55 protein-coding genes and 1 pseudogene (2 of these 56 running past the window's edge) are annotated in these 56090 nt (G+C 60.2%); 29 read left to right on the top strand and 27 right to left on the bottom strand.

Annotated features, from left to right (window positions below; genetic code table 11):
* From PSH66_RS09150 to PSH66_RS09130, 5 genes and pseudogenes are all read left to right on the top strand, one after another.
* Window positions 1–912: the 3' portion of an EAL domain-containing protein gene (locus PSH66_RS09150; RefSeq protein WP_141063741.1), read on the top strand. The gene continues 252 nt to the left of window position 1, outside the view; 912 of the gene's 1164 nt are visible here — the last part of the coding sequence; its start codon lies off the left edge, out of view; it ends in the stop codon at window positions 910–912.
* A 71-nt stretch (window positions 913–983) separates the two neighbouring features.
* Window positions 984–2315, top strand: coding sequence for a deoxyguanosinetriphosphate triphosphohydrolase (locus PSH66_RS09145; RefSeq protein WP_003172751.1), 1332 nt, complete (start codon window positions 984–986; stop codon window positions 2313–2315).
* Window positions 2316–2485: 170 nt separating this feature from the next.
* Window positions 2486–2887, top strand: a complete 402-nt coding sequence (locus tag PSH66_RS09140; protein WP_003172750.1) for a response regulator — start codon at window positions 2486–2488, stop codon at window positions 2885–2887.
* A gap of 250 nt (window positions 2888–3137) precedes the next feature.
* Window positions 3138–3755 (top strand): annotated as a pseudogene (locus tag PSH66_RS09135) (response regulator).
* A gap of 8 nt (window positions 3756–3763) precedes the next feature.
* Complete coding sequence (locus PSH66_RS09130; protein ID WP_141063742.1) at window positions 3764–7399, top strand: transporter substrate-binding domain-containing protein; 3636 nt, start codon at window positions 3764–3766, stop codon at window positions 7397–7399.
* Between the two features lie 24 nt (window positions 7400–7423).
* Here the strand turns inward: PSH66_RS09130 and PSH66_RS09125 are convergent, their stop codons facing one another.
* Both PSH66_RS09125 and PSH66_RS09120 read right to left on the bottom strand, forming a co-directional pair.
* Window positions 7424–7906, bottom strand: a complete 483-nt coding sequence (locus PSH66_RS09125) for a GAF domain-containing protein (protein ID WP_003172747.1) — start codon at window positions 7904–7906, stop codon at window positions 7424–7426.
* Window positions 7903–8793, bottom strand: a complete 891-nt coding sequence (locus PSH66_RS09120) for an ATP-binding protein (protein ID WP_003172746.1) — start codon at window positions 8791–8793, stop codon at window positions 7903–7905. Before PSH66_RS09120 ends, PSH66_RS09125 begins: the two co-directional genes overlap by 4 nt.
* A gap of 163 nt (window positions 8794–8956) precedes the next feature.
* Here PSH66_RS09120 and PSH66_RS09115 point away from each other — a divergent pair, with 163 nt between their 5' ends.
* Window positions 8957–11266, top strand: a complete 2310-nt coding sequence (locus PSH66_RS09115; protein WP_305429596.1) for a response regulator — start codon at window positions 8957–8959, stop codon at window positions 11264–11266.
* On the opposite strand, the gene PSH66_RS09110 is transcribed toward PSH66_RS09115, so the two are convergent.
* The 3 genes from PSH66_RS09110 to msrB all read right to left on the bottom strand — a co-directional run bounded on the left by PSH66_RS09110 (window position 11220) and on the right by msrB (window position 12746).
* A complete protein-coding gene (locus tag PSH66_RS09110) occupies window positions 11220–11711 on the bottom strand; it encodes a MarR family winged helix-turn-helix transcriptional regulator (protein WP_305428863.1) in 492 nt (163 codons plus the stop codon). The two genes, PSH66_RS09115 and PSH66_RS09110, sit on opposite strands and share 47 nt — an antisense overlap.
* The gene (locus PSH66_RS09105; protein WP_003172744.1) at window positions 11708–12193 is read right to left on the bottom strand and encodes a glutathione peroxidase; all 486 of its coding nucleotides are present in this window, start codon (window positions 12191–12193) and stop codon (window positions 11708–11710) included. The genes PSH66_RS09110 and PSH66_RS09105 overlap by 4 nt, the downstream gene beginning before the upstream one ends.
* A 160-nt stretch (window positions 12194–12353) precedes the next feature.
* Window positions 12354–12746, bottom strand: coding sequence for a peptide-methionine (R)-S-oxide reductase MsrB (gene msrB / locus PSH66_RS09100; RefSeq protein WP_003172743.1), 393 nt, complete (start codon window positions 12744–12746; stop codon window positions 12354–12356).
* 202 nt (window positions 12747–12948) lie between these two features.
* Between msrB and PSH66_RS09095 the strand changes: the two genes are divergently transcribed.
* Window positions 12949–14160, top strand: a complete 1212-nt coding sequence (locus PSH66_RS09095; RefSeq protein WP_003172741.1) for a pyridoxal phosphate-dependent aminotransferase — start codon at window positions 12949–12951, stop codon at window positions 14158–14160.
* Between the two features lie 303 nt (window positions 14161–14463).
* Complete coding sequence (gene htpX, locus PSH66_RS09090) at window positions 14464–15351, top strand: protease HtpX (RefSeq protein WP_003172740.1); 888 nt, start codon at window positions 14464–14466, stop codon at window positions 15349–15351.
* Between the two features lie 89 nt (window positions 15352–15440).
* Here the strand turns inward: htpX and PSH66_RS09085 are convergent, their stop codons facing one another.
* A complete protein-coding gene (locus PSH66_RS09085; RefSeq protein ID WP_003172739.1) occupies window positions 15441–16097 on the bottom strand; it encodes a thiopurine S-methyltransferase in 657 nt (218 codons plus the stop codon).
* Between the two features lie 104 nt (window positions 16098–16201).
* Here PSH66_RS09085 and PSH66_RS09080 point away from each other — a divergent pair, with 104 nt between their 5' ends.
* Window positions 16202–16969 carry a class III extradiol ring-cleavage dioxygenase gene (locus PSH66_RS09080; RefSeq protein ID WP_305428862.1) on the top strand — a complete coding sequence of 256 codons (768 nt, stop codon included), beginning with the start codon at window positions 16202–16204 and terminating at the stop codon, window positions 16967–16969.
* A 105-nt stretch (window positions 16970–17074) separates the two neighbouring features.
* Here the strand turns inward: PSH66_RS09080 and PSH66_RS09075 are convergent, their stop codons facing one another.
* Window positions 17075–18748, bottom strand: a complete 1674-nt coding sequence (locus tag PSH66_RS09075) for a DEAD/DEAH box helicase (protein WP_003172736.1) — start codon at window positions 18746–18748, stop codon at window positions 17075–17077.
* Between the two features lie 422 nt (window positions 18749–19170).
* Here PSH66_RS09075 and PSH66_RS09070 point away from each other — a divergent pair, with 422 nt between their 5' ends.
* Window positions 19171–19962: a crotonase/enoyl-CoA hydratase family protein gene (locus PSH66_RS09070; RefSeq protein ID WP_141063746.1), complete on the top strand. Its 792-nt coding sequence runs from the start codon at window positions 19171–19173 to the stop codon at window positions 19960–19962.
* Window positions 19963–20017: 55 nt separating this feature from the next.
* Here the strand turns inward: PSH66_RS09070 and PSH66_RS09065 are convergent, their stop codons facing one another.
* On the bottom strand, window positions 20018–20773 hold the full coding sequence (locus PSH66_RS09065) for a spermidine synthase (RefSeq protein ID WP_003172733.1): 756 nt from the start codon (window positions 20771–20773) through the stop codon (window positions 20018–20020).
* Window positions 20774–20896: 123 nt separating this feature from the next.
* On the opposite strand from PSH66_RS09065, the gene PSH66_RS09060 reads away from it, so the two are divergent.
* A complete protein-coding gene (locus PSH66_RS09060) occupies window positions 20897–22243 on the top strand; it encodes a class II 3-deoxy-7-phosphoheptulonate synthase (RefSeq protein ID WP_305428860.1) in 1347 nt (448 codons plus the stop codon).
* Window positions 22244–22339: 96 nt separating this feature from the next.
* On the opposite strand, the gene PSH66_RS09055 is transcribed toward PSH66_RS09060, so the two are convergent.
* Entirely contained in the window at window positions 22340–23566 is a 1227-nt protein-coding gene (locus PSH66_RS09055; protein ID WP_003172731.1) for a winged helix-turn-helix domain-containing protein, read from the bottom strand.
* A gap of 45 nt (window positions 23567–23611) precedes the next feature.
* Complete coding sequence (locus PSH66_RS09050; RefSeq protein WP_042944384.1) at window positions 23612–23818, bottom strand: DUF1127 domain-containing protein; 207 nt, start codon at window positions 23816–23818, stop codon at window positions 23612–23614.
* Window positions 23819–23888: 70 nt separating this feature from the next.
* Here PSH66_RS09050 and PSH66_RS09045 point away from each other — a divergent pair, with 70 nt between their 5' ends.
* Window positions 23889–24770, top strand: a complete 882-nt coding sequence (locus tag PSH66_RS09045) for a LysR family transcriptional regulator (RefSeq protein ID WP_003172729.1) — start codon at window positions 23889–23891, stop codon at window positions 24768–24770.
* Here the strand turns inward: PSH66_RS09045 and PSH66_RS09040 are convergent.
* On the bottom strand, window positions 24760–25509 hold the full coding sequence (locus PSH66_RS09040) for a sulfite exporter TauE/SafE family protein (protein ID WP_003172728.1): 750 nt from the start codon (window positions 25507–25509) through the stop codon (window positions 24760–24762). The two genes, PSH66_RS09045 and PSH66_RS09040, sit on opposite strands and share 11 nt — an antisense overlap.
* Window positions 25510–25618: 109 nt before the next feature.
* Here PSH66_RS09040 and PSH66_RS09035 point away from each other — a divergent pair, with 109 nt between their 5' ends.
* From PSH66_RS09035 to PSH66_RS09020, 4 genes are all read left to right on the top strand, one after another.
* Window positions 25619–26569 (top strand): LysR family transcriptional regulator, encoded by a 951-nt coding sequence (locus PSH66_RS09035; RefSeq protein WP_078732311.1) that lies wholly within the window; start codon window positions 25619–25621, stop codon window positions 26567–26569.
* A 79-nt stretch (window positions 26570–26648) separates the two neighbouring features.
* Window positions 26649–27101, top strand: a complete 453-nt coding sequence (locus tag PSH66_RS09030) for a MarR family winged helix-turn-helix transcriptional regulator (protein WP_003172726.1) — start codon at window positions 26649–26651, stop codon at window positions 27099–27101.
* Window positions 27102–27340: 239 nt separating this feature from the next.
* Window positions 27341–27760 (top strand): organic hydroperoxide resistance protein, encoded by a 420-nt coding sequence (locus PSH66_RS09025; RefSeq protein ID WP_003172725.1) that lies wholly within the window; start codon window positions 27341–27343, stop codon window positions 27758–27760.
* A 27-nt stretch (window positions 27761–27787) separates the two neighbouring features.
* Window positions 27788–28804 (top strand): alpha/beta hydrolase, encoded by a 1017-nt coding sequence (locus tag PSH66_RS09020; RefSeq protein ID WP_305428855.1) that lies wholly within the window; start codon window positions 27788–27790, stop codon window positions 28802–28804.
* 65 nt (window positions 28805–28869) lie between these two features.
* On the opposite strand, the gene PSH66_RS09015 is transcribed toward PSH66_RS09020, so the two are convergent.
* Both PSH66_RS09015 and earP read right to left on the bottom strand, forming a co-directional pair.
* Window positions 28870–29442, bottom strand: coding sequence for an elongation factor P (locus PSH66_RS09015; protein WP_003172723.1), 573 nt, complete (start codon window positions 29440–29442; stop codon window positions 28870–28872).
* 49 nt (window positions 29443–29491) lie between these two features.
* The gene (gene earP, locus PSH66_RS09010) at window positions 29492–30625 is read right to left on the bottom strand and encodes an elongation factor P maturation arginine rhamnosyltransferase EarP (RefSeq protein WP_003172722.1); all 1134 of its coding nucleotides are present in this window, start codon (window positions 30623–30625) and stop codon (window positions 29492–29494) included.
* Between the two features lie 132 nt (window positions 30626–30757).
* Between earP and PSH66_RS09005 the strand changes: the two genes are divergently transcribed.
* Window positions 30758–31132, top strand: a complete 375-nt coding sequence (locus PSH66_RS09005) for a hypothetical protein (protein ID WP_305428853.1) — start codon at window positions 30758–30760, stop codon at window positions 31130–31132.
* Between the two features lie 12 nt (window positions 31133–31144).
* A complete protein-coding gene (locus PSH66_RS09000) occupies window positions 31145–31627 on the top strand; it encodes a transcription elongation factor GreAB (RefSeq protein ID WP_305428851.1) in 483 nt (160 codons plus the stop codon).
* A 5-nt stretch (window positions 31628–31632) separates the two neighbouring features.
* Here PSH66_RS09000 and cysB read toward each other — a convergent pair whose 3' ends face one another.
* From cysB to PSH66_RS08975, 5 genes are all read right to left on the bottom strand, one after another.
* Entirely contained in the window at window positions 31633–32607 is a 975-nt protein-coding gene (gene cysB, locus PSH66_RS08995) for an HTH-type transcriptional regulator CysB (RefSeq protein WP_003172719.1), read from the bottom strand.
* 103 nt (window positions 32608–32710) lie between these two features.
* Window positions 32711–33211 (bottom strand): universal stress protein, encoded by a 501-nt coding sequence (locus tag PSH66_RS08990; protein ID WP_003172718.1) that lies wholly within the window; start codon window positions 33209–33211, stop codon window positions 32711–32713.
* Between the two features lie 53 nt (window positions 33212–33264).
* Window positions 33265–34182 carry a 5'-nucleotidase gene (locus PSH66_RS08985; RefSeq protein WP_003172717.1) on the bottom strand — a complete coding sequence of 306 codons (918 nt, stop codon included), beginning with the start codon at window positions 34180–34182 and terminating at the stop codon, window positions 33265–33267.
* 15 nt (window positions 34183–34197) lie between these two features.
* Entirely contained in the window at window positions 34198–35151 is a 954-nt protein-coding gene (locus PSH66_RS08980; RefSeq protein ID WP_305428849.1) for a putative 2-dehydropantoate 2-reductase, read from the bottom strand.
* Window positions 35148–35534 carry a hypothetical protein gene (locus PSH66_RS08975; protein WP_003172715.1) on the bottom strand — a complete coding sequence of 129 codons (387 nt, stop codon included), beginning with the start codon at window positions 35532–35534 and terminating at the stop codon, window positions 35148–35150. Before PSH66_RS08975 ends, PSH66_RS08980 begins: the two co-directional genes overlap by 4 nt.
* On the opposite strand from PSH66_RS08975, the gene PSH66_RS08970 reads away from it, so the two are divergent.
* Both PSH66_RS08970 and PSH66_RS08965 read left to right on the top strand, forming a co-directional pair.
* Window positions 35533–35967 carry a PilZ domain-containing protein gene (locus PSH66_RS08970; protein ID WP_078823758.1) on the top strand — a complete coding sequence of 145 codons (435 nt, stop codon included), beginning with the start codon at window positions 35533–35535 and terminating at the stop codon, window positions 35965–35967. The two genes, PSH66_RS08975 and PSH66_RS08970, sit on opposite strands and share 2 nt — an antisense overlap.
* Before the next feature lie 131 nt (window positions 35968–36098).
* Window positions 36099–37175 carry a 3-deoxy-7-phosphoheptulonate synthase gene (locus PSH66_RS08965; RefSeq protein WP_141063753.1) on the top strand — a complete coding sequence of 359 codons (1077 nt, stop codon included), beginning with the start codon at window positions 36099–36101 and terminating at the stop codon, window positions 37173–37175.
* A 72-nt stretch (window positions 37176–37247) separates the two neighbouring features.
* Here PSH66_RS08965 and PSH66_RS08960 read toward each other — a convergent pair whose 3' ends face one another.
* Window positions 37248–37529, bottom strand: a complete 282-nt coding sequence (locus tag PSH66_RS08960) for a GNAT family N-acetyltransferase (protein ID WP_042944380.1) — start codon at window positions 37527–37529, stop codon at window positions 37248–37250.
* Window positions 37530–38140: 611 nt separating this feature from the next.
* Here PSH66_RS08960 and oprI point away from each other — a divergent pair.
* Entirely contained in the window at window positions 38141–38392 is a 252-nt protein-coding gene (gene oprI / locus PSH66_RS08955; RefSeq protein ID WP_003172710.1) for an outer membrane lipoprotei OprI, read from the top strand.
* Between the two features lie 182 nt (window positions 38393–38574).
* On the opposite strand, the gene PSH66_RS08950 is transcribed toward oprI, so the two are convergent.
* The 3 genes from PSH66_RS08950 to PSH66_RS08940 form a co-directional block, all read right to left on the bottom strand.
* On the bottom strand, window positions 38575–39540 hold the full coding sequence (locus PSH66_RS08950) for a L,D-transpeptidase family protein (protein WP_003172706.1): 966 nt from the start codon (window positions 39538–39540) through the stop codon (window positions 38575–38577).
* 85 nt (window positions 39541–39625) lie between these two features.
* The gene (locus PSH66_RS08945; protein ID WP_003172705.1) at window positions 39626–39919 is read right to left on the bottom strand and encodes a hypothetical protein; all 294 of its coding nucleotides are present in this window, start codon (window positions 39917–39919) and stop codon (window positions 39626–39628) included.
* Window positions 39920–39977: 58 nt separating this feature from the next.
* Complete coding sequence (locus tag PSH66_RS08940; RefSeq protein ID WP_003172704.1) at window positions 39978–40583, bottom strand: arylesterase; 606 nt, start codon at window positions 40581–40583, stop codon at window positions 39978–39980.
* A 10-nt stretch (window positions 40584–40593) separates the two neighbouring features.
* Here PSH66_RS08940 and PSH66_RS08935 point away from each other — a divergent pair, with 10 nt between their 5' ends.
* Complete coding sequence (locus PSH66_RS08935; protein ID WP_078732218.1) at window positions 40594–41277, top strand: ABC transporter ATP-binding protein; 684 nt, start codon at window positions 40594–40596, stop codon at window positions 41275–41277.
* Window positions 41277–43787 carry an ABC transporter permease gene (locus PSH66_RS08930; protein ID WP_305428844.1) on the top strand — a complete coding sequence of 837 codons (2511 nt, stop codon included), beginning with the start codon at window positions 41277–41279 and terminating at the stop codon, window positions 43785–43787. The genes PSH66_RS08935 and PSH66_RS08930 overlap by 1 nt, the downstream gene beginning before the upstream one ends.
* Before the next feature lie 45 nt (window positions 43788–43832).
* Here PSH66_RS08930 and greB read toward each other — a convergent pair whose 3' ends face one another.
* Together greB and PSH66_RS08920 are read right to left on the bottom strand one after the other, a co-directional pair.
* Complete coding sequence (gene greB / locus PSH66_RS08925) at window positions 43833–44306, bottom strand: transcription elongation factor GreB (RefSeq protein WP_003172701.1); 474 nt, start codon at window positions 44304–44306, stop codon at window positions 43833–43835.
* A gap of 118 nt (window positions 44307–44424) precedes the next feature.
* A complete protein-coding gene (locus PSH66_RS08920; RefSeq protein ID WP_305429595.1) occupies window positions 44425–45414 on the bottom strand; it encodes a hypothetical protein in 990 nt (329 codons plus the stop codon).
* 220 nt (window positions 45415–45634) lie between these two features.
* Between PSH66_RS08920 and PSH66_RS08915 the strand changes: the two genes are divergently transcribed.
* From PSH66_RS08915 to PSH66_RS08905, 3 genes are read left to right on the top strand one after another with little or no spacing between them, the layout of a single operon-like run.
* A complete protein-coding gene (locus PSH66_RS08915; protein ID WP_305429594.1) occupies window positions 45635–46561 on the top strand; it encodes an ABC transporter ATP-binding protein in 927 nt (308 codons plus the stop codon).
* Window positions 46558–47283, top strand: a complete 726-nt coding sequence (locus tag PSH66_RS08910) for an ABC transporter permease (protein ID WP_305428842.1) — start codon at window positions 46558–46560, stop codon at window positions 47281–47283. The genes PSH66_RS08915 and PSH66_RS08910 overlap by 4 nt, the downstream gene beginning before the upstream one ends.
* 15 nt (window positions 47284–47298) lie before the next feature.
* Window positions 47299–49044, top strand: coding sequence for a Gldg family protein (locus PSH66_RS08905; RefSeq protein WP_305428840.1), 1746 nt, complete (start codon window positions 47299–47301; stop codon window positions 49042–49044).
* A gap of 18 nt (window positions 49045–49062) precedes the next feature.
* Here PSH66_RS08905 and PSH66_RS08900 read toward each other — a convergent pair whose 3' ends face one another.
* From PSH66_RS08900 to PSH66_RS08890, 3 genes are all read right to left on the bottom strand, one after another.
* On the bottom strand, window positions 49063–49371 hold the full coding sequence (locus PSH66_RS08900; RefSeq protein WP_305428838.1) for a class I SAM-dependent methyltransferase: 309 nt from the start codon (window positions 49369–49371) through the stop codon (window positions 49063–49065).
* Window positions 49372–49625: 254 nt separating this feature from the next.
* Window positions 49626–50060 (bottom strand): DoxX family protein, encoded by a 435-nt coding sequence (locus tag PSH66_RS08895; protein ID WP_305428837.1) that lies wholly within the window; start codon window positions 50058–50060, stop codon window positions 49626–49628.
* Window positions 50061–50163: 103 nt separating this feature from the next.
* Window positions 50164–51585, bottom strand: coding sequence for a transglycosylase SLT domain-containing protein (locus PSH66_RS08890; RefSeq protein WP_003172693.1), 1422 nt, complete (start codon window positions 51583–51585; stop codon window positions 50164–50166).
* 236 nt (window positions 51586–51821) lie between these two features.
* Between PSH66_RS08890 and PSH66_RS08885 the strand changes: the two genes are divergently transcribed.
* The 3 genes from PSH66_RS08885 to PSH66_RS08875 form a co-directional block, all read left to right on the top strand.
* Complete coding sequence (locus PSH66_RS08885; RefSeq protein WP_305428836.1) at window positions 51822–52628, top strand: TatD family hydrolase; 807 nt, start codon at window positions 51822–51824, stop codon at window positions 52626–52628.
* A 96-nt stretch (window positions 52629–52724) separates the two neighbouring features.
* Window positions 52725–54206 (top strand): methyl-accepting chemotaxis protein, encoded by a 1482-nt coding sequence (locus PSH66_RS08880; protein ID WP_305428835.1) that lies wholly within the window; start codon window positions 52725–52727, stop codon window positions 54204–54206.
* 198 nt (window positions 54207–54404) lie between these two features.
* Window positions 54405–56090, top strand: the start of a protein-coding gene (locus PSH66_RS08875; RefSeq protein ID WP_305428833.1) for an RHS repeat-associated core domain-containing protein. It continues 3042 nt past the right edge of the window; 1686 of the gene's 4728 nt are visible here — the first part of the coding sequence; the start codon lies at window positions 54405–54407; its stop codon lies beyond the right edge, outside the window.

Here is a 56090-nt window from a genome sequence, read left to right as displayed (position 1 = left end):
CGCTGGATTAACCGCCTGCGCCCGGGCCAGGCGCTGCCGAGCCTGAAACAGATTCACCGGCACGGCGTCGACCCTGCGCGCATCGTGTTCGAGATCACCGAGCTGGGCGGAGACATCCAACGCCTGGCCGACGTAGTGACGCGCTATCGCGAGGCGGGCGCACGTATCGCCATCGACGACTTTGGCGCCGGCTACTCCCAACTCGACCGGGTGCTGGCGCTGCAGCCCGATATTCTCAAGCTGGATATGCGCCTGTTCCAGGCGGCCGCGCGAGGCGGGCCCAGCAGCGACGTGGTGCGGGCGCTGGCGCAGATGGCGGAAAAGACCGGGTGCTGGATCATCGCCGAAGGCGTGGAAACCGAGGCTCAACTGAGCTTCGCCCTGGAATGCGGCTCGCGGTACGTGCAGGGCTATCTGTTTGCCCAGGCGCAGCTGGACTGGTTCGCCGCCGACGCCTTCGTGCCGCGTTTTGCCCAGCTGCGCACGGCGTATGTCCAGCAGAAACTGGCGGAACGCGGACGCACCATGCAGTTGCGCCAGCAATTGGCCGAATTGATGAACATCCTGCAAACCTGGGCCCAGGACCAGGCGCCGCTTGCGCAGTTGCCGCAACTGCCGGCCTTCCCCTGGTTGCTGCGCTTTTACCAGTGCGACCGGCATGGCACACAGTTGACGCCCAACTTCGAATGGCGCCAGGACGCCTGGCAGGCCGACAGTCGCTACCTGGGCCACAACTGGTCATGGCGCCCGTATTTCTATCACCTGCTGGCCGAAGGCTGGGAGGAGCGACGCCTGACCCTGTCGTCGACCTACCGCGACGCCACCACGAACCAGTACTGCCTCACCGCCGGACAATTCTTCGATAACGGTCAGCGTTTACTGTTAATCGATATCGACGCGGTCGGCCTGTAGATTTTCGCTTGCCCAGGCCGCGCCGAACCGGGAAGCTGGGCGGGTCATTCACCGTACGGAGAGTACCCGCCTTGGATTGGCCCACCCTGCTGACCCGCGAACGTCTTGGAAAGCCGCTGCACAGCCCGGAAGAACTGGGGCGCAGCCCGTTTCACAAAGACCATGACCGCATCATTTTTTCCGGCGCGTTCCGCCGCCTGGGACGCAAGACCCAAGTGCACCCGGTGTCGAGCAACGACCATATCCATACCCGTCTGACCCATTCCCTGGAAGTCAGTTGCGTGGGCCGCTCCCTCGGCATGCGCGTCGGTGAAACCTTGCGCAGCGCCCTGCCCGACTGGTGCGACCCGAGCGACCTGGGCATGGTGGTGCAGTCGGCGTGCCTGGCCCATGACATCGGTAACCCACCATTCGGGCATTCCGGCGAGGACGCGATCCGCCACTGGTTCCAGCAGGCGGCCGGGCGCGGCTGGCTGGACGACATGAGTACCGCCGAGCGCAATGACTTTCTCAATTTCGAAGGCAACGCGCAGGGCTTTCGCGTACTCACCCAGCTGGAATACCACCAGTTCGACGGCGGCACCCGCCTGACGTACGCCACCCTGGGCACCTACCTGAAATACCCCTGGACCGCTCGCCACGCCGACTCCCTGGGCTACAAGAAGCACAAGTTCGGCTGTTATCAGAGCGAACTGCCGATTCTGGAACAGATCGCCCACAAGCTCGGCCTGCCGCAACTTGAAGAACAACGCTGGGCCCGTCATCCGCTGGTGTACCTGATGGAGGCCGCCGACGACATTTGCTACGCCCTCATCGACCTGGAAGACGGCCTGGAAATGGACCTGCTGGAATACGCCGAAGTCGAATCCCTGCTGCTTGACCTGGTGGGCGACGATCTGCCGCAGACCTATCGACAACTGGGCCCAATGGACTCGCGTCGCCGCAAGTTAGCGATTCTGCGTGGCAAGGCCATCGAGCACCTGACCAACGCCGCGGCACACGCGTTCGTCGAACAACAGGACGCCTTGCTGGCCGGCACCCTGCCGGGCGATCTGGTGGAGCACATGCATGGCCCGGCCAAACGCTGCGTGCTGGATGCCAAGGACATGGCACGCAAGAAAATCTTCCAGGACAAGCGCAAGACGCTGCATGAAATCGGCGCCTACACCACCCTGGAGATTCTCCTGAACGCGTTTTGTGGCGCCGCCCTGGAGCAGCATGGCGGCCGTACGCCATCATTCAAGAACCGACGCATTCTCGATCTGCTCGGCAACAACGCACCGGACCCTGCCTGGCCTTTGCACAAGTCGTTCCTGCGCATGATTGACTTTATTGCCGGCATGACCGACAGCTACGCCACCGAAATGGCGCGAGAGATGACAGGACGGTCCAGCCCGCAATAACCTGCCGAAAGCGCCGCCTGCTCCCTGAAAGGAATCTGCCTACAACGGGAACAGAGCGGCCTGATCGAATTCGCACAAGTATCCGAGGAATAATCGCGCACGCTCCGGGCAAATTTGGCGAACTACTCCTACATGCCCCCCATCGATGCTTGACTCACCGGGTGCCTTCCATGCCCAGTTATCCCCTTCGCATCCTGCTGGTGGAGGATCATCCCTTTCAATTGCTGGCCAGCCAGTGCCTGCTCAAGAGCTTCGGCTTCGAACAATTGACCCTGGCGGAGAACTCCGAACAGGCAATCCGTTGTATGAGGCAGGCCGAGGCCCCGTTCGATGTACTGTTGTGTGACCAGTGCCTGCCTGACTTACCCGGGTTGGAATTGATCGAAATCGCCATCCACGGCGGTTTTGCCGGCAACGCCATCCTGCTCAGCGGACTGCCGGTGGCGGAATTGTCACTGTTGCATGCCCAGGCCCTGGCACGCGGCCTGCCATTGCTTGGCTATTTGCCAAAACCGCTGAACAACGATGAACTTTCACAACTGATACAACCTTTACTCACACTACAAGTGTAGGACTTTAAACATATTGACCCGTCGAAAAGTGCTCGACTAACCGCCATTAAATGCCTGGCTTCCTGATTTGGCCACGCGGCCGGCCAAGCGCTGACAAACCACCTCACAAAGCCTTGGCAACCGGTAGGCCATTACCTTTTTTGCTGTAGGAAATCTCCTGTTTTATATCTACTCGGCCTTGGCTTCATGCTCCTGGCACCGCTTCTGAGCTAATGTGCCCGCTTTATTTACACCTGCATGGAACGTGACTATGAACACCGTTTTTATTATCGACGACCACCCGGTTATAAGGCTCGCCATCCGGATGTTGTTGGAGCACGAAGGCTACAAAGTAGTGGGAGAAACGGATAATGGCTGCGACGCCATACAAATGGTTCGCGAAAGCCTGCCGGACCTGATCATCCTGGATATCAGTATCCCCAAACTCGACGGGCTCGAAGTGCTCTGCCGCTTCAACGCCATGAATACCACCATGAAAACGCTGGTGCTGACGGCCCAGTCCCCCACCTTGTTCGCGACTCGCTGCATGCGCTCGGGCGCCGATGGCTAAGTGTGCAAGGAAGGCGACCTGAGCGAACTGCTGAGCGCCATCCGCGCGGTGCTGTCAGGCTATAACTACTTTCCCAGCCAGGCCTTGACCACTCATGGCGCAGACGGCAGGGAACTTGAACTGTTCAAGGCCGTCAACGATCGCGAACTAATGGTATTGCAACTTTTTGCTCAAGGTCGTACCAACAAGGAAATCGCCAAGGGCATGTTCTTGAGTAATAAAACCGTAAGTACTTATAAAAAACGACTCATGCAAAAACTTCAAGCCAAGTCCTTGGTAGAACTTATCGAGATGGCAAAACGAAACGCGCTAGTGTGAGAAAGCGGATGCCCAGATGTATAAAGGACTATCTGATTATATTGAGTGCCGGCTTGTGCTTCAGTACGGCCGTGCCTGCAAATCATCAAACGGGCCCGGAACACTTTAACTTATTGAGTCGCGCAGGTTCGGTACAACTGGAACCCCATCTGAACAGGACGCAACGCCTGTGGCTGCAAAACAAACGCGAACTGGTCCTGGGCACAGCGTCCCCCGACTACCCACCCTTTGACCTCACTTCCAGCGGACGCGACTACGAAGGCTTCACCGCCGATTATGCCGGGCTGCTGAACAAGGCACTGGCCCTGCCGGTAAGAGTGTTGCGCTATTCCTCGAGAGAGGCTGCCATCCGCGCCCTTGAAGCGGGGGATATCGATCTGCTGGGTTCCTCCAACAGCTTCGAGGCGGCAAACCCCAACCTCAGCCTGTCTGAGCCCTATGCCCCCGACCAGCCGGTGCTGGTGACCCGCGAAGGCGAAACCCGCAGCCTGAGTGATGGATTGGCGGGGCTGCGCCTGGCTCTGGTCTATCACTATCTGCCCATGGGCGAGGTGGAAAAGCTTTACCCCAAGGCAATCATTCGCGCCTATCCGTCGTATCAGAACGCATTGAATGCGGTGGCGTTCGACCAGGCTGACGTATTCCTCGGCGACACCATTTCCACCCATTACATGATCAACAAGGGCTACCTTAAAAACATCCGCATGGCCAACTTCGGTAAACATGAAGCCTATGGCTTCAGTTTCGCCATGCCCCAGCACCAGACCATCCTGCTGAGTATCGTCGACGCCGTACTGATGAGCGTGCCCACCAGTGAACGGGAAGCCATCGCCAAGCGCTGGAGTGCCGGCAGCGATATCCTGCTGACCGACCACAAACTGCAACTGACGCCCCGCGAAGAACGCTGGCTCAAAGACCACCCGGAAGTCAGCGTGGTGGTAAACGAAGCCTATGCGCCGCTGACATTCTTCGACGCCAACGGCAATTTTCGTGGCATCACGGCCGATCTGCTGGAATTGATTCGCCTGCGAACCGGGTTACGCTTCAAGATCGTGCGCGGGCGCGATGTGAACACGATGATCGATCAGGTCGAGGCCGGCAAAGTCGACATCATCGGCGGTATCGTCCCCAGCGCCGAACGCGAAACCCAACTGGATTTCAGTCGTCCTTACCTGGAGAACTCCTACGTCATGTTGACGCGCAAGGAGGCCCAGGCACCCACCGGCCTGGAAGAAATGGCGGGCAAGCGCCTGGCGGTGACGCAAGGCAGCCCACTGATAAAGTTTCTGCGCGACAGCTTTCCGAAGATCGAGCTGGTAGAGACGGGGGATACCTTCAAGTCGACTGAACTGCTGGTCAACGGTCACGTGGACGGCGCGGTGAATACCCTGGTGATCGCCAACTATTTCCTGTCCTCACCGATGTTCCAGGACAAGGTTCAAATCAGCTTCAGCATCGGCACGATGCCTGCCACGTTCGCGCTGGCCACTTCACGCCGCGCCACCGAGCTCAGCTCGATTCTCGACAAGGCCCTGCTCAGCATCGCCCCGGATGAACTGGGGGTGATCAACAGCCGCTGGCGGGGCTACAGCGCCGCCGGCGACAGTTATTGGCGCGACTATCACCAACTGATCGCTCGCATCATCATCGGCACCGGGCTCTTGTTGCTGATTTCCCTGACCTGGAATGCGTACATGCGCCGCCAGATCAAGCAACGCAAAATGGCCGAACGCGCCCTCAACGACCAGTTCGAGTTCATGCGGGCCCTGGTCAATGAGACCCCGCACCCGATCTACGTACGTGACCGCCAGGGCCTGCTGCAGACCTGCAACGACAGCTACCTGCAGGTGTTCGACGTCAAGCGCGAAGACGTCATTGGCAAAAGCGCGATGCAGATCAGCACGGCCCTAGCGGCAGAAGCGGCGCAATACCATGCCGACTATCAGCGCGTGGTGGCAGAGGGCAACCCGTTGATCCTGGACCGTACCCTGCATATCCGCGGAAAAAAACTGACGATCTACCACTGGATCCTGCCGTACCGCGACTCCATTGGCGAGGTACAGGGCATCATCGGTGGCTGGGTCGACATCAGTGAGCGACGCCAGTTGTTCGATGAGCTGCGTGCGGCCAAGGAACGCGCCGACGAGGCCAATCGTGCCAAGAGTACCTTCCTCGCCACCATGAGCCACGAAATCCGCACACCGATGAACGCCGTGATCGGCATGCTGGAGCTGACCCTGAAACGCGCCGACCAGGGCCATCTCGATCGTCCGGCCATTGAAGTCGCCTACAACTCGGCCAAGGACCTGCTGGAGCTGATCGGCGATATCCTCGACATCGCGCGCATCGAGTCCGGGCGCCTGAGCCTGGCACCGGAACGCGTAAACCTGAGAGAGGTCATCGCCTCGGTGGTGCGTGTGTTCGATGGCCTGGCACGCCAGAAAACCCTTAGCCTGCTGTTGGAGTTCAAGCCCGACCTTGACGACACCGAAGTGTTGATCGACCCGCTGCGCTTCAAGCAGGTGCTGTCGAACCTGGTGAGCAACGCGATCAAGTTCACCGAGCGCGGCCAGGTAAAGATCAAGGTAGAGGTCCTGCCCACCGACCTGCCGCAACAGATCGAGATGAAACTGGTGGTGGAAGACACCGGCATCGGCATCAGCCGGGAAGACCAGATGCGCCTGTTCGAACCCTTTGCCCAGGCCGACAACTCCGGGCAACTGGCCAGGAGCGGCGCAGGCCTGGGACTGGTGATCTGCCGCAGCCTGTGCGCCATGATGGGCGGGCAACTCAGCCTGAGCAGCGTGCCGATGGTGGGTACCCAGGTGCATGTCAGCCTGAAGATGATTCGTCTGCAGCCGGCGCTGGCGGTGGATGAGTTCACCCCCGAGGTGCCCGCGGCCGCGACGGTACTCAATGTGCTGGTGGTGGACGATCACCCGGCGAACCGCCTGTTGATGTGCCAGCAGCTGGGCTACCTCGGCCATCACTTCACCGCCGCTCAAAACGGCGCCACCGGTTTCCAGGCCTGGCGCCAGCAACACTTCGACCTAGTCATCGCCGACTGCAACATGCCCATCATGAACGGTTACGAGCTCAGTCGCTCGATCCGCGAATACGAGCAGCGCGAGCAACTGACGCCCTGCGTGGTCCTGGGATTTACCGCCAATGCCCAACCCGAAGAGAAACAGCGCTGCGCCCAGGCCGGCATGAACGACTGCCTGTTCAAACCCATCAGCCTCACCGCGCTGGAGCGGCAACTGGCACAGATCAGTCCTCAACCGGTCGGCGAGTCGTTCGATCTCGGCAACTTCGACACGCTCACAGGCGGCGACCCACAGATGAGCCGGCGCCTGCTCGAAGAGCTGTTGAGCAGCAGTCGCCAGGATCGCCAGGACCTGCTCGCCTTGCTGGCGGCGCAGGCTTCGCTCCAGGACATTATCGAGCAGGCCCACAAGATCAAGGGCGCAGCCCGTATCGTCCAGGCCCGTGCATTGGCCTCGCAATGCGAAACCCTCGAGCAGGCGTGCGCACGCGGCGATGAGCCAGCGCTGATCGAAGCGGCCGTGAAATCCCTGGAAAAGCTGATGCTGGAACTGGAAAGGGAGCTGCAGGTACAACTGCGTGGGCTGGACGGCGAATAAGGGGCGGCGACCGCCCCTCGTGCCTCAGCAGTCGGTCAAGCGCAGGAAAATCGACGCCAGTTGTTCGATGCCCACCTGGTCCTGCTGGGTAAAACGCGCCAGTGAAGGGCTGTCGAGGTCAAGAACGCCAATCAATTGGCCGTTCTTGACCAGCGGCACCACCAGTTCGCTGTTGGACGCACTGTCACAGGCGATGTGGCCGGGGAACGCGTGCACGTCATCAACGCGCTGGGTTTGTCGCGACGCCGCGGCCGCACCACATACGCCGCGGCCAAAAGGGATACGCACACAGGCAATCTGGCCTTGGAACGGACCAAGCACCAGTTCTTCATTGCGATTGAGGTAGAAGCCGGCCCAGTTCAAGTCATCCAGCTGGTTGAACAGGAATGCCGAAAACTGCGCACTGTTGGCGATGAAATCCCGTTCATCGGCCAGCAACGATTCCAGTTGTGCGCAGAGCATGGCATAGCCGTCCAGGCCGGTGCCGGCGTGTTGCAGATCGATCATGGTTGACGCTCCAGCAATTTAAGGCCCACCCAGTAACGGGCGAATTGATAAGCACAACGGCCGTTGCGGTTGCCGCGGCCGGTCGCCCAGCGCACGGCGAGAATGTCGAGGGCTTCGTCGCGCTGCCATGGCAAGCCGGCCTTGCCCGCCAACTCGCCGATCCAGTGCTCCACCACCGCCAGGAAATGTTCCTGGGTAAATGGGTAGAACGACAGCCACAAGCCGAAGCGGTCGGACAGGGCGATCTTGTCTTCCACCGCTTCGCTGGGGTGCAATTCGCCGTCCACGCGTTTCCAGTTCTCATTGTCGCTCTGGTTTTCCGGCACCAAGTGGCGGCGGTTGGACGTGGCATACAGCAGCACGTTTTCCGGGGCCTGTTCCAGGGAGCCGTCGAGCACACTCTTGAGCACGCGGTAGTCGCCTTCGCCGGCGTCGAACGAAAGATCATCACAGAACAGAATAAAACGCTGCGGCAGCTTGACCAGTTGCTCGACCACACGCGGCAGGTCGGCAAGGTGGTCACGCTCGATTTCGATCAGGCGCAAACCGGCCTGGCAATGCTGGGCCAGCAAGGCACGTACCATGGACGATTTGCCGGTGCCGCGCGAGCCCCATAGCAACGCATGGTTGGCGGGCAGGCCATCGAGGAATTGGTGAGTGTTGCGCGCCAGGGTTTCACGTTGCGTGTCCACGCCGATCAGGTCGGACAGGCGCATGTCCAGGCTCACGTCCAGCGGCATCAGGAAACCGCTGCGGCCCTCACGCTGCCAACGGGCGGCCAGGCACTGGTTCCAGTCGATGGCCTGGCGTGGCATGGGCAACAAGGGTTCCAGACGGGCGAGCACGGCGTCGGCTCGCTCAAGAAAGGCATTCAATCGAGAATCCACACTTATTCCTCTGGCAAGTTCTTGCAAAAGATGGCGTATTGGCAACCCTGCGGCAGATCACATCAGGCTGCGTAAAAACAGAATTATGCCGGGCAGGCCAGAGCGTGTGGATGTTCAGCTATGCTTGCCGGGCGAAGGGAAACGTGAAGTGGTTCAACACTCGATGGATATCAAGTTCGCCCACCGCTTGTCTTATAAACAAGCCCGATTGACTGTGCTGGTCGGTTTCGTCTTGGGAACCTTGCTCAGCCTGATCCAGATCGGCATTGATTATGCCAGCGAAGACGCATCCATCAACCGTGAAATTCGCTCACTGATCGAAATCAGCCATAACCCGGCGTCACGCATCGCCTACAACATCGACGCTGAACTGGCCCAGGAACTGACCCTGGGCCTGCTGCGCTCCCCCGCCGTCATTCGCGCGCAGTTGATCGACAACAACGGCGTGGTACTCGCCGACGTAGGCCACCCGCGCAAGGAAAGCACCTATCGGCCGCTCAGCGACTTCCTCTTCGGTGCCAACCGCCAATTCGAAGACCGCCTGTTCCTCAGCCACATGCCCGACGAGTCCCTCGGCGTGCTGCGCCTGGACGTCGACACCTACGCCTTCGGCAGCCGTTTCCTGCGTCGCGCCGAGATCACCCTGCTCAACGGGTTCGTGCGCAGCCTGCTGCTGACCGGCATTCTGCTCGGACTGTATTACGTGATGCTGACCCAGCCGCTGGTGCGGCTCATTGGCGAACTGAGTACGCGTAAAAACACGCGACTGGACTGCCCACCGGGCCACGAAAACGATGAAATCGGCGTGCTGGTGAACGTGGCCAACCAGCAATTCGAAACCATGGAGACCGAGATCCAGCAACGCCGTCATGCCGAGGACCGTCTCACCGAGTACCTGGGCCAACTGGAAGACATCGTCTCCGCGCGCACCCTTGAGCTCAAGGCCAGCAACCAGCGCCTGAGCCAGTCCAACGATGAGCTGGAGGCCGCGAAAATAAACGCCTTGGGGATGGCCCAGGCACGGGCGGCGTTTCTGGCCAATATGAGCCACGAAATCCGCACCCCGCTCAATGGCCTGCTGGGCATGATCGCCCTGTCACTCGATAGCCCGCTGAACGCCGAACAGCGCCAGCAGTTGTCCATCGCCCATGACTCCGGCAAGGTCTTGGTGGAGTTGCTCAACGATATCCTCGACTTGTCCAAGTTCGACGCCGGTCAGCTGGAGCTCGAGCGCATCCCGTTCGATCTGGGCTCGTTGGTGGAAGACACCGCCAACCTGCTCTCGCAAAACGCCGCCCCCAGCGTGGAACTGACCTGCCTGATCGACCCGCAGTTTCCCGCCCAGGTATTGGGCGACCCGACCCGGGTGCGGCAGATCGTCAGCAACTTGCTGTCCAATGCCTTGAAGTTCACCCGTTTCGGACGGGTGGACGTGCGCCTGAGCAGCATTGATGACACGGTGAGCATTGAAGTCTGCGATACCGGCATCGGCATTGCGCAGGACGCGCAGATGAAGATCTTCCAGCCGTTCACCCAGGCCGGCGCCGGTATCACCCGCCAGTTTGGCGGCACGGGGCTGGGCCTGGCGCTGACGTATAACTTGTGCGAAGCGATGAAGGGGCGCTTGAGCATCAGTTCGGAGGTGGGATTCGGCAGCCAGTTCTGTGCGCAACTGCCGTTGCCGGCGCACCTGCCGGCATCACCGCAGGCGCCATTGGCAGGCGATGTCATTGTGATTACCGGGCAAAGCAGCGGCCTGGCCGAATTGCTGACCACCCTGTTGCCCTATTGGGGACTCAAACCGCGTTGCTACAGCATCGATGACGACTTGAGCGCACAGCATCCCGACCTGTTGATCACCGACTGCCCGGAATGCCTGTTCCGCCTGCGGCCGGGCATCACCGCGCCGATTCTGGTAGTGACTGCCTACGGCAACTTCATGCCGAGCGAAGAGGTGGCGGCCCTCGCGCCCTTGCAGCAACAGGCCCGGCCATTGAGCCGCAATGCGTTGTACCAGATCCTGCAGCGCAACCTGCGCAGCGACACCCAGCCAGTCCTCGACCCGGTGCAACTGGACGCCGCGCCTCTTGCGCGCCGTGCGCGCATCCTGCTGGTGGAGGACAACCCGGTGAACCAACTGGTGGCCAAGGGCATGCTCGGCAAGCTGGGCTGCGAAGTGATTGTGGCCGCCCACGGCGGTGAAGCGCTCAAGCTTCTGGAAGAACAGCCCTTCGATATGGTGCTGATGGACTGCAACATGCCGGTGATGGATGGCTACGAAGCCAGCCGGCAGATCCGTCGCAGCGGGCGCTGGCCGGATCTGCCGATTGTCGCCTTGACCGCCAACGCCATGGCCGAAGAACGCGAACGTTGTCGGGCCGCCGGCATGAATGACTACCTGGCCAAGCCCTTCCGGCGTGAAGAACTCAACGCGCTGTTGGACCTGTGGGTGCCGACGACGACACCGCTGTGATTTGCACCATCAGTTGATCCAGGCCCTCGCGCAAGGCGTCGGCGCTGTTGAGGTCGATGCCGCTGTCGCACAACAGACGGGTCTTGAGGGCAAGGGTCTGGTCGCGCAGTTCTACACCGCTGTCGCTCAGGCCCAGATGCACTTCCCGCTCATCCCTGGCGCTGCGCCGGCGCGTCACCCAGCCAAGCTGTTCCAGGCGCTTGAGCAACGGCGTCAGGGTGCCCGAGTCGAGCATCAGGCGTTCGCCAAGTGCCTTGACCGTGGGCTGTTGCGCGCCTGTGTCGCGCCATTCCCATAGCACCAGCATCACCAGGTATTGCGGGTAGGTCAGGCCCAACTGGTCGAGCATCGGTTTATAGGCGCGGGTCACCGCCCGCGAGGCGGCGTACAGCTTGAAACACAGCTGGTTGTCCAGGGCCAGGGAAAGGGTCGGTAAAGAGGTCATTTGAGCAGGGCTTCGATCTCTTGGGTCAAGTCCTGCGGCTTGGTGGTCGGGCCAAAGCGCTTGACGACCTGGCCGTCGCGACCAATGAGGAACTTGGTGAAATTCCACTTGATGCCTTTGGAGCCCAGCAGCCCTGGCGCCGATTTCTTAAGTTGCACAAACAACGGGTGGGCGTCGCTGCCATTGACGTCGATCTTCTTGAACAGCGGAAAGCTCACGCCGAAATTCAGCTCGCAAAATTCGGAAATCGCACCTTCGTCACCCGGCTCCTGTTTGCCGAACTGGTTGCAGGGAAAGCCCAGCACCACCAGGCCCTGATCCTTGTACTGCTGCCAGAGCTGCTCAAGGCCCTTGTACTGCGGGGTAAAACCGCATTTGCTGGCGGTATTGACCACCAGCACGGCCTTGCCGGCGAAATCGGCCAAGGTCTTTTGCTCACCCTTGATGGTGGTGCATGGGATGCTCAGCAGGTTGTTGCTCATGGCAGTGCCTCGACGTAGAAAAGAGGCAAACCATAGCGAGCGATTCAGTTGCGTGCAATTCAATTGATCGCAATGATGGTAGCCGATAAGCCCGGTTCTATCGATGAGAGGGCGGTGCGACGATTCGACTTGCCCCCTCCCACCTTGCATCAAGTGAGGCCTAGCGCGGCACCAGGTCCAGGCACACCGAGTTGATGCAGTATCGCAACCCTGTCGGCGGCGGGCCGTCCGGGAACACGTGGCCCAGGTGCGCGTCGCATTTGGCGCAGGTGACTTCGGTGCGGATCATGCCGTGGCTGACATCACGGATCTCGACCATCGCGCTGTCGGCGATCGGCTCAAAGAAGCTCGGCCAGCCGCAGCCCGAATCAAACTTGGCCTTGGAATCGAACAACGGTTCATTGCAGCAGATGCAGTGGTAAACGCCGTCGGTCTTGGTGGCATTGTACTTGCCGCTGAAAGGTCGCTCGGTACCCTTGAGACGGCACACGTTGTACTGCTCCGGATCGAGCATGGCTTTCCATTCTTCAACGGTCTTCTGCAACTTTTCCATCGGTACACCTCGGCAACTGAAAAAGCCTGATCTGTGTCTTTTCCATGGATCAGGCGGCACGTATGATTGCGCCTCGTCAAAACGCCAGTCTGGCACCCGCGCTATCGGCATTCAAACGTATTTATGGGTGCGGGCCTCGCAGGTTTCACAGTACGGTAGTGTCCATGCCGTCTGGATCGTTCATTTTCAGGATCACATCGCCATGCAGGTCAGCAAATCGAACAAGCTCGCCAACGTCTGCTATGACATTCGTGGCCCGGTGCTCAAGCACGCCAAACGTCTGGAAGAGGAAGGCCACCGCATCCTCAAGCTGAACATTGGCAACCCGGCGCCCTTTGGTTTCGAAGCGCCGGACGAAATCCTCCAGGATGTGATCCGCAACCTGCCGACCGCCCAGGGCTACAGCGACTCCAAAGGCCTGTTCAGTGCGCGCAAGGCAGTGATGCAGTACTACCAGCAAAAGCAGGTGGAAGGTGTCGGCATCGAAGACATCTACCTGGGCAATGGCGTTTCCGAGCTGATCGTGATGTCCATGCAGGCGCTGCTCAACAACGGCGATGAAGTGCTGGTACCGGCGCCGGACTACCCGCTGTGGACTGCTGCCGTGACCCTGGCCGGCGGCCACCCCGTGCACTACCTGTGCGACGAAGGCGCCGACTGGTTCCCGGACCTGGCCGACATCAAGGCCAAGATCACCCCGAACACCAAGGCGCTGGTAATCATCAACCCGAACAACCCTACCGGCGCCGTTTACTCTAAAGAAGTGCTGCTGGGCATGCTCGAACTGGCCCGCCAGCACAACCTGGTGGTGTTCTCCGACGAGATCTACGACAAGATCCTCTACGACGACGCCGTACACGTGTGCACCGCCTCCCTGGCGCCGGACCTGTTGTGCCTGACCTTCAACGGTCTGTCCAAGTCCTACCGCGTGGCAGGGTTCCGCTCCGGCTGGATCGCCATCTCCGGCCCCAAGCACAATGCCCAGAGCTACATCGAAGGCATCGACATGCTGGCCAACATGCGCCTGTGCGCCAACGTGCCGAGCCAGCACGCGATCCAGACCGCACTCGGTGGCTACCAGAGCATCAACGACCTGATCCTGCCCCAAGGCCGCCTGCTGGAACAACGCAACCGCACCTGGGAACTGCTCAATGCGATCCCGGGCGTGAGCTGCGTAAAACCCATGGGCGCGCTGTATGCCTTCCCACGGATCGACCCCAAAGTCTGCCCGATCCTCAACGACGAGAAGTTCGTGCTCGACCTGCTCTTGTCGGAAAAGCTGCTGGTGGTCCAGGGCACCGCGTTTAATTGGCCATGGCCGGACCACTTCCGCGTGGTGACCTTGCCGCGAGTGGATGACCTGGACATGGCCATTGGTCGCATCGGCAACTTCCTCAAGTCCTATCGCCAGTAACCGAAATGACGTCGTACCGGCCTTCTGGGTCGTACGGCGATTATCTGGCAACACTTCTCTGGAGTGCGCGGCCTGAAACGCGACGATAGCCCCGTGCCAGCCGCCCTCCCCTAGTGTTCACGGGGGGGCGACGCACTCGATGGCTGACCGGGCAGGGGATTGGAGGTAGGAAAATCCCTTCAAAGTGCTACATTTCAGCTGTAGGACACAGTTTGAAATAGTCGCCCGGTTGAATCACCCCATGCCGCACCTTATATACCCCGCAGTAAGCGACATATTAAGCATGAGGAGAACTCTACAACCATGATGCGCATCCTGCTGTTCTTGGCCACTAACCTGGCGGTTGTACTGATTGCCAGCGTCACCCTGAGCCTTTTTGGCTTCAATGGGTTCATGGCGGCCAACGGGGTTGATCTGAACCTCAATCAGCTGCTGATTTTCTGTGCGGTCTTTGGTTTTGCCGGCTCGCTGTTCTCACTGTTCATCTCCAAGTGGATGGCGAAGATGAGCACCAGCACCCAGATCATCACGCAACCACGCACACGCCACGAACAATGGCTGATGCAGACCGTGGAGCAGTTGTCTCAAGAAGCAGGCATCAAAATGCCCGAAGTGGGGATTTTCCCTGCTTATGAGGCCAACGCCTTCGCCACGGGTTGGAACAAGAACGACGCCCTGGTGGCCGTGAGCCAGGGGCTACTGGAGCGTTTTTCGCCCGACGAAGTAAAAGCCGTGCTGGCCCACGAGATCGGCCACGTCGCCAACGGCGACATGGTCACCCTCGCGCTGGTGCAGGGCGTGGTGAACACCTTCGTAATGTTTTTTGCGCGGATCATCGGCAACTTCGTCGACAAAGTGATCTTCAAAAATGAAGAAGGTCGCGGCATCGCCTACTTCGTGGCAACCATTTTTGCCGAAGTGGTGCTGGGTTTCCTGGCCAGCGCAATCGTGATGTGGTTCTCGCGCAAACGCGAGTTTCGCGCAGACGAAGCCGGTGCGCGGCTGGCGGGCACCGGCGCAATGATCGGCGCGCTGCAACGCTTGCGCTCCGAACAGGGCATGCCGGTGCACATGCCGGACAGTCTGACTGCCTTCGGCATCAACGGCGGAATCAAGCAGGGCCTGGCGCGCATGTTCATGAGCCACCCGCCACTGGAAGAACGCATCGAAGCATTGCGTCGTCGCGGCTGATAGACAGGCGACTCGACAAGGGGCGATAGGATCGCCCCTTTTTTGTGGGTGCCGATACCGTCATCGCACCGGTATGAACAACGCGCCTTTCAGCACCTGACGAGCCGGTAAGCGCGCTCTTCAAGGCGCGTAACGCCATCCTGCAAGAACTTCCAGCTCTCACCAAGGATGTCCTGCTGCTCCAACACCTCCAATGACCAATGCTCGCCAAGCAGCATACGCACCTCTTCATCGGTGACGGCAAAGGGTGGGCCGGCCTTTTGCGTCTGGTCGTAGTCCAGGGTGATCAACAGGCCCTGACAACCGGGCCGCAGCACGACGTTCAAATGCTCGGCATACTGCGCCCGCATCAGCGGCGGCAAGGCGATCAGCGCAGCACGGTCGTAGAGTGCAGTGCAGTCAGCCAGCGCCTGCGCGTCCAGGGCAAAGAAGTCACCGCACCACACCTCGATGGCATCAGCCTGATACACCTTGAACTCACCCCGCCGGGTGATTCGCGGCGTCAGGTTCTGCTCGTCAAAGAAGGTTTCCACCGCCTGTTCCGACAATTCCACACCCAGCACGCGATGGCACTGGCTGGCGAGCCACATCAGGTCCAGGCTTTTGCCACACAGCGGCACCAGCACCTTGGCGCCCTCCTCCACAGCCAGTCCGGGCCAATGCTTTTGCAGGTAAGGATTGACCTCGGGCAAGTGAAAGCCGATCTGATTGCGCGCCCAGCGCTCCTGCCAAAACTTGGGCTCCATGGAATCGCCTCCGTAAATTCGATCAAACAGCACTAAAACTTATATTAGATTTAGATCAATGATCTGATTGAAGATGGCCTCATATTAACCCTCAGGACCCCTTTATGCTCCCCAGCCTGTTTATCTCACACGGTTCGCCCATGCTCGCCCTGCAGCCAGGCGACAGCGGTCCGGCGCTGCGGCGTTTGGCTGCAGAACTGCCCCGGCCACGGGCGATTGTGGTGGTGTCGGCCCATTGGGAAAGCCAGGAACTGTTGGTCAGCGCCAGCGCCGCGCCCGAGACCTGGCACGACTTCGGCGGCTTCCCCCGGGAGCTGTTCGCTGTGCAATATCCGGCGCCAGGCGACCCGCAACTGGCGGGCGAAATTGTCGATTTGCTGCACGCCGATGGCCTGAATGCCCGCACCGATAGCACCCGCCCCTTCGATCATGGTACTTGGGTGCCGCTGTCGCTGATGTACCCTGTGGCGGATATTCCGGTGGTACAAGTGTCCCTGCCGAGCCGCCTGGGCCCTGCCCTGCAAACCCGAGTCGGGCACGCACTGGCCAGCCTGCGCGAGCAAGGCGTGCTACTGCTCGGCTCGGGCAGCATCACCCATAACCTGGGGGAGCTGGACTGGCATGCCGGGCCTGAGAGCATCCAGCCCTGGGCACGAGATTTTCGCGATTGGGTAGTGGATAAGCTGGCGGCCGATGATGAAACCGCGCTGCATGATTATCGTCGCCGGGCGCCGAATGCGGTACGCAACCATCCCAGCGATGAGCATCTGTTGCCGCTGTACTTTGCGCGCGGCGCAGGCGGTGATTTCAGCGTGGCGCATCAAGGCTTCACGTTGGGCGCCCTGGGCATGGACATCTATCGCTTTGGCTGACACCGATCGACGGCTGGGCGGACGCTGGTACAGAACTTTCACGCAAAAAAAATCCCCGAACCAGTCGGGGATTTTTTATGTGCGATCAATCAACCCAAGGGCGGATCAATCTTCGCGGTAGCGACGCAGCTTCAACTGCTTACCGGCAACGCGTGTGTCTTTGAGCTTGGTCAGCAGTTTTTCCAGACCATCTTCCGGCAGTTCCACCAGGGAGAAGCTGTCACGCACCTGGATGCGACCGATGGCTTCACGGGCCAGGCCACCCTCGTTGAGGATAGCGCCCAGCAGGTTCTTGGCGGCAATGCCATCACGCGCGCCCAGCGCGGTACGGCAACGAGCACGGCCTTCAGCCAATGGAACCGGAGCACGACGCTCACGATCACCACGGTCTGGACGGTCGCCGGAACGCTCTGGACGATCACCGCGTGGCGCGTTGTTCGGTACCAGTGGACGTTCTTTCTCGATGGCTGCCAGGGTCAGGGCTTGACCGTTGGTGGCCTTGCGCAGCAGGGCTGCAGCCAGGGCACGCGGGGTGCAACCGATATCGGCGGTCAGGCGGTCCAGCAGGTCGCCGTGGGTCGATTCAGCGTCAGCCACCAGTGGTGCCAGGCTGTTGGTCAGTTTCTTGATGCGGGCATCGAGAACGGCCTGGGCATCCGGCAGGCGGACTTCGGCCACTTTCTGACCGGTTACACGCTCGATCACTTGCAGCATGCGGCGCTCGCGCGGAGTCACCAGCAGCAGTGCACGACCTTCGCGACCGGCACGGCCGGTACGGCCGATACGGTGAACGTAGGATTCCGGATCGTAAGGCATGTCGACGTTGAACACGTGGGTGATACGTGGAACGTCGAGACCACGGGCGGCAACGTCGGTCGCCACAACGATGTCCAGACGGCCATCCTTGAGCGAGTCGATTACGCGCTCACGTTGGTTCTGGGCAATGTCACCGTTCAGCGCAGCGGCTTTGTAGCCTTTGGCTTCCAGGGCACTGGCCAGGTCCAGGGTCGCTTGCTTGGTGCGCACGAACATGATCAGGGCATCGAAGTCTTCGACTTCCAGCAGGCTCAATACAGCCGAGGTCTTCTGGTCAGCGTGAACCAACAGGTGAGCCTGTTCGATCGCGGTAACGGTCTGGGTCTTGGTCTGGATCTTCACGTGTTGCGGATCGCGCAGGTGGCGTTCGGCAATGGCACGGATCGACTGTGGCAGGGTCGCCGAGAACAGTACGGTCTGACGGGTCGGTGGCAGTGCCTTGAAGATGACTTCCAGGTCATCCATAAAGCCCAGCTTGAGCATTTCGTCAGCTTCGTCGAGCACCAGGTGATTCACGGTCGACAGGACTTTTTCGTCACGACGCAGGTGGTCGCACAGACGGCCCGGGGTGGCGACAACGATCTGTGCGCCGTTACGGATGGCTTTCAGTTGTGGGCCCATAGGCGCGCCGCCGTAAACGGCCACAACGGTTACGCCTGGCATTTGCTTGGCGTAGGTTTCAAAAGCGGTTGCTACTTGCAGCGCCAACTCACGGGTTGGCGCCAGGATCAGGGCTTGCGGCTCGCGCTTGGCAGGATCGATGCAGTGCAGGATAGGCAGGGCGAACGCGGCGGTTTTACCGGTACCGGTCTGCGCCTGGCCAATCATGTCCTGGCCGGCCATGATGATCGGGATCGATTGCTGCTGAATCGCCGAAGGTTCTTCGTAGCCGGTCGCGATGACGGCAGCAAGAATGTTCGGGTTAAGATTAAAAGCGGCGAAGCCGCCGGTTTCCTGGGTCATGGGTCTGCCTCTAAGTGCATCCGCAAAGACCCATGCTCCAAAGCTGCGCATGCCGTGTTGAGACTCAAGAGTCGCCCTGGCTGCTTTGTCGGCGGGGATTTGCGAAAACGAATGAATGAAAAAGATTCGTCAAGGAAGAGTCCGCTGTGCGGACGTGCAGCCGAAGCTGACTTCGGGGAATTGCGCTACCTAAACGCGGCCCGGTTAAAGGCCGGCGCGCACTATACCGGAAATAGCTGAAAAAGGGAGCTTTTTTTATCCGAAAGCGCCGATAAACCGTGCTGCGTCAGAGTCTTTGCAGATAATCCCGCCAGGGTCTATTTTTCAGAGGCCCGGCCCTGTTGGTCATAACGCTTAAACGGTTCACCCAACCCTGAAGACCTTTGGTCCGAAACCCTTCCCTGCGCCCGAGGGCACTCCCGATGAATCAAGCCAGCAGCAGCCGTGTCAGCCGTGAACTCCAGGGTCATGTCCTGCTGTTGGGCCTGGACCGGGTGGCCAAGCGCAACGCTTTTGACCTGGGTCTGCTCAACGAGCTGAGCCTGGCCTATGGCGAATTTGATCGAAATGACCAGGCGCGGGTCGCCGTGGTATTTGCCCACGGCGACCACTTCACCGCCGGCCTGGACCTGGCCAATGTCAGCGCCGTGATGGCCGGCGGCTGGCAACCCCCGCTGGGCGGCTGCGATCCGTGGGGCGTATTCGCCGGCCCCCGCGTGAGCAAACCGGTGATCGTCGCCGCCCAGGGTTACTGCTTGACCCTCGGTATCGAGTTGATGCTGGCGGCGGATATCAACCTCTGCGCGAGCAATACGCGCTTTGCGCAAATGGAAGTGCAGCGTGGGATCTTTCCCTTTGGCGGCGCAACATTGCGCTTTCATCAGATCGCCGGTTGGGGCAATGCGATGCGCTGGCTGCTCACCGGCGATGAGTTCGACGCCCATGAAGCCCTGCGCCTGGGGTTGGTGCAGGAAGTGATGGCCAGCGAGGACCTGCTGCCGCGCGCCATCGAACTGGCGAGCCGTATTGCGCGCCAGGCCCCACTGGGCGTGCAGGCTACGTTGATGTCGTCGCGTTTGGCGCGCATGGAAGGCGAGACGGTAGCGGCAGCAGCGTTGCCGCCGATGGTGGATAAATTGTTTAACAGCGAAGATGCCAAGGAAGGGGTGCGGGCGATGATTGAAAAGCGGCCGGGGGTGTTCAAGGGGATTTGAGTTGGCTGTACGGCCGTCATCGGGGGCAAGCCTCCGATGACGCCAGGACAGACGACTAAGTCGCCGGCCGAATCGCCTTGATCAACGCCTGCAACGAATACCCCAAACGCGGCGCCAGCGCCTCGGCGCGGGCCGTGAGCGCAGCACGGTCCAACTCCTGATCCAGCTCCGAAGGCACCAGCAGAATCACATTGCCCTCCTTCACCGGCAGCTCCCAGTAATGCCGGTGGTACAACCCACGCAGCAACGCAGCACCCAAGGGTTTGCCATCGTCGGTGGCCCACTGGTTGATCACCAGCCAGCCGCCGGGGTTGAGTTTTTTCTGGCAGTTTTCCAGGAAAGTCCAGGCCAGGTGCCCGACGCCGGGGCCGACATCGGTATACAGGTCGACAAAAATCAGGTCGGCCGGTTCAGCAGTCTCCAACAACTCCAGAGCGTCGCCGATGCGGATGTACAGCCGCGGATCGTCATCCAACCCCATGAACTCAATGGCCAGGCGCGGCACCTCTGGGCGCAGCTCGATGGCCTCGACGTCTTCCAACGCCAGGAACTTCAGGCAGGCCTGGGTCAGCGTGCCGGCGCCCAAACCGAGGAACAATGCGCTCTCCGGCTGATCGTGGCACAACGCACCGATCAGCATCGCACGGGTGTAGTCGTACTCCAGCCAGCTCGGATCGGCGGTGAACACACAGCTTTGCTCAATGGCGTCGCCAAATTCGAGAAATCGGTAATCGGCCACTTCGAGCACGCGGATCATGCCGAAATCATCATGGACCTCGGCCAGCAGGCGCTCGACACGCTCCTCTGTCATCACTACTCCTAACGGGGCTGCTGCATGCAAAAGCGCAATTGTCGGCCAACCGGCGGCAACAGGTCACGCACTAATTGCTGATAACATTGGCGCCCGACCGTCAATCAGCCAAACGAGTTCATGATGAGCCAACCCTGGAGCCCCGACAGCTGGCGCGCCCTGCCAATCCAGCAACAACCCCGGTACCCGGACGCTGCACACCTGCTACAGGTGGAACAGAGCCTGGCCAGCTATCCGCCGCTGGTGTTTGCCGGGGAAGCCCGCGAGTTGCGCCGTCAGTTTGCCGAGGTCACCCAGGGTCGCGCCTTCCTGTTGCAGGGCGGCGACTGCGCCGAGAGCTTTGCCGAGTTCTCCGCGGCAAAGATCCGCGACACCTTCAAAGTGCTGCTGCAGATGGCGATTGTCATGACCTTCGCCGCCGGGTGCCCAGTGGTGAAAGTCGGGCGCATGGCCGGCCAGTTCGCCAAGCCGCGCTCGGCCAACGACGAGACCATCGATGGCATCACCCTGCCTGCCTACCGTGGCGATATCGTCAACGGCATCGGCTTTGACGAAAAAAGCCGCGTGCCGGACCCGGACCGCCTGCTGCAGTCCTACCATCAGTCCACCGCCACGCTCAACTTGCTGCGCGCCTTTGCCCAGGGCGGTTTTGCCGATTTACATCAGGTGCACAAGTGGAACCTGGACTTTATCGCCAACTCTGCCCTGGCTGAAAAATACAGCCAGTTGGCCAACCGCATCGATGAAACCCTGGCATTCATGCGTGCCTGCGGCATGGACAGCTCGCCGCAACTGCGCGAAACCAGCTTCTTCACCGCCCACGAAGCGCTGCTGCTCAACTACGAAGAAGCCTTCGTGCGCCGCGACAGCCTGACCAACGATTACTACGACTGCTCGGCCCATATGCTGTGGATCGGCGACCGTACCCGTCAGCTGGACGGCGCTCACGTGGAGTTCCTGCGCGGAGTGAACAACCCGATTGGCGTAAAGGTCGGCCCGAGCATGAACCCGGATGACCTGATCCGTTTGATCGATATCCTCAATCCGGACAACGACCCAGGCCGTCTGAACCTGATCGCGCGAATGGGCGCAGGCAAGGTCGGCGATCATTTACCGGAGCTGATCCGCGCCGTGCAACGCGAAGGCAAACAGGTGCTGTGGAGTTCGGACCCCATGCACGGCAACACCATCAAGGCCAGCAGCGGTTACAAGACACGCGACTTCGCGCAGATCCTGGGGGAAGTGAAGGACTTCTTCCAGGTGCACCAGGCCGAAGGCACCTATGCCGGCGGGATCCATATCGAGATGACCGGGCAGAACGTAACCGAATGCATCGGCGGCGCGCGGCCCATCACCGAAGACGGTTTATCGGACCGCTACCACACCCATTGCGACCCTCGGATGAATGCCGATCAGTCCCTGGAGCTGGCGTTTCTGATTGCCGAGACCTTGAAGCAGGTCAAGCGCTGAGAGACTTGCCGACTGAACTGACTCATCGCAGGCAAGCCCCCTCCCACAAGGAAGCGCATTACAAATGTGGGCGCTGGGCTTGCCCGCGATGAGGCCCTAAAGCCCGATATTGATCATCGCCACCCTTAACCGGGCGGCACTCGGGCTTTGGCAATTGAGCTGGACCTGCTCCAGCCCCAGCCAGGCGGCCATTTGCCGCAAGTTCAGCGCAAGCGCCAATATGCCTTCCTCATCCAACCCCGGTTCTTCTTCGTGTACCGCATGCACCGCCAGGCGTCCGTTGGCGCGCTCGGCACGCAGGTCGATCCGTGCGGCAATGCGCTCGTTATGCAAAAACGGTAGCACGTAGTAGCCGTACACCCGTTTGTGTTGCGGGGTGTAGATCTCCAGCCGATAACGGAAATCAAACAACCGCTCGGTGCGGCTGCGCTCCCAAATCAACGAATCGAATGGCGACAACAAGGCACTGGCCGGCACCTTGCGGGGCACCTTCGGCTCGGGCAGGCAGTAAGCCAGCTGCTTCCAGCCTTGCACCCGACACGCCAGCAAGTGACCGTCTTCGACCAATTCGGCCAAACGGCTGCGGCTGTCGGAGGGGTCCAGGCGGAAATAGTCGCGCAGGTCTTTTTCGGTGCCCACGCCCAGGGCAGTCGCGCTGTGCAGCAGCAGGCCGCGCTGGGCCTCGGCTTCCGTCAGAGGGACGTGTTGAAGGATATCGCCAGGAATGACACGTTCGGGTAAATCGTAAAGCCGTTCGAACCCGCGTCGCCCCGCGACGGTGACCAGGCCAGCAGCGAACAACCATTCCAGCGCGTGCTTCTCCTCACTCCAATCCCACCAGGGCCCGGCGCGCTCTTCGCGTGTCGACAAACTGCCTGCGCCCAGCGCGCCCTGCCGCTCGACGATCGCTAAAACACGTTGAATGGTGGCTTGCTGCTCCCGCCCAAAACGCGCCATCTGCGCATAGATGCCCTGGCCCTGCTGCGCCCGCTGCATGCGCCAACGCATCAACGGATACAACGCCATCGGCAGCAGAGAAGCCTCATGGCCCCAGTATTCAAACAAGGTACGCCGCCGCCCCTGGCTCCAGGCCGCCTGCTCAAGCATCAATGGGGAATAATTGCCCAGTCGCGAAAACAGCGGCAGGTAATGGGATCGCACCACCGCGTTGACCGAGTCGATCTGCAACACACCCAAACGCCCGATCAAACGGTTGAGGTGCGCGGCCTTGATCTGTGCAGGCGTCTGGCGCCCGGAAAAACCCTGGGCCGCCAGCGCCATGCGTCGAGCCTGCTTGAGGGAAAAGGACAGTTCGGCGGGCATGGACATCTCCTTGAGTGCTCGCGTCCTACCCTACTGCATCCCGGACTATTTTCGCAGCGGGTCTTCCCAGAAATGCCGATGATTTTCCTGCTCTACATCGGCCCGGCTCAGGCCGATGTCCTTGAGCGCGTCGTCGTTCATACTCGCCAGCGTCTGGCGCTCGCGGTGCAACGTCTGCCAGCGCATGAGCGTGTGGAACAGCCCGGCAAGTGGCCGTTTCGCCATCAGTACAAAACCTTTTTGACCTTTCATCTTCGCGCCCTCCCTTGGGGATGACGAAAGTGTGTGCCTGGCTCTATGATCAATCCAACGAATGTTTCTTATGCAATACATCTCAGGGATTGATCAATTGTCCAGCTACCCGAGTATCGACACCGAAGTGCTGCGCACCTTCGTCGCCATCGCCGATCAGGGCGGTTTTACCCGCGCCGGCGAACAGGTCAACCGCACGCAATCGGCGGTGAGCATGCAGATGAAGCGTCTGGAAGAAGACGTGCTGCAGCGCAAGTTGTTCGAGCGCGACGGCCGGCAGGTGCGGCTGACGCCCGAAGGCCAGGTGTTGCTCGGGTATGCGCGGCGCATCCTGAAACTGCACAGCGAAGTGTTCAACACCCTCCGAGAGCCGCATATGGTCGGGCTGGTACGCATCGGCACGCCGGATGACTACGTGATGCGCTTTCTTCCTGGGATTCTCAAACGGTTTTCCAAGGCTTATCCGCTGATCCAGATCGAGATGCACTGCGAGTCGTCGCAAGTTTTAATGCAACGCCGGGATTTGGCCTTGACCGTGATCAGCCGCCAGCCCGGCGATGACATTGGAGAACTGTTGCGCACTGAGCGCTTGGTATGGGCAGCGGCGCAGAGTTTCTGCGTGGATGAGCACCAGGTCGTGCCTTTAGCTGTTTCGGGGACCGATTGCTTCGGTACCCAGTGGACGCAAACGGCATTGGAGGCGGCCGGGCTCGACTACCGCCTGGCCTATCACAGCTCCAATTGCGCGGCGATTCAGAGCGTGGTCGGCGCCGGGCTTGCGGTCATGGCCAGCATGGAAAGCCTGGTGACCGAAGACTTGCGGATACTCGGCAGCAACGAAGGTTTTCCGCCCTTGCCTTCGATGAACCTGCGCCTGCTACGCAACCCGGCGATGGCCTCGCCCATCACCGAATGCCTGGCCGAGTACATTCTCGAAGGCTTCAAACTTTGAAGGTGAGCATCACCGCGCAGACCACCAGGAAGCCGCAGAAAAGGCCGCGCAACAGACGCTCCGGCAGCGCATGGGCGACTTTCACGCCCCAGCTGATGCTGAGCAGGCCGCCGACCGCCAGGGGGATGCCGATCATCCAGTCGACTTCGTGGTGCCAGGCGTAGGTCACCAACGTCACACCGGTACTGGGCAGCGCCAGGGCCAGGGACAAGCCTTGGGCGACCACTTGGGTGGTGCCGAAAATACTGGTCAGCACGGGCGTCGCGACCACCGCGCCGCCGACGCCAAACAAACCGCCCATGGAGCCGGACGCGGCGCCCAACACCCCCAGCCAAGGCCAGGAATAGCGCATCTGTGCCGTCGGCGGTGCGTTGCGCGTGAACATGCGCACCAGGTTGTAGGTCGACAGCGCCACCAGAAAGGCAATAAAGCCGATACGCATCGCGCCGGCATCCAGCCCCACCGCCCAGATCGAACCGAGCCAGGCAAAGGTGAAGCCCGTCAGCCCCAGCGGCAATGCATGGCGCAGTTCAATCCGGTTGCGCTGGTGGTAGCGCCACAGGGCCAGCATCACGTTCGGCACCACCATCACCAGCGCCGTGCCCTGGGCGATCTGCTGATCCAGGCCGAACAGCACACCGAGCACCGGGATGGCAATCAGCCCTCCGCCGATGCCAAACAGCCCGCCCACCGTGCCCAAGGCCGCGCCCAATACCAGGTACATCGCTAAATCCAACACCACTCATTACTCCACGAACCCATGGCCTTGCATGCTACGCAGTCGGCTCTGGCGCGCAAAGGCACAGCAACGCACAATGGCTGTGCCAATCTTGCATAAGCGCGCCTGCATGAACCCTAATCTCCTGACCGATCAGCTGAGCCTGTTTCTCGATGTACTGGAAACCGGCAGTTTTTCCGCCGCCGCACGCCGCCATCCGTTGACGCCTTCGGCGGTGGCGCGGCGTATCGACAGCCTGGAAAGTTCGGTGGGCAGTCGCCTGTTCCAGCGCAGTACCCATGCGGTGCTGCCGACCCCGGCAGGCCTGGCGTTTGCCGAGCGCGCGCGGCGGATTGTCAGCGAGTTGCAGCTGGCGCGCGCTGAAGCAGTATCCCTGAGCCATGCACCGGAGGGTCTGATTCGCGTGGACGCGCCGGCGGCGTTTGGTCGGCGGCATCTGGCGCCGGTGATTGCAGACTTTTTGAATGTGTACCCGGGGCTGGATGTGCACCTGCACCTGATCGACAGCTTTGTGGACATGCAGGGCGCGCACCTGGGCAAGGTCGACCTGGTGCTGCGTGCCGGGCACATCGTCGATACCCGGCTGATCGCCACGCCCCTGGCCAGCATCGTGCGCATCGCCTGCGCCAGCCCGGCCTACCTGAAAAGCCGAGGCACACCGACCCACCCGCGCGAATTGAGCGACCATGACGGCTTGGATTGGGATGGCCTGGCGCCGATGTTCGCCTGGCGTTTTGAAATGGACGGACGCCGCGCCACATACCGCCCGCAGCGCATCCGCATGAGCGCCAACAATGCCGAAGCCCTGCTCTGCGGCGCGCTGGCCGGACTGGGTATCGCCCACTTGCCCACTTGGCTGGCCAGCGAGTACCTGGTGCGTGGCGAATTGCTGCCGCTGTTTTGCGAAGACGGTCTGCCCAGTCCGGAAACCACCGGCATCTATGCCCTGCGCCTGGAACAGCAGCCCAATGCACGCAGCCGCTTGCTGCTGGAATACCTGAAATCCCGATTCAGCCCGGTACCGCCATGGGACCTGGCCCTGCAAAGCGGCCTGGTCTGACCATTCGCCAGAATTATCTAGCGCATTAAACATTTGGCCGCTAGATTCCAGGCCAGACACGTTTTTAAAGGCCCCCGCCATGAGCAAGAACCCTGATCCCTGCGAAAACCTGATGCTGGACAACCAACTGTGCTTCGCCCTGCACTCCACCTCGCTGCTGATGACCAAAGTCTACAAGCCCCTGCTGCAAGCCCTCGGCCTGACCTACCCGCAGTACCTGGCCATGATGGTGCTGTGGGAAGAGGACGGTTTGACCGTCGGCGAAATCAGCAGCCGCTTGCTGACCGATCCGGGCTCCCTGACCCCTTTGCTCAAACGCTTAGAGGTTGAAGGCCTGCTCAGCCGCACCCGCAGCCGTGAAGACGAACGCGTGGTCGTGGTGGAATTGACCGACGCCGGCCGCGCCCTGCAGGACAAGGCCATGAACATTCCCCACTGCATCCTCGGCGCCAGCGGGCTGGAGCTGGACCAACTGCGCAGGCTGCAAGCTGAGTTGATTACCCTGCGCAACAACCTGCAAAGCACGCTCTAACAAGCAATAAAGCGCTCAAACATGTAGGAGGGGCTTGCTCCCGATAGCGGTGGGTCAGTGAGCATATCTGTCGCTGATCCACTGCTATCGGGAGCAAGCCCCCTCTCACATTGGTTTAGGGTGTTCAGAAAAAATATTTATAAATTTATCTTGCGCGCTAAACATTAGCGCTATACATTCACCTCACCAACTACTTAGCGCGCAAACATTTAGCGCAAACAACCCAAAAGGAAAACCCTATGCAAACGCTCTATACCGCAGTAGCCACCGCCACCGGCGGCCGTGATGGTCGTGCTGTTTCCAGCGATAACATCCTCGACGTCAAACTTTCCACGCCGAAAGAACTGGGCGGCGCCGGCGGCCAGGCCACCAACCCGGAACAATTGTTCGCCGCCGGTTACTCGGCCTGCTTCATCGGCGCACTGAAATTCGTCGCCAGCCAGACCAAACGCAAAATCCCGGACGACGCCTCGATCACTGCCCACGTTGGCATCGGCCAGATCCCCGGCGGTTTCGGCCTGGATATCGACCTGCACATCAGCCTGCCAGGCCTGGCCCAGGATGAGGCGCAAAGCCTGGTCGACGCCGCTCACCAAGTGTGCCCGTACTCCAACGCCACCCGTGGCAACGTCGATGTGCGCCTGCACGTAGCCGTCTAACCAACTCTGCCAGCCCAGGAGAAGATCATGAACACCTTTGCCAAAGCGCTCACCGGTACCCTGCTCGCCCTGTCCGTCACTCATGCCTTCGCCGCCAGCGGCGATGTTGAACACAACACCCAGGCGTTCCTGGATGCGCTGAACGCTGGCACGGGCAAGCCGATTGAACAGTTGACGCCTACAGACGCCCGTGCGGTGCTGACTGGCGCCCAGGCCGGTGTGAAGCTGACGCTGCCCAAGGCCGATGTGAGCCAGAAGACCATCCAGGTCGATGGCAAGCCGCTGCACCTGACGATCGTGCGTCCGGCCGGGGTCAAGGGCACATTGCCAGTGTTCATGTTCTTCCACGGCGGCGGCTGGGTGCTTGGGGATTACCCTACGCATGAGCGTCTGGTACGAGATCTGGTGGCGGGTTCAGGGGCGGTGGCGGTGTTCGTCAATTACACACCGTCCCCTGAAGCGCACTACCCGGTGGCGATCAACCAGGCCTACGGCGCAACCAAATGGGTGGCCGAGCATGGCAAAGAGATCAACGTTGATGGCAAGCGCCTGGCGGTCGCGGGCAACAGCGTCGGCGGCAACATGGCGGCCGTGGTCAGTTTGATGGCCAAGGACAAAGGCACACCGGCAATCAAGTTCCAACTGCTGTTATGGCCGGTGACCGACGCCAACTTCGACACGGGGTCCTACAACCAATACGCCGAAGGGCACTTCCTCACCAGGAACATGATGAAGTGGTTCTGGGACAACTACACCACCGATGCCAAGCAACGCGCCGAGATCTACGCCTCGCCGCTGCGGGCCACCACTGAACAACTCAAGGGCCTGCCGCCCGCGCTGGTGCAGACCGCCGGTGCCGATGTGCTGCGTGATGAGGGTGAAGCCTATGCCCGCCAGCTGGATGCCGCCGGTGTGCCAGTGACCGCGGTGCGCTACAACGGCATGATCCACGACTACGGTTTGCTCAACGTGGTCAGCCAGGTGCCGGCGGTGCGTTCGGCAATGCTGCAAGCGTCGGATGAGCTCAAGCAACACCTGAAGTAAAACCTGCGCTCATAAAAAAACCCGACTCATGGTCGGGTTTTTTGCTTCGTACGGCAGGGCCAGAATTACTTCTTGGCGCGACCTTTGTACGAACCGCCTTCGCGGGTGTCGATCTCGATCAGGTCGTCGATTTCGATGAAATCGGCCACTTGCAGCTCGGTACCGTTGCTCAGCTTGGCTGGCTTCATCACTTTGCCCGAAGTGTCACCGCGAGCGGAACCTTCGGTGTAGGCAACCTTACGCACGATAGTGGTCGGCAGTTCTACGGAAACCAGGCGCTCTTCGAAGAAAATAGCTTCGCAGACATCTTCCATGCCTTCTTCGATGAACGGCAGAACGGCTTCGATGTCTTCAGCGTTCAGTTCGTACATGGTGTAGTCAGTGGTGTCCATGAACGTGTAAGTGTCGCCGCTGATGAAGGACAGGGTCGCTTCTTTGCGGTCGAGGATCACATCGTCCAGTTTGTCGTCGGCGCTGTAGACGATCTCGGTCTTGTAACCGGTCAGCAGGTTCTTCAGCTTGGTCTTCATGATTGCGCTGTTACGACCAGACTTGGTGAACTCAGCTTTCTGAACCAGCCAAGGGTCGTTTTCAAGACGGATCACTGTACCGGGTTTCAGTTCTTTACCAGTTTTCATTGCATATATCCGAAATTTGGATGGGATTTACAAAATTCAAGGTGGCGTATCATATCCAACTTTCATAAAACTGTACCAGCGCCGTCGCAAGATCGGCCTGCAAGCCCTGTTCCAGACACCAGGTTTGGGCGTGCAGACTCACTTCCGGCCAGTGCTCCAGCAGCATTTTCCATGGCTGCGCCATATCATCCTCGGTGTTCCAGGCTTGCCAGAGCGCTACCAGCGCAGCCTTGGCCGCCGGCGACAAAGCCGCGGTGTACAGCGCCAGAAAAGCGTCGAGCTTGTCCAGATGGATGTCTTCGTCCTGGCGATAGATATGCCACAACAATGGCCGCCCGGCCCATTGGGCACGCACGAACGAGTCCTCACCGCGCACGGCATTGAAGTCGCAACACCACAGCAGATGGTCGTACTGCTCCTGACGCACGAATGGCAGCACCTGCACGGTCAGGGCGTCACGTCGGTGCACATCCCCCGCTGTCAGCCCCTCTGCACCGAGCCAACGCTGAACGTCACCGAGGATGCGCCCTTCCGGCACCAACAGATGAGTGGCACGCCCGTCCGTCGCTAATACATCCAGCCAACTGGCGAGCCCGGCGTTTTCGTAGGCAAACAGGGAAAATAATCGCGCGCCATCTGCCCGAAATACCCCGAGGCTTTGCAGGAATTGCCGCTGCGCAACCGCATCCTGTTGAAAAGCCTGACGCTGCTCCAGTAATCCCGCTTCACGCAACAGGCCGCCCGTCCCAGGACGAAAACCAGGGAAAAAGAAGTACTTCTGCACGCCCTTGTACTTTACCGATGGCAGCCGATGACAGCCCACTACCCAGTCTTCGGCACTGAGGTAATCCAGGTTCATCCACAGCGGCGCACGCTCGCGTTCGGCCATGGTGTCCATATAGCCAGGCGGCAACTGGCAGGCAAACGCTGCAATCACCACATCCGCAGGCGGCGCACCGGCCCACTCGGCGGGCCAATGACGCACGTCGACGCCCGCCTGCCACTGCTGCGTCACCTGCACATCAATCTCGGGGCACATGCGTTCGAAGGCACGCAGATCATCGACCCACAAACGCACCTCGCATCCTTGCTCCGCCACCAACTGACGGGCCAGGCGCCAGGTCACGCCGATGTCGCCGTAGTTGTCGACGACGCTGCAAAAAATATCCCAGCGGGCTTTCATTCCGGGCTCCAACACTCAAAGGCTCGATTGTCCGCATAAATGCGCGGATGCAGAAGGCTTGATCGCGATTATTCTGCCCTCTGGCTGTGCGACAATCGTCGCCACACCGTCAATGCCTGCCAGGAGGCCATCATGTCCGAACGTCCGTTGTCGCTGTTCAAGCTCAGTGCCGCTGTGGCTTTTGGCTTGTGGCTGGGGTTTATCGCCATTGCGTTGACCGCCTGGCTGGCCTCGCGCTACCTGTTCCCGCAGAGCCTGGCCCCCGTGGCGCAAGCCGTGCAACAGCTAGGCAAGCCGGCCGCGACGTCACCGGCGCCGGAGCCGCCCAACCGCATGTTCGAGCAATACCAACAGAATCTGCAAAAACAGGAACAGCAGCAAACCCTCGACCAGGCGCGCAACAACGCACGTAACTTGTCCAACCCAAAATGCCAGTTCTGGCTGCAACAGGACCAGAACGCGCCGAATGAAAAGAGCCGGGCAAATGTCCTGCAATTCTGCGAATGATCAAGCACAGCCATGAATAAACACGCCGTTCACCAGTTGATTCTGGAAAAGCTCACCGCCGACCTCTGCATCGCCCAGCGCGCCGCGCAGACCGCTTACGAAACCGCGACCCACGAAGAGAACATCGCCGAAAACAAATACGACACTCTGGGGCTGGAGGCTTCCTACCTGGCGGCCGGCCAGGCCAAGCGGGTCGAGGAGATCAAGCAGGCGTTGGCGCTGTGTCAGAGCCTGCAACTGCGCGCCTACGATGAGCGGCGCGGGATAGAAATCGGCACGCTCATGGGCCTGGAAGACGAAAACGGTCGCCAGCAGTGGCTGTTCCTGGCACCGGACGCGGCGGGTTTGAAGGTGGACGTGGTCGGGCAACCGGTGACGGTCATCACCCCGCGCTCACCCTTGGGCAAGAGCCTGCTGGGCAAGTGCATCGATGATGAGGTAGAGATTCTGGTGGCGGGCGCCCGGCAACACTTCACGGTCACCGAGGCCCGCTGAGCCATTCAGTGGATCGGCAGTTCAACGCCGTCAAACAACTCTTCCAGTTCCTGCTTGTTGTGGCACTGGATCGCCTTGGCCATGACTTCGCGGGTCAGGTGCGGCGCGAACTTCTCGATGAAATCGCACATGAAGCCACGCAGGAATGTGCCACGACGGAAGCCGATCTTGGTCACGCTGGACTCGAACAGCTCACTGGCATCGAGCACCACCAGGTCTTTGTCGAGCTGAGTATCGACCGCCATCTTGGCGACGATCCCCACGCCCAGGCCCAGGCGCACATAGGTCTTGATCACGTCGGCGTCGGCGGCGGTAAACACCACTTTCGGCGTGAGGCCGCGATGACTGAAGGCTTCGTCGAGCTTGGAACGGCCGGTAAAACCGAACACATAGGTGACGATCGGGTATTCAGCCAGGGCTTCCAGGGTCAGCTTCGGCAGCTTGGCCAACGGGTGACCCTGAGGCACCACCACGCAACGGTTCCAGCGGTAGCACGGCATCATCACCAGGTCGCCGAACAGCTCGAGGGCTTCGGTGGCGATGGCGAAATCGACGGTGCCGTCAGCCGCCATTTCGGCAATCTGCATCGGCGAACCCTGGTGCATGTGCAGGGCCACATCCGGGTATTGCTTGATGAAGTCACGGATCACCGGGGGCAATGCGTAACGCGCCTGGGTGTGCGTGGTTGCGATCGACAGGGTGCCCTTTTTCTCGTTGGAGAACTCCTGGGCGATCTGCTTGATGCTTTCGACCTTACGCAGGATCTCGCCGGCGGTGGTGATGATGCGCTCACCGGCCGGGGTCACGCGGGTCAGGTGCTTGCCGCTGCGGGCGAACACTTCGACACCCAGCTCGTCTTCGAGCAGGCGGATCTGCTTGCTGATACCGGGTTGCGAGGTGTACAGGCTTTGAGCGGTAGCGGAAACGTTGAGATCGTGGTGCGCCACCTCCCAGATGTAGCGCAGTTGTTGGAGCTTCATATGTATCCCTCAAAGCAGATAGACGCCACGGGTATCAGCGACGGTATATAACTATATTAAAGGTCAGACGGATAAATCTAGAACTTTTTATCCTTTCTGCCATTCACACGTCATCACTGCGTCGACGTTGTAGCGACGGCACCAGGTAAACCGGCACACTGGACAGCTGCAGCACCCGTGCAGCGGTGCGTCCCAGCGGCGTAGCGGCCGCGGTTGCGTGGCTGTGACTGCCTACGATCAACAGATCGACGGACAGCTTGCGCAACTGGTCGAGGATCACCTCGCACGGGTCCCCCTGAATCACCCTGACCGACCGGATCAACTGCAGATCCTGCTCCCCATCGCCCAACTCCTCGCGAAAACTGTCCAGCACACGCTGTTCGATGGTAGCCATCACCGCCGTCACCCCCTGGGCTTGCCACTCACTCAGGGCTTTCTCATCAAGGTAGCTCTGCAACACCGATTCGGCGAACAGCCCGATGGGCTCGACCACATGAATGACATACAGATCCGCCTTGAACGTTCGCGCCAGCGCCAATGCATGCTGCATCACATAAGGCGCGTACGGACCGAGGTCCGTGGCATACAGCATCGAGCGAATCATAAAACCTCCTGGACTGCCAGGCTGGAGGAGATTGAATGAGCTTAGCAGCGCCCTTAAGGCTCGGCCTGAATCCGCACCTCGTTACTGATGCCGTGGGGGACATGTCCGGTGGCCACCACTTCCCTGGCCTTCTCGCAATGACCGGCCTGGTCGTCGAAAAACACATCGGCGGCAAAAGCTTCAAGGAACGCGGATTTTTCCAACCCCCCGAGAAACAACGATTCATCCAGGCGGATATCCCACTCGCGCAAGGTGCGAATCACCCGTTCATGGGACGGCGCCGACCGCGCCGTGACCAGCGCGGTACGGATCGGACAGGCCTCATCAGGAAACTCGCGCTGCAATAAATTGAGCGCCGCCAGGAAGCCTTTGAACGGCCCGCCGTGCAATGGCTGACGCGCCGATTCGCGTTCGCTCGCCTGGAACGCCTCCAGGCCACCGGCCTGGTACACGCGTTCCGACTCATCGGAGAACAGTACCGCGTCGCCGTCGAAGGCAATCCGCAGTTCCTCGCTGCAGGCCCGCCGCGCACCGCCCGACAATATCGTCGCGGCGGCAAAGCCGGCATCGAGGGCGCTGCGCACATCCTCGGCATGGGTCGACAGAAACAGGTGGCAGCCAAACGCGGCTAAATAAGGATAAGGACTACGCCCGCCTACGAAAGCGGCGCGGGAAATGTCCAGGCCGTAATGCTGGATCGAGTTGAACACGCGCAGGCCCGTGTCTGCGCTATTGCGTGACACCAACACCACCTCGACACGCGCCCGGCCCAGGCTGGCGTTAAGGCTCAGCAGCTTTTTGGCCAACGGAAAGGCATCCCCAGGCTCAAGGATTTCTTCCTCGTGTTCGATCTGGTATTTGCGATAAGCCTCAACCCCTTGGGCCAGATAGACCTTGTGGCTGTCGCTGAGGTCGAACAGCGCTCGCGATGAAATCGCCAGTACCAGTTTGTCGCCCAATCCCTTTGCCATGATGTGTCCCCCGACTCAGCGGTTGTGCCGATCAATAAAGCTCAAGGCCTGGTACAGCGCCCGCATCCGCGGCAACTCGCAACCGGCGGCCTTGGCAGCGGCCAGCGGACGCGCGTAGATCGCCGCCAGCTCCAACGGGCGTTTGTGCACGTGGTCGTGGTACATGCTCGGCAGGTAGTCGTCCATGGATTCGGTCATGGTGAACATCTGCCCAGCGTAACTGGCGGGAATCTCATGGCCGCAGGCGCGGGCGCCCTGCACCACTTCGGCCATCAGCGCCTGGATCAGTTCGCGGCTGGATTCGTCCGCCATCAACGCTGTGGTGCCGCTGCCCAGCAAGACAGAGAGGCCATTGAAGGGCACGTTCCACACCAGCTTGTGCCAGCGCGCCTGATGCACATTGGCCATGGCCTGGGATTCGATGCCGGCCTGGTGAAACAACGCGGCACCGGCCTCGACGATGGATGTTTGAAGGTGTTCGTCGTTGGCCGCCGAACCGCTGTGGTAGCCCAGGTTGACTCGACCCAGCGCCTGATGCTCGACAACACCGGGGCTCGATCGGTGCACACCGATATAGCACAGCCCGCCCAGCAGATGCAGTGACGTCGGCAGGTGCCCACGCAGGCTGTCTTCAACGTCCAGGCCGTTCTGCAGCAACACCACCTTGGCATCCGGCGCGGCGACCTGGGCAAGTGTCGGCGCCAGCTCCACGTTCCCCGTGGACTTGGTGCCCACCAGCAGCCAGTCGCAGGGCGGCATATCGGCAGCGCTCGCATACGCCTGTACCGGCTGCAAGTGCAACTGGCCATGCACGTTGCTGTTGACACGCAGACCATGCTGGCTGACCGCCGCATACTCGCTGCGCAACAGGAAGTGCACGTCGAACCCGGCACGTGCCAGCATCACACCGTAGAAACCACCAATGGCGCCGGTGCCGATAATCCCAATACGTGGCGATGGAACGGTCATGGCAAGTCCTCAGGAGTGCGGGTCAGCGCGTGATTCACCGCGCTGGTCAGGTCAGAAAGTGTAAGACGTGTCTGTAATTGCCCGAGGAACTGACCCTCGCACACCACGAACAACGCGGGCAAATGAAAGATTTGGTAGCGTTCGACCGCGCCACCGTTGTGCCCGGCATCCACCCAGCACACACGGTCCACCGGCAAACGCCAACCCGGCAATTGCTGGCGTGCCCAACGGCAACTGGAACACCCTTCGCTTGCGAACACCACCAGCGAAATCCCTGGCAATCCCAGCAATTGCTGGTCAATATCCAGATCGGTCAATTCCAGTTCCTTCACTATACTGCTGCCACCGCCGTCGACTGGACGGTGCTCGGAGTCCGTGTACATGGGTCGTTTTTTACCTCACCCTGATGATGTCGCCGCGCTGTTGATCCAACGTCCTTCCCCCGCCATTCCCCGCCAACGCCTGCACACTATCGGCCTGGGCGGCGTCGCCTGCAATTGCCCGCGTGCCTGGCGCCAAGGCACCGCTGTTGATCTGCACATTCCCTCGCTGGGTGCCAACGCACGTTATCCGGGCTACGTGGCATGGTGTCGCAAGGTGGAAGACGGCTATCGCGTCGCGGTTTCGTTTACCGATGAGCATGCCCTGTTCGGGGCGCGCATGGGTGAGCAAGCATGCAGGATAGAGCGCTACTGCCGCCAGCACGAAGAGGTCGACCCCACCCCTGCGCAACTCGAAGCCCTGGCCCGCGAGTGGGTGGCGCGCCATGCCGGTGAGTTCTCCCATGAGGCGTTTGTGCAGCCAGCGCGGGATTAAAGCGGGCTTTGCCCATTGTCGCGGGCCCGTGTTACGCGCTAAGGTTCCTCCCCCCTGCATCCAAATCATGCTGTGCTCCGCCGCACGGGGATGGCTGGCGGCCGGCACCCGTGACCCTGACGAGTAACACGATGGCTGATTTACCGATCAATGACCTAAACGTCGAATCCAACGAGACACTGATCACGCCCGATCAGCTCAAGCGCGAAATACCTTTGAGCGAGGCTGCATTGCAGACCGTCACCAAGGGCCGCGAAGTCATCCGTGATATTCTCGACGGCACCGACCACCGCCTCTTTGTAGTGATCGGCCCCTGCTCGATCCACGACCTCAAGGCCGCCCACGAATACGCTGAGCGCCTCAAGGTGCTGGCGGCTGAAGTGTCCGACACCTTGTACCTGGTCATGCGCGTCTATTTCGAGAAGCCGCGTACCACCGTGGGCTGGAAAGGTTTGATCAACGACCCGTACCTGGACGACTCGTTCAAGATCCAGGACGGCTTGCACATCGGCCGCAAGCTGCTGCTGGACCTGGCCGAAATGGGCCTGCCCACCGCCACCGAAGCGCTGGACCCGATCTCCCCGCAGTACCTGCAGGACCTGATCAGCTGGTCGGCCATCGGCGCACGCACCACCGAATCCCAGACCCACCGCGAAATGGCGTCCGGCCTGTCTTCGGCCGTGGGCTTCAAGAACGGCACCGACGGCGGCCTGACGGTTGCGATCAACGCGCTGCAATCGGTGTCCAGCCCTCACCGTTTCCTGGGAATCAACCAGGAAGGCGGCGTCTCCATCGTCACCACCAAAGGTAATGCCTATGGTCACGTGGTGCTGCGCGGCGGCAACGGCAAGCCCAACTATGACTCGGTCAGCGTTGCCCTGTGCGAACAGGCGCTGAACAAGGCCAAAATCAAGCCGAACATCATGGTCGATTGCAGCCACGCCAACTCCAACAAGGACCCGGCCCTGCAACCGCTGGTGATGGAAAACGTCGCCAACCAGATTCTGGAAGGTAACCAGTCGATCATCGGCCTGATGGTCGAAAGCCACCTGAACTGGGGTTGCCAGGCCATTCCAAAAGATCTGGCCGACTTGCAGTACGGCGTGTCGATCACCGATGCCTGCATCGATTGGTCCGCTACCGAGAACACCCTGCGCAGCATGCACGCCAAGCTCAAGGACGTATTGCCCAAACGCAAACGCACTTGAATCGGAGCGCAACAGCGCACCACAAAAACGCCGGGCTGAGCCCGGCGTTTTTTTACACGGCTGTTTTATGCCTTACAGCTTCGCGGCATGGCGCTGGTGGCGCTCCATGTAGCGCTCGACATAGGAGCAGGACGGAATCACCGTGTAGCCAGCCTCTTCGGCAAACTTCAAGGCCGCTTCGGTCAGCGCCGCCGCAATGCCACGGCCCCGCAGTGCGTTAGGCACAAAGGTCCGATAGATATCCAGGGTCTGCTTCCCAAGGTCCATATAGGTCAGATAGGCACGATGACCGTCCACATTGGTCTCGAACTGATGACCAGCCTGGTCATGGTGGATGGACAACGCCTCGCTCATCACTACTCCTTGCGGGTCTTGGTTTCTGACCCCTACCTTACCGATGTTTTTCCGGCGAAGGAACATCTACGCCACCCCGTGCCGGTTTCGACAACGAGAAAACCTTGAGCGCTCACACCTGCACGTAGGGAATAGTAGGCACCAATCCTGCGATTGCTCAAGGCGCACTCGTCATCCCCTGCCACGGGTGGATATAGAAAAGACCTCGACCCGTCGCGGATCGAAAGCCTGAACATTGCCGGCTGTTGAACCTTGAGACGAACAGGCGCTCTTAAAGTCACCTCTACATGCGTAAAAGATGCCCGGCAAGGCCACAGTCAACGCAACGCAAGTGTCGAGATGAATATATAAATTTTCATCTATCTGCAAGGCTTGGCACATGCGGGCCGGCCCTTTCAGCCTGGGTCTCATTTGCGCCCGATCGAAAAAAATTGGACGCTTTTTATACAAATCCCCAAAAGGTTAGCCAAAACAGATTCGCCGCGAGAATTTTTTTTGCTTCTTGCGCTACGTCAGTTTACTTACTACAAGTAATGGGTAGTATGTACGCCGGCTATTAGCTCACTCTGAGAAAGTAGCCATTTAATAGAAAGTCCTTGAAGGGGAACACGATGAACAACGTTCTGAAATTCTCTGCTCTGGCTCTGGCCGCAGTTCTGGCTACCGGTTGCAGCAGCGTCTCCAAAGAAACCGAAGCTCGTCTGACTGCAACTGAAGACGCAGCAGCTCGCTCCCAGGCCCGTGCAGACGAAGCCTACCGTAAAGCTGATGAAGCTCTGGCTGCTGCTCAAAAAGCACAACAGACTGCTGACGAAGCTAACGAGCGCGCTCTGCGCATGCTTGAAAAAGCTAGCCGCAAGTAATAACCCCTCGGGGTTGTTATCAAGCCGATCCATTTATGGGTCGGCTTTTTTATTGCCTGAATGCGAGAGGAACGTTGCGGCGTCTCGACTTGTTCCCCATAACGGGTTAACCGTCAGCACATCAGGTAACGACCGGCCGCTATCGGGAGCAAGCCTCCTCTCACAGGGTTTGCTCGGGTTTATTACTGCAGATCAATCGGCGCGCTGGAGGCTATCGGCGCAGCGCCGGGCACGCCGATTTCGGTGGGCAAGCCCTCTTCCGCCGCCACCACATCACGCACCTGATCCCAGTTGACTCGCAGGTTATTGGCCAGGTCTTCACGCTTGAGCAACGCGTTGATCACCGCCGTGTGCTTGTCGACCACCGACGGCGTGCCATCGTCGTTCAACGGCGTATGGGCTTCGAGATAGACCTTGCCGCCGCTGCTGCCGAACTTGTAGGCATCATTGATGATGCGCACCGAAGTGCCCACCGGCACCATGCCGGCCATCTCCAGCACGTTGTTGTTGAACATGCGGAAGCAACCATGACTGGTGCGCGTGCCGATGCCGAACTTCATGTTGGAACCGTGGATCAGGTAACCCGGTGTGCCCAGGGTGAACTTGAACGGGCCCAGGGGGTTGTCCGGGCCGGCCGGTACCACGTTGGGCAACGGGTCACCATTGGCGGCGTGTTCGGCCTTGATGGAAGCCGGTGGCGTCCAGGTCGGGTTCGGTGTCTTGGCGATGATGCTGGTATGGGCAATCGGCGAGCCCCAGCCCTCGCGACCAATCCCCAGCGGGAAGGTGTAGACCACGTTCTGGCCCTTGGGGAAGTAATAGAGCCGGTACTCCGCCAGGTTGATCACGATGCCTTCACGAGGCCCCGGTGGCAGGATGAAGCGCGTCGGCAATACGATCTCGGTGCCCGCCCCCGGCAACCAGGCATCGACACCGGGGTTGGCCGCAACCATCTCCGAATAGCCCAGGTCGTAGGTAGTGCCCAGGTCGGCGAAGGTGTCTTCGTACTTGGCCTTGATCACCTGGACCTGGCCGACGATGTCCTCACCGGGTGGTGGCAAAGGCAACTGCAACGCGGACGCAGAACCGGACGCACAGAGTGCAGCGAGAGACAGGCAGCAGGTGACGACGGAAAGGCGCGACAACATCCGGAAAATCCTTCGCAGAACGACGGGTAGGTAAAAATCGATTGTATACGTGAAGCGAGCCTCTAACCGCAAGCGTGTAGAGCACCTAGAGTTCGAAACGCAACTCCGGCCAGATCGGCGGCGTGCCACGCTTCTGGGACTCAAGAATGGCCCGGCATAAGGGGCACAGGCGCTGATCCTGAAAAATCGATCGATCGACCAGCGACCAGCGTGGTTGCGCCGGCAATAAAGTGCCGCACAGCGTGCGATCGATAGAGCCCCCCAGCTCCAATTGACGCGTGACCAGATGTACCCGCACTTCCTGGCAGGCGAACAGATCCAGCTGCTCGTCCGGTTCGATCAGTTGGTAATTAAACAGGGACCAGGCAGGACGCGACATCGGGGGCTCCAGATCGGGGGGGCGCCACCTTAGCCGAAAGCCTGCCGGTAGAAAAGCGTCATAACAGCGGTTTCAGCGCCGGCCAGACATTTTCCAGCAACTTGCCCTGGGCGGCGACCGCCGGGTGCAGTTGGTCAGCCTGCATCAACTCCGGATGGCCGCCTATACCTTCAAGGAAAAACGGTACCAGCGGAATGTCTTTTTCCTTGGCCAATGTGCCAAAGACTTCGGCAAAGGCCTTGGTGTATCGCGGACCGTAATTAGGTGGTAACTGCATCCCCAACAACAGTACCTTGGCGCCGCCGGCCCTGGACTGATCAATCATCGACGCAAGATTTTGTTGCAATTGCGCCGGCGGCTGCCCGCGCAAGCCATCATTGCCCCCAAGCTCGATAACCACCACGTCCGGCTTATGCTCCGCAAGCGCCGCCGGCAGCCGCGCGAGGCCTCCGGCACTGGTATCGCCACTGATGGAGGCGTTGACCACTTTATCGTCGAAACCTTCCTTCTTGAGGCGTTGCTCCAGCAATGCAACCCATCCTTTGCGGGTATCCAGGCCGAAACCGGCACTGATACTATCGCCGACGATCAGGATCGTACCCGCCGCTGCGCTCTGGGCCACGCACAACAAGGCCAGGCCAGCACTCAAAAACCACATTCGCATCGGACTCTCCATGGGCGCAAGCATTCTCACCGCGCGAAACCTCAGCAAAGTGGTTCCCAGCGCGGAAGGTGAACTGACTATCCTGCACGAACTGAGCCTGGAACTGAACAAGGGCGACAGCCTGGCTATCGTCGGCAGCTCCGGCTCCGGCAAATCCACCCTCCTGGGCCTGCTGGCCGGCCTCGACCTGCCCAGCAGCGGCGAAGTCACCCTCGCCGGCCAGGCGCTCAGCAGTCTCGACGAAGACCAACGGGCGCGCATCCGCGCCGAACACGTAGGCTTCGTGTTCCAGTCGTTCCAACTGCTCGACAGCCTCAATGCACTGGAAAATGTGATGCTGCCGCTGGAACTGGACGGCCGCAAAGATGCCCGCGAGCGCGCCAGACACCTGCTGGAGCGCGTAGGCCTGGGCCAACGCCTGACCCACTCGCCGCGCCAACTCTCTGGTGGCGAACAGCAACGCGTGGCGATTGCCCGCGCCTTTGCCGCCGAGCCGGACGTGCTGTTTGCCGACGAACCCACCGGCAACCTCGACAGCCATACCGGCGAGCGCATCAGTGACTTGCTGTTCGAACTCAATAAAGAGAACGGCACGACGCTGGTGCTGGTCACCCATGACGAGCGCCTGGCCCACCGTTGCCGGCGCCTGATCCGTCTTGAAGCCGGCCTGATGGTCGCCCCCCTGGAGCCTTGATGGCACGTTTGCCGCTGTTGCGCCTGTTCAGCCTGGCCATGCGCCAATTACTGCGCGATGCCCGCGCCGGCGAATTGCGCGTGTTGTTCTTTGCCTTGTTGGTGGCTGTGGCCGCCAGTACCGCCATCGGCTACTTCGGTGCGCGTCTCAACGGCGCCATGCTGTTGCGCGCCACCGAATTCCTGGGTGCCGACCTGGTGCTCGAAGGCAGCTCGCCGGCCCGCCCGGAGCAAATCCGCTCCGGCACCGAACTGGGCCTGGACCATGCCCGCGTGGTGGAATTCTCCAGCGTCATCGCCACCGACAACGGCATCCAGCTCTCCAGTGTCAAAGCGGTCAGCGAGCAATACCCGCTGCGCGGCGAACTCAAAAGCGCCGACGCGCCCTTCGCCGAGCAAACCCCGGGCGGCGAACCGAAACCCGGTGAAGCGTGGGTGGAAGCGCGCCTGTTGACAGCGCTGGACCTCAAAGTCGGCGACAGCATCGATGTGGGCATGAAGACCCTGCGCCTGGCCCGCGTGCTCACCTATGAGCCGGACCGCGCCGGCAACTTCTACAGCCTCACGCCCCGGGTCATGATCAACCTGGCGGACCTTGACGCCACCGGCGTGGTCCAGCCCGGCAGCCGCGTCAGTTACCGCGAGCTGTGGCGTGGCCCACAAGGCAGTACCGCGTTGCAGACTTATCGCGACTTGATCAAACCGGGCCTGGCCGCTAACCAGCGCCTGCAAGACTCACGGGACGGCAACCAGCAGATCGGCGGGGCCCTGGGCAAGGCCGAGCGCTACCTGAACATGGCGAGCCTGGTGGCCGTGTTACTGGCCGGTGTGGCCGTGGCCTTGTCGGCCAACCGCTTTGCGACCCGACGTTTCGATGCCAGTGCGCTGTTGCGCTGCCTGGGGTTGTCGCGACGCGAAGCCATGCTGTTGTTCAGCCTGCAACTGACGGTCCTGGGCTTGCTGGCGAGCCTGGCCGGCGCTGTGCTCGGCTGGCTGGCGCAGTTTGGTCTGTTCTACTTCCTGCACGACCTGCTACCGGCCGACGTGCCGCCCGGCGGACTGTTACCCGCCGTTGCCGGAATCGGCACCGGGCTGGTCGCCCTCGCCGGCTTCGCCCTGCCGCCGTTGGCTGCGCTGGGCCGCGTACCGCCGCTGCGGGTGTTGCGTCGCGATCTGCTGCCCATTCCTTCCAGCACCTGGATGGTCTACGGCGCAGCCCTGTTCGCCCTGGGCCTGATCATGTGGCGCCTGAGCCTCGACCTGGTGCTGACCTTCGCCCTGTTGGGCGGTGGCGTCGTGGCGGCCCTGGTCCTGGGTGGCTTGCTGCTGCTGTTGCTGCAGAGTCTGCGACGCTTGCTGGCCCGGGCCGCCCTGCCCTGGCGCCTGGGCCTGGGCCAGTTGTTGCGCCATCCACTGGCGGCGGCCGGCCAATCCCTGGCGTTCGGCTTGATCCTGTTGTCCATGGGCTTGATCGCCCTGCTGCGTGGCGAATTGCTGGACACCTGGCAAAACCAGCTGCCCAAGGACGCCCCCAACTATTTCGCGCTGAACATCCTGCCGGCCGACAAGGACGCCTTTGGTGCGCGCCTGCTGGAAGTACAGGCACAATCGGCGCCGTTGTACCCGGTGGTACCGGGCCGACTGATCAGCATCAATGGCGCGCCGGTGCAGGAGATTGTCAGCAAGGACTCCAGCGGTGACCGCGCGGTGCAGCGCGACTTGAGTCTGACCTGGGCCGCCGACCTGCCACCGGGCAATGTGCTCACCGCGGGTTCGTGGTGGTCGCAGCAACCCGGCGATGGCATCCCCGGCGTCTCGGTAGAAGCCAAGGTTGCCGAAAGCCTCAAGCTCAAGCTCAACGATCACCTGGTATTCACTATCGCCGGGGAAAATCGCGAAGCGCGGGTGACCAGCCTTCGCACCATCAATTGGGATAACTTCCAACCCAACTTCTTCATGATTTTCCAGCCGGGCACCTTGAAGGACCTGCCAGCCACGTACCTGACCAGCTTCTACCTGGCTCCGGGCCATGACTCGCAGATCGTCGATCTGTCACGGGCGTTCCCGGCCGTGACCATCCTGCAGGTCGAAGCCCTGCTGGAGCAGTTGCGCAGCATCCTCGCCCAAGTGACCCTGGCAGTGGAGTACGTGCTGTTGTTTGTGCTCGCGGCGGGGATGGCGGTGCTGTTCTCCGGCCTTCAGGCCACCCTGGATGAACGTATCCGCCAGGGTGCGCTGCTGCGTGCACTGGGTGCTGAACGTAGGTTGCTGGTCAAGGCCCGACGCATCGAATTCGGCTTGCTGGGAGCCGTCAGCGGGCTGTTGGCGGCGCTGGGCACCGAACTGGTGACCTGGGTGCTGTACCGCTATGCCTTCGACCTGGCCTGGCAACCGCACCCGTGGCTGTTACTGCTGCCGGTCATAGGCGCAGTGTTGATCGGGGGCGCCGGAGTATTCGGTACGCGTCGCGCGCTGAACGCCAGCCCACTGACCGTTCTGCGCGAAGGCTGATCGACCGATGGCAGGCATGCCTCACCGCGTGCGAGCCACGGTCGCCTACTTTACGTACTCGATACCGGTGATCCACCAACACACTTCGCCATTGGGGGTCTGCACGATGGCTTCATCGTCGACCTCCTTGCGTAACAGCGCGCGGGCCATGGGTGAGTCGATGGAGATGTAGTCCATTCGATCATAAATCTCGTCGTAGCCAACGATGCGAAAACGCTTGGTTTCGCCTTTCTCGTTTTCGATATCCACCCAGGCACCGAAGAACACCTTGCCTTCCTGTTCGGGCATGTACTCCACAACGCGCATGTCTTCCAGGCGCTTGCGCAGGTAGCGCACGCGACGGTCGATTTCGCGCAGCAGCTTTTTGTTGTATTGGTAGTCGGCGTTTTCGCTGCGATCCCCAAGCGAAGCCGCCCAAGTTACTTTGCGCGTGGTGTCTGGACGCTTTTCGCGCCACAGGTAATCCAGCTCTTTTTTCAGCGCCTCATGACCTTCTTTGGTTATCAGCTTGGTACTCAAACGCTTGCATCCCCAGGCAATGTGCAGTGATGACGATACGCCAGGTTCCGAGTCCTGGCACCGACGGGCTGACGTTGATGATAAATGAACCCGGGAAAGTAGCCAGACCCGTTCAGCTTCACCCCTCCAGCACCTGATCCAGCGCGTGCAGCATCCCTTGCAGATTCTGGCGCAACTGCGCCAATTGCGACTTCATCAGGTTCAACGCATCGGCCTTCTGGTTGAATGCCTGCGTTTGATCATGCAACTGCGCACAGCGCTGCTCCAAGGCTCGCGCCTTGTCATCCATCTGGTTCTGCTCGTGCTGTAGCCGAACCTGCCACTGCTCCAGCGTGGCCTCACGTTCAAGTACCGCATGTTTTTGTTGCGTCAGTTCCTGGGCGACGCGCGCCAGGTTGGTCAACGTACTGTCCACTTCGGGCAAGGCATCGTGCTCGGTCGGCGCCGGTAGTTGAGGCTTCGATGGCAGGCCAGGCTCCTGCACATCAGCAGGCGCGACCGACACCCGGACCAACGGTGTTTCAACCGCAGTCTGCAGGCTTTCTTCAAGCGATTGTTCGTGTTCAGGTTGCCGGTCAGGTTCAGCGGGGCTCGCACTTCTGGGTGGCGAGATCATTTGCGATGAAAACCGAATGGACGGCACGATCAACGACGTACTTTCGATCGCAGGCAGCGTAGGGGCGGATATTCCCAATGTGATCACTTTCATCACCAGCGCCTTCTTGATGTTGACCGAGTGATGGTCTTCGGGCCTGGCAGGCGGCAACTTGCAGCCTTTGAGATCGACAAAATAGTAAGGCACCTGGGTTTCGGTGACACCGCCCGCCTTGGCGCCCGACGTGCTGGCCAGCATCAGGATTTGCTTGAACACGTGCATGGCAATCTGCAGGTCTTCCTTGGATTCAATCCCGCTCAGAAAATAGCGTTCGAGTTTTTTGCGCAAGGCCGCGATATAGACCCTGGAGCTCCCCGGTTCAACCTCCTCGTCCAAGCTATAAACCAGAAAATTGGAGGCTATCTGACCGACGGCAAACCCGCAGAGCAGAGCGCCGTTGACCGGCGCATCCTGACCGTTGCGCTCAAGAACAAGAGTACGTAGCAGCATCATGTCAATCATGACCTTATTAAAAGGATGGAAGTTTATATAAACATCAATTAAACATTCAGCATTCAGGCATTCAAAACACACACCAATTGTTTCAGTGACTCACCGGGAACGCACGTAGGACTTGTCTTATAAGTAGTGATCGTCGTTCCCAAACATGATCATTAACCGTACCCTTTCAACCTCAGCCCTCTCTGTCCTGCCAAACTTATTCGGTAAAAAAATGATCGAAATAAGCAATCTCACAAAACACCTGGACAAGAAAAATATAATCAGCGGTTTTTCATTCAGCGCCAAACAACAGGAATGCCTGGGACTCTTTGGAGAGGACGGTAAAGCCAAGACCACCTTGCTGGATCTGATATCGGCCTCGATAACACCCTCCAGTGGGCATATCACTATTCAGGGCTTCAACACTCAAGCCCAGACTCTTAAAGCCAAAAGTCTGGTCGGTTATCAACTTGACCGCATACTCACTCATCCGACGATGTATGTAAGGGAATTCCTTTATTACATCGCCGCCCTTCGCGGGTTCAACGGTGCAGAAAAACGCACCCGCGTGGAACACGCCGCCACCCGCCTGGAGCTGCTACCGGTTCTCAACGCGCCCCTCGACGCCCTCTGCACCGGTCTGAAGCGCAGAGTCGCGATTGCGCAGGCCATTGTGCATAACCCCGCCTTGTTGTTACTGGACGAGCCGACCGAGGGGCTCGCGCCTGATCAAAAGCACCCGTTCAGGCAACTCATTCAGTCCCTGACCCAAGACATGCTGGTGATCATCGCCTCCCGCAATAGCGATGAATTGTCAGCGCTCTGCACGCGGGCGCTGGTTATCGCAGGCGGACGCCTGGTCGCCGATGCCCCTCTGCCCGACCTACAGCGTGACTCCCGCCATTTCCAGGCAGTCACGCTCACCGCCGATGCGCCGCTGGACCTGCTGGCCCTTGCCGTACTGCCGGGGGTCGCCGGCATCGAAGAGCATCGACACACCCCTGGCACGGTGACCGTACTTGCCATGCCGGGGCACGCTATCTACTCACACGTCTATTCACTCATCGCCAACCGCGGTTGGAAAATCAACACATTGAGCCTGGAGCCCGGTCGCGTGAACGATGTGGTTCGGCACTTGAGCCAGGAGGTTCTTCCTTGAGACTGCTGTCCACCATCTTCAAGCGCCAGCTCGCTTGCTATGCCGGGTCACCTGCCACCTACGTAAGTGTCGCCATATTTCTAGCCCTGACCATGGCCCTGGGGCTGTACGCCAGCCGATGGCTGGAGCAGGACATCCACGATTTGCGCCTGTTCTTCCAGTTACACCCCTGGCTCTATCTGCTGCTGATGCCTGCCCTGGCGACGCAGCTTTGGTCGGACGAATCCCATGTCGGTTTTCGTGACCTGATGAAATCACTCCCCGTCACCGGGGCTGAACTTGCGATCGGCAAGTTTCTGGCCGCTTGGGTGGTGGCGGGTTGGGCCCTGATATTAACGTTTCCACTGGTCATTTTTGCCAACTTCGTCGGCACTGCGGATAACAGCGTCATCGCCTCGCAATTGCTGGCAAGTTGGCTTCTGTCGGGAAGCTATTTGTCTGTCGGTTGTTTTATTTGCACATTTATACGCCAGCGTACGGTGGTGTTCATATTGACATCAAGCTTGTTATTGATAGCCTCCGGCCTATCTTCGGTGGTAGACGCTCTTGAGCATCAGGCACCGATCTGGATCGTTGATAGTTTGGCCACGCTTAATCCCCACTCACGCTTCAGCATGCTCGACAGTGGCAAACTAACGCTTCACGACAGTGCTTACTTCATCAGCATTATCCTCGCCTTTCTCACCGCAACAACAGTCACTCTTAATTACAAAAACCGCTGAGAAGGAAAGCCCTCCATGCGTTCCACTCTGCGCACCGGCATGACACTCGCTGTCCTGTTGTTACTGTTTCTGGCATTCAATCTGGTTTGGCTAGGCAAACTTCCCGATATCCGCTGGGATGTCTCCCAACAGCAAACCCATACCCCCTCGCCTCCAGCACGCCAGTTACTTGCGTCATTGGAACATCCTGTGGACCTGTACTATTTCAACGCGAGCGACGCCCCCAACAGAAGCCATGCCCTGAGACGCTACGGCAAGCACATCGAAGACCTGCTTGGCGAATACGAAAAGGCAGCGAAGGGCATGCTCAACCTGCACATTATCGACCCTGCACCGTTTTCGGAAGATGCCTATAAGGCCCAGCTCTATGGCCTCGACCATCAGGCGGGCTTCCTCGGTTTGATCGGTACCCGCGCAGGTCTGGGCGCACAACGCATTGAAGCTTTCAGCCTCGACCGGGAACCGCTGCTCGAATATGAAATCAGCCACCTGATTCATAAACTGCAGCACCCGAAGCCCAGGGTTGTGGGGCTGCTGTCAGGTTTGGCGATGGACGAGTCCGCCAGCGGGCTGCTGAAGACACTGCAACCTCACTTCACGCTGGTCAATCTGGGGGTGGCCACCGGACGTGTGCCCGAACACGTCCAGACGCTGATCGTCGTGCAACCACGTGCGCTGCCTGAGCAAACGTTGTATGGGATTGAACAATTTGTATTGAGGGGCGGAAGGTTGATGATGTTTATCGACCCCGTCAGCGGGCAAGGCCCAAACGCCACGCCGGCCAATGCCAGGTTGGACGAACTGCTGGCGGCCTGGGGCATGCAGATGCCGCAAGACAAGTTGCTTGTCGACCCCCTCTACGCGTCCTCGGTAACGCCGGAGCCGGGAAAACCCGGGATACTCCATCCGGCCCGCTTGAACCTGCCCCGGGACGCGATGACCCCCCACGACATCAGCAGTTGGAAGCTGAACCGGGTAACGCTGTCGAGCAGCGGCGCCCTATTGCCCGTCAAAAACAGTCGTACCCACCTCACCCCGCTCCTGCAAAGCTCCAGGCAATCGGTATTGCTGGACACGGACCGCTTTGCTTCGGCAACCGAGTTCGGCTCACTGATCGATGCATCGTCCACGCAAGCGCAACCCCATGTGATCGCGGCCCGTATCGAGGGGCCGGCTCATTCGATCTTTCCCGACGGCATCAAGGGTCAGCCGGGCGGGTTGCAAAAAGCGACGCAGATTCAGGTGGTGGTGGTCGCGGACACCGACATGCTGACCGATCAAGTCGCCGACTCAGCGCCCGACGGCAACATGCTGTTTATCCTCAACACCCTGGACAACCTGACCGCCCCCGATGCGCTCGCCAGCGTCCGGCCGCGTACACCGACGCGGAAGTTGCCGAACAGACTCAGCGAGATGCGCGACAACGCCGCGCGGGCCTATCGTGACGAAGCAGCCGAACTGGAGCGGCGCCTGCAACAAACGGAGCAGGAATGGCAATTGCTGAGCCCGTCGACGCTCGGCGTGGTGAGCCAGACGGTAGATACCAGCTCACAGCTGCAAGCGCTCAACAAGGAGCGCCTGCGCCTGCCCATCGAGCTGCATGCCTTGAAAGTTGAAGCGTACGCCCAGGTACATCGCCTGGAACTGGCGATAAAACTGCTGCTGATCTTCACAATACCGCTGATGTTATGCCTGATCGCCTGGGGCATTTACCTGCGCCAGCATCGTCGTTACTCACGAGCCGGCACGGTGTTTCACTGAACGCCCCACCAAAGGCAATCAACGACGAGCGATCAAGCCCTGACGTGCAATGCGCGTCAGTTGGCGGATCACTTCTTCCGCATCGCCGACACTGGGCGCCTGGATAACCGCGAGGTCAAAGCTGTTGCTGGCAAAGCGGGCCAGGGAATCGCCGTCTTCGACAAACTGGATCAGAAACGCCGAAGGTCGTCCGGTACGCCGTGGCCAACCGTCCAGGTAACGCAATAGCGTCGGCTGGTGCTTGCCGCCCAGGAGGATTTTTGGATTGCGTTGAGTGAGGTCCGCGGTGATCGGGGCCAGGCGTATGAGGGGGCGTGGTGCATTCATCGTGTCGTGTCTCTGCCTCAAAAGTCTGCGGGCAGGTGAGAGGCAACACCGAACCAGCGCTTTAGCGGAATTTCAAAGCGGGTCTGGACCCGGCTTCTGTCGGGCTTCAATGAGTCCCGGTGGCGCCCCGCAATTAGCTGTTTAAATCGGCGCATGAGCGGCATCGTAGAGAAGCCGGTGGGGCGGTGTCAAGAATCCAGAGCAACGAAAAGGCCCACACCAGGGTGCGGGCCTTTTCGGTTACTACAGTGCCCTTAATGGGCGATGGCACGGTCGGCAGACAGTTTGCCCGCACCTTCGAGCAGCACCGCCAGCGAGCCGCCGAGCAGGGCCAGAGCGAACTCATAACCATTGTTGGCCATGAACAGACCGTTGTGGATATGCACCGACAAGATCGCCACGACCGACAGGATGGTCAGGCCCAATGCCGCAGGGCGTACCAGCAAACCGATAATCAGCGCCAAACCGGCGAAGAACTCCGTGCCGCCCGACAACAGCGCCATCAGGGTGCCCGGCGCCAGGCCGATGCTCTCCATCCACTGAGCGGTACCTACCAGGCCGTAGCCGCCAAACCAGCCGAAGAGTTTTTGTGAGCCGTGGGCAGCGAAAATGACCCCGACCACGATGCGCAGGATGGTCAAGCCGTAGCCGGCACGGGTGGACAGAATGCTTTTGATCAATGGGCTCATGGTGCAAATCCTTTTCAAGGTAGGGGTTGGTTGGCCGCTATATTAATCAGTTTAAGAAATGATAAAAGCCGAAAAAATGCCTAATTAATATCAATATAATCGATTATTTACGTGATACCACTTTAGGTGCCGGCGGTTCCAGCGACTCTCGTTCCCGATCAAACGCCAAATAGTACTTATTGACGCTATTAACATAGCTGACGCCGCCCATCCCTACCTGCTCCATGGCAATGCGTTCAACCTGGAAGAACCACTGGTTGGGGTTGAGCCCTCGGCGCTTGGCCTCGGTGCGCATGCCCTGCACGCGCTCGGGCCCCATGTTGTACGCCGCCAGCACAAACGCCATGCGCTCGCGTTCGTTGAGTTTGGGGCTGGCGAAAAACTTGCGACGGATCATCGCCAGATAACGCGCCCCCGCTTGAACGTTACTGTCGAGATTCTCGATATTGTTGACGCCCACCCGCTGCGCCGCCGAGGGTGTGATCTGCATCAGGCCGGTGGGGCCGCCGCTGTTGCGCGCGCCTGGATCGAGCGCCGATTCCTTGAAGGCCAATGCCGCCAGGTTAAGCCAATCCATGCCCTGCTCGCGGGCGTGTTTCTGCAATACCGGACGCAGTTTTTCCAGACGCTGGCGGTCGGCGCGCGCCAGAGGATTACGCACTTGGTAGAGGCGGCGGTAGATGCGCTGGAACGCCACGTCCTGGTCGGACGGCGTGTGATAGGTCTTGAGAAATCGATCAATACTGGCGCGCAGCATCGAGGCATCCTGGCGCACAAACCAGTACTCGTCGCCCGGTTCATTGATCACCACCTGTTTGTCGAAGCGCAACTTGGGCAGGACCTTCGACCAGCGTTCGGCAATCGGCTTTTCTACAATGGTCAGATGAAAAATCCCGGCCTGGACCATCTCCAGCACATCTTCGACCGCGAGCGTCGGATCGACCCATTCCACCTTGATCGGCGGCTGTTTGTGCAGTGCCAACTTCTGATTGACCTGGCTGACCGCATCCGCGGCGGCACTGCCAGTGGTCAGCGCCAGCGTGCGCCCTGACAGTTGCTCCAGTTTGGTGAACCGTCGTTCGCCTTTCACGCCGACCAGCCACAGCGGCACATCGCTGGCAATCGGGTCACTGGTAGCGATCCTGTGAGCGGCGTTCACATCCAGTAATTCGCCGGGCGCGACCACATCACCTTCGCCACGGGCCAGGGCGCCCAGCAACTGATCCTTGGCCTTTGGAATGATCTTGAGGTTGATTTCCTGGCCATCTCGGGCGCGGGCATTAAGGTATTGCTCGAAAGCGCGCAGGCGATGGTACTCGACACCGATGGCCTGGCCTTGCACTTCACCGGAACTGTTACGGCTCTGGTTGACCAATACCCGCAGGGTGCGACTGGCGCGGATCTCTGCCAGGTCGCGGACCTTGCCAGGCTTGGTCACTTCCAGCGGCCCGTCCAGACGCGCGACCGCCGCCATAGGCAGCAGTAATGTCAGGCACAACATAAGCAACGCCGAGGGTCGGATCATCCGCTCTCCGGAAAGAAAACTGGCCAACGCCCTCGCGAAAAACGCGGCGTTGGGGGTCAGAAACAGAGCGCTTTATGCGCAGGCTTTGCGGGCAACCGTGACCAGGGGCAAGGCGTTGGGCCAGCCACAATGTCGGTCGCGACGTTCAAAGACAGCTATAACTCGTTGTAGTTCTTCGATTTTCTTATAAATCTACAGCTCTGATATGCTTTCCGGCCGCAGGCGGAGATAGCACCATGCAACTCATTGATATCGGCGTCAACCTGACCAACCCCAGTTTCGACGACAAGCACCACGCCGTTCTCGACCGCGCCTACGCCGCCGGCGTACAGCAATTGGTGCTCACCGGTACCAGCGTCGACGGCAGCGAACAGGCACTGGAGCTGTGCGTAAAGCTCGATGAAAGCGGCCACCGACTGTTCAGCACCGCCGGCATCCACCCCCACTCCGCCAGCGACTGGAACGGCGACAGCGCCCAACGTTTGCGCAATGTGCTCAGCAACAACCGCGTACGGGCGGTGGGCGAGTGCGGGCTGGATTTCAACCGGGACTTTTCCCCACGCCCGCAGCAGGAAAAAGTCCTGGAACAGCACCTGGCATTAGCCGTCGAACTGAAACTGCCAGTGTTCCTGCACGAGCGCGACGCCAATCAGCGCCTGTTGGAGATCCTCAAAGATTACCGCGACCACCTCACTGCGGCGGTGGTGCATTGCTTTACCGGTGAACAGCAGGCGCTGTTCGGCTACCTCGACCTCGACCTGCACATCGGCATCACCGGTTGGATCTGCGATGAACGCCGTGGGACGCACCTGCACCCGCTTGTCAGAGAAATTCCCCGAGGTCGTCTGATGCTTGAAAGCGACGCGCCCTACCTGCTGCCGCGGACCCTGCGACCCAAACCGAAAAACGGTCGCAACGAACCCGCGTATTTGCCCGAAGTACTGCGCGAAGTCGCACTGCACCGCAATGAAAGTCAAGAAGACCTGGCCCAACACAGCACCGCCTGCTCCCGCGCATTTTTTGGGCTGCCTGCCCTGGATTGATGCGGCGCATTGACCCATGTCAAAACCGGTTTTCTCAGTAGCGGCACAATAATGGCACCTTGCCAATGCTGTTTCCGCTATCAGAGAAAACCTTCCATGGGTGCCTGGCTTAGCAATATCTCGCTGAAGTACAAATTCTGGGCCGTGAATGCGGTCGCCTTCATCACCACCCTGCTGCTGGTGCTCTACGCCGTGCAGCTCGAACAGCAGGCGCGCAGCACCGCATCCCAGGCCTCCGCGCAGGCCCAGGGGCGGCTGCTGAATGCATGGCCGGTCGACAAGCCGCTGCCCAAAGGTGAACAGTGGCTGACGTTTGCGCGCGGCCAAGTCCCACAGCTAGGTGATCAAGATCTGTCAGCCTTGGGCACAGCCACAGGCTGGATCGAACTCAACCATATGCCGCTGTTCGGCGAAACCCCGCTGATGGGTGCCGATGTAATCGCCCGCCCGGACGGGCAATACATCGCCGTGCTGGCTTTCGCCCCCAGCATGAGCCAGGTGTTCGGTGAGCGCTTCGCCAACTATGCGGTGGCAGTGCTGATCCTGATGCTCGCCATGCTCGGCGCTTCGCAGTTGCTGATTCGCTTCCTGCTCAGCCAGCTCAACACCCTCAAGGACGTGATGCTGCACGTGGAGAAAACCGGCGACCTGTCGGCCCGCGTGCCCTTGGCGTGCAAGGATGAAGTCGGCCAGATGGCGACTGCGTTCAATGCCATGCAGGCCGGCTACCAACGCGTGGTCAACACGGTGGCACGCACCGCGCGGCAACTGGACGAAGGCGCCGCGCGCCTGGCCAGCAGCATGAACGAGGTGCAACACGGCATGCTCGGCCAGCAAAGCGAAACCGACCAGGCTGCCACCGCCATCAACGAGATGACCACCACCGTCCACCACATCGCCCAGCACGCCGGCGCCACCCGGGATTTATCCCAGACTGCCGACACCCTAGCCGGCAGCGGCCAAATCGTGGTGACCCGCGTGCAACACTCCATTGCGGGTCTGTCCAGCGGCGTGCAACAGACCGCCGAAATGATCCAGAAACTGGCCGAAGACAGCCAGAAAATCAACGGCGTGGTCAGTGTGATCCACAGCATCGCCGAACAGACCAACCTGCTCGCCCTCAACGCCGCCATCGAGGCCGCCCGCGCCGGGGAAATGGGCCGTGGCTTTGCCGTGGTCGCCGACGAAGTGCGCAACCTCGCCAAGCGCGTGCAAAGCTCCACCGACGAAATCACCCGCATGGTCTCGGCGCTGCAAGCCGGCACCCGCGACGCCGTGGACTTCATGCAGGAAAGCTCGTTCAAGGCCGACGACTGCGTGCAGCAGGCCCAGGAAGCCGGTGCCGCACTCGCCGAAATAACCGGCGCAGTGGCACAGATGCGCGAGAGCAATACCCAGATCGCCGTCGCCGCCGAACAGCAAAGCCACGTGGCCGAAGAGATGAACCGCGCAGTGGTGAGCATCCGCGATGTGACCGAAAACACGGTGCAGCAAACCGTGGACTCGGCGACCACCAGCAAGGAGCTGGCCACCCTGGCTGGGGAGTTGAGCAAGGCGATTGGCCAGTTGAAACTGTAGGACTGCTTAACCTGTAATCCGACTCCTACGATCGACCTTCCGTTTACCTGAAGTTTTGGCGAAACCTCCTAACAGTCCTGGCGAATAGCGCCGACTTCTTTACCCGACGAACCTCTGCAAAGTCTCTCGCCTGATCATTCAGCGCGAGGGACCGCCGATGCACCCATCCATTAATGCCCTGTTCAGTGGGGCCGCCTCTTGATTCCGGTCATGGGCAAGTTCGTCCTGTCTCCCATGAATGCCAAGGCGCCGGACGTTGAAGGCGTCTTGCGTGATTTTCGGGCGTGTCTCAACACCTTTGACGACTGGGCCGAAAGCTTCTGGAGTGGCTCGGCGCTTGAGGTGGAGCAGGTCTTCAAAGTCGGCGAAGACGTTGCGTTAGTTGCGCCCGTTTCGTCCACAAAACCCAGCGCTGTCGTCGCCAAGTGTGACGCCCAGGGTTCGCTGACTCTGGTGCATTTGTTTGAAAGCACCCGTTTCGTGCCTATCGGCAATACGCCGGTGATGCTGCAAGCGATTGCTTCCAATGGCAGCCCTGTAGGGACGCCGATTCATCGAACCATCGACTCCAGCGGCATTCTTGAAATCCAGGAGTGTACCCGCGACCAGAAATACCAGATCACCTTTTATCCCAACGTTTCCAAGGACCACGTCAAGGCGCTGTATGCGTCTTATCAGTCGGTGATCGCGGGGCTGGAGGCTGGCCTGCGTGATGAATGGGCGAAGACCTTCAAACCCCAATGGGACGATTTTGCCAACGCCACATCCTGGGAACGCAGTGCGATGCAGGGCGTGGCGTTTGCCAGCGGTTTGGCTCAGGCGCTCTACAACCTGTGGGACAACGTCACACAGTTGTATGAGCTGCTATCGGATCTCAAGGCCAACAGCGACAAGTTGTTGGCGTACATCTCCCAGGCGGAACTGGAAGAACTGCTGAAACTGGGCAAAGACGCCATCGCAAACGGTCTGTTGGTGCTCAGCGACGAGCCGCTGCTGTTCATCTATCTCTCGGCGATGGTCAGTTGGATACGCCTGCTGCCGCCGCCTGAGATGTACGAAGTGCTCGGTGAAATCACCGGCGAGGTATTGATCAATCTGTTCCTGATCTGGGCGACTCGAGGCATGGGCGTGCAGATTCGCCTCGGCGTTCAGGTGTTGGGGCACATCAAATCCGGACGGGCACGCAAATGGCTGGAAATGCTCGCCGACCAGTTGGTGGGACCCAAGCTGGAGATGCATGCAGAAGCGGCTAAACCATTGCTGCTGGGCAGTGCGGCGACCCCGATCAAGGCTGTGCCAGTTGCACCGTTGAAGGTTGGGGATCAGCTGATTTCCAACGCAGTGCCGGCGGTTCGTAGCAAGTCTCAGCGGACGGTGTTGGTTCGGCAGGAGCATGTCGATGATGTGCCTGTTTCGGGGAAAAACCCGAACGGGGATGCGGCGACGGCTTCGGATAAGACCGTCACCAATGGGTGCCCGGTGTCGATGGTGACCGGGGAGGAGTTGCTCACGCTCACCGACGGCACGTTGGATGGGATTTTGCCGTTTGAGTGGACGCGGCTGTATCGCACCAGTGCGGTCGAAGTGGATGTTGGGCTCGGGTTTGGTTGGAGCCATTCGCTGGCGCAGCGGCTTTCTGTTTCGGGCGATTCGGTGGTGTGGACCGACCATGAAAACCGTTCGACTGAGTTTCCGCTGCCGACTGAGGCGCGACCGGCGATCACCAATAGCCTGGCTGAAGCGGCGATCTATTTGGGGTCTTCGCCGGATGAGCTGGTGCTGGCCCAGGCGTCGCGGTTTTATCACTTTCGCGACGGTGTGCTGGTCTCGATCAGTGATGCGTATGACAACCGGCTGCGGATTGCCCGGGATTTTATGGGGCGC

It is taken from the genome of Pseudomonas sp. FP597, assembly GCF_030687435.1.
GTDB classification, from domain to species: domain Bacteria; phylum Pseudomonadota; class Gammaproteobacteria; order Pseudomonadales; family Pseudomonadaceae; genus Aquipseudomonas; species Aquipseudomonas lactucae.
Note: the sequence above shows the minus strand (reverse complement) of the source record. Positions and strands in the feature narration are given on the sequence as shown.

Coding starts and splice junctions, on each gene's coding strand:
- PSH66_RS08985 (WP_003172717.1), bottom strand. CDS start 34,182: ATGGCAAAGGGATTGGGCGACAAACTGGTACTGGCGATTTCATCGCGA.
- PSH66_RS09080 (WP_305428862.1), top strand. CDS start 16,202: ATGCTCCCCAGCCTGTTTATCTCACACGGTTCGCCCATGCTCGCCCTG.
- cysB (WP_003172719.1), bottom strand. CDS start 32,607: ATGAAGCTCCAACAACTGCGCTACATCTGGGAGGTGGCGCACCACGAT.
- PSH66_RS09060 (WP_305428860.1), top strand. CDS start 20,897: ATGAGCCAACCCTGGAGCCCCGACAGCTGGCGCGCCCTGCCAATCCAG.
- PSH66_RS08885 (WP_305428836.1), top strand. CDS start 51,822: ATGCAACTCATTGATATCGGCGTCAACCTGACCAACCCCAGTTTCGAC.
- PSH66_RS09115 (WP_305429596.1), top strand. CDS start 8,957: ATGGATATCAAGTTCGCCCACCGCTTGTCTTATAAACAAGCCCGATTG.
- PSH66_RS08915 (WP_305429594.1), top strand. CDS start 45,635: ATGATCGAAATAAGCAATCTCACAAAACACCTGGACAAGAAAAATATA.
- PSH66_RS09105 (WP_003172744.1), bottom strand. CDS start 12,193: ATGAGCAACAACCTGCTGAGCATCCCATGCACCACCATCAAGGGTGAG.
- PSH66_RS09050 (WP_042944384.1), bottom strand. CDS start 23,818: ATGAAAGGTCAAAAAGGTTTTGTACTGATGGCGAAACGGCCACTTGCC.
- PSH66_RS08935 (WP_078732218.1), top strand. CDS start 40,594: ATGGGCGCAAGCATTCTCACCGCGCGAAACCTCAGCAAAGTGGTTCCC.
- PSH66_RS08965 (WP_141063753.1), top strand. CDS start 36,099: ATGGCTGATTTACCGATCAATGACCTAAACGTCGAATCCAACGAGACA.
- PSH66_RS09095 (WP_003172741.1), top strand. CDS start 12,949: ATGCAGGTCAGCAAATCGAACAAGCTCGCCAACGTCTGCTATGACATT.
- PSH66_RS08880 (WP_305428835.1), top strand. CDS start 52,725: ATGGGTGCCTGGCTTAGCAATATCTCGCTGAAGTACAAATTCTGGGCC.
- PSH66_RS09045 (WP_003172729.1), top strand. CDS start 23,889: ATGCAATACATCTCAGGGATTGATCAATTGTCCAGCTACCCGAGTATC.
- PSH66_RS09000 (WP_305428851.1), top strand. CDS start 31,145: ATGAATAAACACGCCGTTCACCAGTTGATTCTGGAAAAGCTCACCGCC.
- PSH66_RS09025 (WP_003172725.1), top strand. CDS start 27,341: ATGCAAACGCTCTATACCGCAGTAGCCACCGCCACCGGCGGCCGTGAT.
- PSH66_RS09030 (WP_003172726.1), top strand. CDS start 26,649: ATGAGCAAGAACCCTGATCCCTGCGAAAACCTGATGCTGGACAACCAA.
- PSH66_RS09140 (WP_003172750.1), top strand. CDS start 2,486: ATGCCCAGTTATCCCCTTCGCATCCTGCTGGTGGAGGATCATCCCTTT.
- PSH66_RS08895 (WP_305428837.1), bottom strand. CDS start 50,060: ATGAGCCCATTGATCAAAAGCATTCTGTCCACCCGTGCCGGCTACGGC.
- PSH66_RS09085 (WP_003172739.1), bottom strand. CDS start 16,097: ATGGAGCCCAAGTTTTGGCAGGAGCGCTGGGCGCGCAATCAGATCGGC.
- htpX (WP_003172740.1), top strand. CDS start 14,464: ATGATGCGCATCCTGCTGTTCTTGGCCACTAACCTGGCGGTTGTACTG.
- msrB (WP_003172743.1), bottom strand. CDS start 12,746: ATGGAAAAGTTGCAGAAGACCGTTGAAGAATGGAAAGCCATGCTCGAT.
- PSH66_RS09110 (WP_305428863.1), bottom strand. CDS start 11,711: ATGACCTCTTTACCGACCCTTTCCCTGGCCCTGGACAACCAGCTGTGT.
- PSH66_RS09075 (WP_003172736.1), bottom strand. CDS start 18,748: ATGACCCAGGAAACCGGCGGCTTCGCCGCTTTTAATCTTAACCCGAAC.
- PSH66_RS09070 (WP_141063746.1), top strand. CDS start 19,171: ATGAATCAAGCCAGCAGCAGCCGTGTCAGCCGTGAACTCCAGGGTCAT.
- PSH66_RS09035 (WP_078732311.1), top strand. CDS start 25,619: ATGAACCCTAATCTCCTGACCGATCAGCTGAGCCTGTTTCTCGATGTA.
- earP (WP_003172722.1), bottom strand. CDS start 30,625: ATGAAAGCCCGCTGGGATATTTTTTGCAGCGTCGTCGACAACTACGGC.
- PSH66_RS08960 (WP_042944380.1), bottom strand. CDS start 37,529: ATGAGCGAGGCGTTGTCCATCCACCATGACCAGGCTGGTCATCAGTTC.
- PSH66_RS09055 (WP_003172731.1), bottom strand. CDS start 23,566: ATGCCCGCCGAACTGTCCTTTTCCCTCAAGCAGGCTCGACGCATGGCG.
- PSH66_RS08905 (WP_305428840.1), top strand. CDS start 47,299: ATGCGTTCCACTCTGCGCACCGGCATGACACTCGCTGTCCTGTTGTTA.
- PSH66_RS08890 (WP_003172693.1), bottom strand. CDS start 51,585: ATGATCCGACCCTCGGCGTTGCTTATGTTGTGCCTGACATTACTGCTG.
- PSH66_RS08990 (WP_003172718.1), bottom strand. CDS start 33,211: ATGATTCGCTCGATGCTGTATGCCACGGACCTCGGTCCGTACGCGCCT.
- PSH66_RS08970 (WP_078823758.1), top strand. CDS start 35,533: ATGGGTCGTTTTTTACCTCACCCTGATGATGTCGCCGCGCTGTTGATC.
- PSH66_RS08940 (WP_003172704.1), bottom strand. CDS start 40,583: ATGCGAATGTGGTTTTTGAGTGCTGGCCTGGCCTTGTTGTGCGTGGCC.
- PSH66_RS08900 (WP_305428838.1), bottom strand. CDS start 49,371: ATGAATGCACCACGCCCCCTCATACGCCTGGCCCCGATCACCGCGGAC.
- PSH66_RS08975 (WP_003172715.1), bottom strand. CDS start 35,534: ATGTACACGGACTCCGAGCACCGTCCAGTCGACGGCGGTGGCAGCAGT.
- PSH66_RS08950 (WP_003172706.1), bottom strand. CDS start 39,540: ATGTTGTCGCGCCTTTCCGTCGTCACCTGCTGCCTGTCTCTCGCTGCA.
- PSH66_RS08930 (WP_305428844.1), top strand. CDS start 41,277: ATGGCACGTTTGCCGCTGTTGCGCCTGTTCAGCCTGGCCATGCGCCAA.
- PSH66_RS09065 (WP_003172733.1), bottom strand. CDS start 20,773: ATGACAGAGGAGCGTGTCGAGCGCCTGCTGGCCGAGGTCCATGATGAT.
- PSH66_RS08980 (WP_305428849.1), bottom strand. CDS start 35,151: ATGACCGTTCCATCGCCACGTATTGGGATTATCGGCACCGGCGCCATT.
- PSH66_RS09125 (WP_003172747.1), bottom strand. CDS start 7,906: ATGATCGATCTGCAACACGCCGGCACCGGCCTGGACGGCTATGCCATG.
- PSH66_RS08945 (WP_003172705.1), bottom strand. CDS start 39,919: ATGTCGCGTCCTGCCTGGTCCCTGTTTAATTACCAACTGATCGAACCG.
- PSH66_RS09005 (WP_305428853.1), top strand. CDS start 30,758: ATGTCCGAACGTCCGTTGTCGCTGTTCAAGCTCAGTGCCGCTGTGGCT.
- PSH66_RS09130 (WP_141063742.1), top strand. CDS start 3,764: ATGCCCAGATGTATAAAGGACTATCTGATTATATTGAGTGCCGGCTTG.
- oprI (WP_003172710.1), top strand. CDS start 38,141: ATGAACAACGTTCTGAAATTCTCTGCTCTGGCTCTGGCCGCAGTTCTG.
- PSH66_RS09020 (WP_305428855.1), top strand. CDS start 27,788: ATGAACACCTTTGCCAAAGCGCTCACCGGTACCCTGCTCGCCCTGTCC.
- PSH66_RS09015 (WP_003172723.1), bottom strand. CDS start 29,442: ATGAAAACTGGTAAAGAACTGAAACCCGGTACAGTGATCCGTCTTGAA.
- PSH66_RS08920 (WP_305429595.1), bottom strand. CDS start 45,414: ATGATGCTGCTACGTACTCTTGTTCTTGAGCGCAACGGTCAGGATGCG.